This window comes from Paraburkholderia ginsengisoli NBRC 100965, from assembly GCF_000739735.1.
GTDB classification, from domain to species: Bacteria; Pseudomonadota; Gammaproteobacteria; order Burkholderiales; family Burkholderiaceae; genus Paraburkholderia; species Paraburkholderia ginsengisoli.
Genome location: NZ_BBJF01000020.1, coordinates 1 through 56,194, shown reverse-complemented (window position 1 = coordinate 56,194; position 56,194 = coordinate 1). Strand labels below are relative to the sequence as shown.

The 56,194-nt window shown below is 64.6% G+C and carries 55 protein-coding genes; 29 read left to right on the top strand and 26 right to left on the bottom strand.

Going from position 1 to position 56,194, the window contains the following annotated elements; all coding sequences use genetic code 11:
- Positions 1-285 precede the first annotated feature (285 nt).
- Positions 286-1,071: a glycerophosphodiester phosphodiesterase gene (gene ugpQ, locus BGI01S_RS24520; RefSeq protein WP_042328713.1), complete on the bottom strand. Its 786-nt coding sequence runs from the start codon at positions 1,069-1,071 to the stop codon at positions 286-288.
- A 343-nt stretch (positions 1,072-1,414) separates the two neighbouring features.
- On the opposite strand from ugpQ, the gene BGI01S_RS24515 reads away from it, so the two are divergent.
- Complete coding sequence (locus BGI01S_RS24515) at positions 1,415-2,185, top strand: DeoR/GlpR family DNA-binding transcription regulator (protein ID WP_042328712.1); 771 nt, start codon at positions 1,415-1,417, stop codon at positions 2,183-2,185.
- Positions 2,186-2,192: 7 nt separating this feature from the next.
- Here the strand turns inward: BGI01S_RS24515 and BGI01S_RS24510 are convergent, their stop codons facing one another.
- The gene (locus BGI01S_RS24510; protein ID WP_042328710.1) at positions 2,193-3,860 is read right to left on the bottom strand and encodes a Na/Pi cotransporter family protein; all 1,668 of its coding nucleotides are present in this window, start codon (positions 3,858-3,860) and stop codon (positions 2,193-2,195) included.
- A gap of 358 nt (positions 3,861-4,218) precedes the next feature.
- Between BGI01S_RS24510 and BGI01S_RS24505 the strand changes: the two genes are divergently transcribed.
- Both BGI01S_RS24505 and BGI01S_RS31210 read left to right on the top strand, forming a co-directional pair.
- Positions 4,219-4,665 carry a hypothetical protein gene (locus BGI01S_RS24505; protein ID WP_042328708.1) on the top strand — a complete coding sequence of 149 codons (447 nt, stop codon included), beginning with the start codon at positions 4,219-4,221 and terminating at the stop codon, positions 4,663-4,665.
- A 59-nt stretch (positions 4,666-4,724) separates the two neighbouring features.
- Positions 4,725-4,859, top strand: coding sequence for a hypothetical protein (locus BGI01S_RS31210; protein ID WP_255219774.1), 135 nt, complete (start codon positions 4,725-4,727; stop codon positions 4,857-4,859).
- A 161-nt stretch (positions 4,860-5,020) separates the two neighbouring features.
- Here the strand turns inward: BGI01S_RS31210 and BGI01S_RS24500 are convergent, their stop codons facing one another.
- Together BGI01S_RS24500 and BGI01S_RS24495 are read right to left on the bottom strand one after the other, a co-directional pair.
- Positions 5,021-6,349, bottom strand: coding sequence for an MFS transporter (locus BGI01S_RS24500; protein ID WP_042328705.1), 1,329 nt, complete (start codon positions 6,347-6,349; stop codon positions 5,021-5,023).
- Positions 6,350-6,385: 36 nt separating this feature from the next.
- A complete protein-coding gene (locus tag BGI01S_RS24495; RefSeq protein ID WP_042328703.1) occupies positions 6,386-7,540 on the bottom strand; it encodes a M20 aminoacylase family protein in 1,155 nt (384 codons plus the stop codon).
- A gap of 174 nt (positions 7,541-7,714) precedes the next feature.
- On the opposite strand from BGI01S_RS24495, the gene BGI01S_RS24490 reads away from it, so the two are divergent.
- On the top strand, positions 7,715-8,272 hold the full coding sequence (locus tag BGI01S_RS24490; protein WP_232624317.1) for a MarR family winged helix-turn-helix transcriptional regulator: 558 nt from the start codon (positions 7,715-7,717) through the stop codon (positions 8,270-8,272).
- Between the two features lie 87 nt (positions 8,273-8,359).
- On the opposite strand, the gene lipA is transcribed toward BGI01S_RS24490, so the two are convergent.
- The 3 genes from lipA to BGI01S_RS24475 all read right to left on the bottom strand — a co-directional run bounded on the left by lipA (position 8,360) and on the right by BGI01S_RS24475 (position 10,696).
- Complete coding sequence (lipA, locus tag BGI01S_RS24485) at positions 8,360-9,367, bottom strand: lipoyl synthase (protein WP_042328701.1); 1,008 nt, start codon at positions 9,365-9,367, stop codon at positions 8,360-8,362.
- Positions 9,368-9,380: 13 nt separating this feature from the next.
- The gene (lipB, locus tag BGI01S_RS24480; RefSeq protein WP_042328699.1) at positions 9,381-10,106 is read right to left on the bottom strand and encodes a lipoyl(octanoyl) transferase LipB; all 726 of its coding nucleotides are present in this window, start codon (positions 10,104-10,106) and stop codon (positions 9,381-9,383) included.
- 263 nt (positions 10,107-10,369) lie between these two features.
- Positions 10,370-10,696, bottom strand: a complete 327-nt coding sequence (locus tag BGI01S_RS24475) for a DUF2917 domain-containing protein (RefSeq protein WP_042328697.1) — start codon at positions 10,694-10,696, stop codon at positions 10,370-10,372.
- A gap of 98 nt (positions 10,697-10,794) precedes the next feature.
- On the opposite strand from BGI01S_RS24475, the gene BGI01S_RS24470 reads away from it, so the two are divergent.
- Positions 10,795-11,772, top strand: a complete 978-nt coding sequence (locus BGI01S_RS24470; protein ID WP_042328695.1) for a transcriptional regulator GcvA — start codon at positions 10,795-10,797, stop codon at positions 11,770-11,772.
- Positions 11,773-11,785: 13 nt separating this feature from the next.
- Here BGI01S_RS24470 and BGI01S_RS24465 read toward each other — a convergent pair whose 3' ends face one another.
- The 10 genes from BGI01S_RS24465 to BGI01S_RS24420 form a co-directional block, all read right to left on the bottom strand.
- Positions 11,786-12,055: a DUF493 family protein gene (locus BGI01S_RS24465; protein WP_042328693.1), complete on the bottom strand. Its 270-nt coding sequence runs from the start codon at positions 12,053-12,055 to the stop codon at positions 11,786-11,788.
- Positions 12,027-12,992: a D-amino acid aminotransferase gene (locus BGI01S_RS24460; RefSeq protein ID WP_042328692.1), complete on the bottom strand. Its 966-nt coding sequence runs from the start codon at positions 12,990-12,992 to the stop codon at positions 12,027-12,029. Before BGI01S_RS24460 ends, BGI01S_RS24465 begins: the two co-directional genes overlap by 29 nt.
- A gap of 13 nt (positions 12,993-13,005) precedes the next feature.
- Complete coding sequence (locus tag BGI01S_RS24455) at positions 13,006-14,235, bottom strand: D-alanyl-D-alanine carboxypeptidase family protein (RefSeq protein WP_042328779.1); 1,230 nt, start codon at positions 14,233-14,235, stop codon at positions 13,006-13,008.
- Positions 14,236-14,552: 317 nt separating this feature from the next.
- A complete protein-coding gene (locus tag BGI01S_RS24450) occupies positions 14,553-15,197 on the bottom strand; it encodes an alpha/beta hydrolase (protein WP_042328690.1) in 645 nt (214 codons plus the stop codon).
- A gap of 8 nt (positions 15,198-15,205) precedes the next feature.
- A complete protein-coding gene (locus BGI01S_RS24445; RefSeq protein ID WP_042328689.1) occupies positions 15,206-15,529 on the bottom strand; it encodes a (2Fe-2S) ferredoxin domain-containing protein in 324 nt (107 codons plus the stop codon).
- A gap of 251 nt (positions 15,530-15,780) precedes the next feature.
- Positions 15,781-16,938, bottom strand: a complete 1,158-nt coding sequence (locus tag BGI01S_RS24440) for a VanZ family protein (RefSeq protein ID WP_042328687.1) — start codon at positions 16,936-16,938, stop codon at positions 15,781-15,783.
- A 31-nt stretch (positions 16,939-16,969) separates the two neighbouring features.
- The gene (locus BGI01S_RS24435) at positions 16,970-17,596 is read right to left on the bottom strand and encodes an ABC-type transport auxiliary lipoprotein family protein (RefSeq protein WP_042328685.1); all 627 of its coding nucleotides are present in this window, start codon (positions 17,594-17,596) and stop codon (positions 16,970-16,972) included.
- A 30-nt stretch (positions 17,597-17,626) separates the two neighbouring features.
- Positions 17,627-18,589, bottom strand: coding sequence for an MlaD family protein (locus BGI01S_RS24430; RefSeq protein ID WP_042328683.1), 963 nt, complete (start codon positions 18,587-18,589; stop codon positions 17,627-17,629).
- Positions 18,590-18,605: 16 nt separating this feature from the next.
- Positions 18,606-19,484, bottom strand: coding sequence for an ABC transporter ATP-binding protein (locus BGI01S_RS24425; RefSeq protein ID WP_042328681.1), 879 nt, complete (start codon positions 19,482-19,484; stop codon positions 18,606-18,608).
- Complete coding sequence (locus BGI01S_RS24420) at positions 19,481-20,614, bottom strand: MlaE family ABC transporter permease (RefSeq protein ID WP_042328679.1); 1,134 nt, start codon at positions 20,612-20,614, stop codon at positions 19,481-19,483. Before BGI01S_RS24420 ends, BGI01S_RS24425 begins: the two co-directional genes overlap by 4 nt.
- Positions 20,615-20,720: 106 nt before the next feature.
- On the opposite strand from BGI01S_RS24420, the gene BGI01S_RS24415 reads away from it, so the two are divergent.
- From BGI01S_RS24415 to BGI01S_RS24405, 3 genes are read left to right on the top strand one after another with little or no spacing between them, the layout of a single operon-like run.
- Positions 20,721-21,638 carry a biotin--[acetyl-CoA-carboxylase] ligase gene (locus BGI01S_RS24415; protein ID WP_042328677.1) on the top strand — a complete coding sequence of 306 codons (918 nt, stop codon included), beginning with the start codon at positions 20,721-20,723 and terminating at the stop codon, positions 21,636-21,638.
- On the top strand, positions 21,635-22,474 hold the full coding sequence (locus BGI01S_RS24410) for a type III pantothenate kinase (protein WP_042328675.1): 840 nt from the start codon (positions 21,635-21,637) through the stop codon (positions 22,472-22,474). The genes BGI01S_RS24415 and BGI01S_RS24410 overlap by 4 nt, the downstream gene beginning before the upstream one ends.
- Before the next feature lie 54 nt (positions 22,475-22,528).
- Entirely contained in the window at positions 22,529-22,768 is a 240-nt protein-coding gene (locus BGI01S_RS24405) for a hypothetical protein (protein ID WP_042328673.1), read from the top strand.
- Positions 22,769-22,900: 132 nt separating this feature from the next.
- Here BGI01S_RS24405 and rfaE2 read toward each other — a convergent pair whose 3' ends face one another.
- From rfaE2 to BGI01S_RS24375, 7 genes are all read right to left on the bottom strand, one after another.
- The gene (gene rfaE2, locus BGI01S_RS24400) at positions 22,901-23,383 is read right to left on the bottom strand and encodes a D-glycero-beta-D-manno-heptose 1-phosphate adenylyltransferase (RefSeq protein WP_042328671.1); all 483 of its coding nucleotides are present in this window, start codon (positions 23,381-23,383) and stop codon (positions 22,901-22,903) included.
- 172 nt (positions 23,384-23,555) lie between these two features.
- On the bottom strand, positions 23,556-24,428 hold the full coding sequence (locus BGI01S_RS24395; protein WP_042328669.1) for a ferritin family protein: 873 nt from the start codon (positions 24,426-24,428) through the stop codon (positions 23,556-23,558).
- A 43-nt stretch (positions 24,429-24,471) separates the two neighbouring features.
- The gene (locus tag BGI01S_RS30865) at positions 24,472-24,927 is read right to left on the bottom strand and encodes a hypothetical protein (protein WP_217997661.1); all 456 of its coding nucleotides are present in this window, start codon (positions 24,925-24,927) and stop codon (positions 24,472-24,474) included.
- A gap of 75 nt (positions 24,928-25,002) precedes the next feature.
- Positions 25,003-25,779 carry a PhaM family polyhydroxyalkanoate granule multifunctional regulatory protein gene (locus tag BGI01S_RS24390; protein ID WP_042328668.1) on the bottom strand — a complete coding sequence of 259 codons (777 nt, stop codon included), beginning with the start codon at positions 25,777-25,779 and terminating at the stop codon, positions 25,003-25,005.
- Positions 25,780-25,861: 82 nt separating this feature from the next.
- Positions 25,862-26,770: an enoyl-CoA hydratase/isomerase family protein gene (locus BGI01S_RS24385; RefSeq protein WP_042328667.1), complete on the bottom strand. Its 909-nt coding sequence runs from the start codon at positions 26,768-26,770 to the stop codon at positions 25,862-25,864.
- A 78-nt stretch (positions 26,771-26,848) separates the two neighbouring features.
- A complete protein-coding gene (locus BGI01S_RS24380) occupies positions 26,849-28,114 on the bottom strand; it encodes an ABC transporter substrate-binding protein (RefSeq protein ID WP_042328665.1) in 1,266 nt (421 codons plus the stop codon).
- A 256-nt stretch (positions 28,115-28,370) separates the two neighbouring features.
- Positions 28,371-29,354 (bottom strand): fumarylacetoacetate hydrolase family protein, encoded by a 984-nt coding sequence (locus BGI01S_RS24375; protein WP_042328664.1) that lies wholly within the window; start codon positions 29,352-29,354, stop codon positions 28,371-28,373.
- Positions 29,355-29,616: 262 nt separating this feature from the next.
- Here BGI01S_RS24375 and BGI01S_RS24370 point away from each other — a divergent pair, with 262 nt between their 5' ends.
- The 7 genes from BGI01S_RS24370 (at position 29,617) to BGI01S_RS24340 (ending at position 38,037) form a co-directional block, all read left to right on the top strand.
- Positions 29,617-30,513: an IclR family transcriptional regulator gene (locus tag BGI01S_RS24370; RefSeq protein ID WP_042328663.1), complete on the top strand. Its 897-nt coding sequence runs from the start codon at positions 29,617-29,619 to the stop codon at positions 30,511-30,513.
- A 220-nt stretch (positions 30,514-30,733) separates the two neighbouring features.
- Entirely contained in the window at positions 30,734-32,098 is a 1,365-nt protein-coding gene (locus BGI01S_RS24365) for a DUF3108 domain-containing protein (protein ID WP_042328662.1), read from the top strand.
- Between the two features lie 186 nt (positions 32,099-32,284).
- Positions 32,285-33,073 (top strand): alpha/beta fold hydrolase, encoded by a 789-nt coding sequence (locus BGI01S_RS24360; protein WP_042328661.1) that lies wholly within the window; start codon positions 32,285-32,287, stop codon positions 33,071-33,073.
- A gap of 117 nt (positions 33,074-33,190) precedes the next feature.
- Complete coding sequence (locus tag BGI01S_RS24355) at positions 33,191-33,448, top strand: BTH_I0359 family protein (RefSeq protein WP_007179533.1); 258 nt, start codon at positions 33,191-33,193, stop codon at positions 33,446-33,448.
- Between the two features lie 307 nt (positions 33,449-33,755).
- Positions 33,756-34,826, top strand: a complete 1,071-nt coding sequence (locus BGI01S_RS24350) for a homocysteine S-methyltransferase family protein (RefSeq protein ID WP_042328660.1) — start codon at positions 33,756-33,758, stop codon at positions 34,824-34,826.
- A gap of 112 nt (positions 34,827-34,938) precedes the next feature.
- Positions 34,939-37,671, top strand: a complete 2,733-nt coding sequence (gene metH, locus BGI01S_RS24345; RefSeq protein WP_255219777.1) for a methionine synthase — start codon at positions 34,939-34,941, stop codon at positions 37,669-37,671.
- Between the two features lie 159 nt (positions 37,672-37,830).
- Positions 37,831-38,037, top strand: a complete 207-nt coding sequence (locus BGI01S_RS24340) for a hypothetical protein (RefSeq protein ID WP_042328659.1) — start codon at positions 37,831-37,833, stop codon at positions 38,035-38,037.
- A gap of 136 nt (positions 38,038-38,173) precedes the next feature.
- On the opposite strand, the gene BGI01S_RS24335 is transcribed toward BGI01S_RS24340, so the two are convergent.
- Positions 38,174-38,500 carry a DUF1840 domain-containing protein gene (locus BGI01S_RS24335; protein ID WP_042328658.1) on the bottom strand — a complete coding sequence of 109 codons (327 nt, stop codon included), beginning with the start codon at positions 38,498-38,500 and terminating at the stop codon, positions 38,174-38,176.
- A gap of 454 nt (positions 38,501-38,954) precedes the next feature.
- Here BGI01S_RS24335 and argS point away from each other — a divergent pair, with 454 nt between their 5' ends.
- The 6 genes from argS (at position 38,955) to BGI01S_RS24305 (ending at position 45,855) form a co-directional block, all read left to right on the top strand.
- The gene (gene argS / locus BGI01S_RS24330; RefSeq protein ID WP_042328657.1) at positions 38,955-40,745 is read left to right on the top strand and encodes an arginine--tRNA ligase; all 1,791 of its coding nucleotides are present in this window, start codon (positions 38,955-38,957) and stop codon (positions 40,743-40,745) included.
- Positions 40,746-40,806: 61 nt separating this feature from the next.
- Entirely contained in the window at positions 40,807-41,625 is an 819-nt protein-coding gene (locus BGI01S_RS24325) for an SPOR domain-containing protein (RefSeq protein WP_042328656.1), read from the top strand.
- A gap of 159 nt (positions 41,626-41,784) precedes the next feature.
- On the top strand, positions 41,785-42,423 hold the full coding sequence (locus tag BGI01S_RS24320; RefSeq protein ID WP_042328777.1) for a thiol:disulfide interchange protein DsbA/DsbL: 639 nt from the start codon (positions 41,785-41,787) through the stop codon (positions 42,421-42,423).
- 15 nt (positions 42,424-42,438) lie between these two features.
- Complete coding sequence (locus BGI01S_RS24315; protein ID WP_042328655.1) at positions 42,439-43,212, top strand: SDR family oxidoreductase; 774 nt, start codon at positions 42,439-42,441, stop codon at positions 43,210-43,212.
- 3 nt (positions 43,213-43,215) lie between these two features.
- Complete coding sequence (locus BGI01S_RS24310; protein WP_042328654.1) at positions 43,216-44,040, top strand: cobalamin-binding protein; 825 nt, start codon at positions 43,216-43,218, stop codon at positions 44,038-44,040.
- A 228-nt stretch (positions 44,041-44,268) separates the two neighbouring features.
- Positions 44,269-45,855 carry an ABC transporter substrate-binding protein gene (locus BGI01S_RS24305; RefSeq protein ID WP_042328653.1) on the top strand — a complete coding sequence of 529 codons (1,587 nt, stop codon included), beginning with the start codon at positions 44,269-44,271 and terminating at the stop codon, positions 45,853-45,855.
- 90 nt (positions 45,856-45,945) lie between these two features.
- Here BGI01S_RS24305 and BGI01S_RS24300 read toward each other — a convergent pair whose 3' ends face one another.
- Complete coding sequence (locus BGI01S_RS24300; RefSeq protein ID WP_042328652.1) at positions 45,946-47,016, bottom strand: MBL fold metallo-hydrolase; 1,071 nt, start codon at positions 47,014-47,016, stop codon at positions 45,946-45,948.
- Positions 47,017-47,242: 226 nt separating this feature from the next.
- On the opposite strand from BGI01S_RS24300, the gene BGI01S_RS24295 reads away from it, so the two are divergent.
- The 8 genes from BGI01S_RS24295 to BGI01S_RS24260 all read left to right on the top strand — a co-directional run bounded on the left by BGI01S_RS24295 (position 47,243) and on the right by BGI01S_RS24260 (position 56,092).
- Positions 47,243-47,647 (top strand): MerR family transcriptional regulator, encoded by a 405-nt coding sequence (locus tag BGI01S_RS24295; RefSeq protein ID WP_042328651.1) that lies wholly within the window; start codon positions 47,243-47,245, stop codon positions 47,645-47,647.
- A 254-nt stretch (positions 47,648-47,901) separates the two neighbouring features.
- Positions 47,902-49,758, top strand: a complete 1,857-nt coding sequence (gene aceK / locus BGI01S_RS24290; RefSeq protein WP_042328649.1) for a bifunctional isocitrate dehydrogenase kinase/phosphatase — start codon at positions 47,902-47,904, stop codon at positions 49,756-49,758.
- A 93-nt stretch (positions 49,759-49,851) separates the two neighbouring features.
- Entirely contained in the window at positions 49,852-50,628 is a 777-nt protein-coding gene (can, locus tag BGI01S_RS24285) for a carbonate dehydratase (RefSeq protein ID WP_042328648.1), read from the top strand.
- Entirely contained in the window at positions 50,621-51,829 is a 1,209-nt protein-coding gene (locus tag BGI01S_RS24280) for an acetyl-CoA C-acetyltransferase (RefSeq protein ID WP_042328647.1), read from the top strand. Before can ends, BGI01S_RS24280 begins: the two co-directional genes overlap by 8 nt.
- Positions 51,830-51,887: 58 nt before the next feature.
- Complete coding sequence (locus BGI01S_RS24275) at positions 51,888-52,565, top strand: SDR family oxidoreductase (RefSeq protein ID WP_042328646.1); 678 nt, start codon at positions 51,888-51,890, stop codon at positions 52,563-52,565.
- A 12-nt stretch (positions 52,566-52,577) separates the two neighbouring features.
- The gene (locus BGI01S_RS24270; protein ID WP_042328645.1) at positions 52,578-53,708 is read left to right on the top strand and encodes an acyl-CoA dehydrogenase family protein; all 1,131 of its coding nucleotides are present in this window, start codon (positions 52,578-52,580) and stop codon (positions 53,706-53,708) included.
- A 7-nt stretch (positions 53,709-53,715) separates the two neighbouring features.
- On the top strand, positions 53,716-54,165 hold the full coding sequence (locus tag BGI01S_RS24265; protein ID WP_042328644.1) for a YchJ family protein: 450 nt from the start codon (positions 53,716-53,718) through the stop codon (positions 54,163-54,165).
- Between the two features lie 631 nt (positions 54,166-54,796).
- On the top strand, positions 54,797-56,092 hold the full coding sequence (locus BGI01S_RS24260; RefSeq protein WP_042328643.1) for a dienelactone hydrolase family protein: 1,296 nt from the start codon (positions 54,797-54,799) through the stop codon (positions 56,090-56,092).
- Positions 56,093-56,194: the final 102 nt, after the last annotated feature.

The window sequence follows — 56,194 nt, the reverse complement described above, 5'->3', positions numbered from 1 at the left end:
CGTTGTCTCCTTGCTTTAGTTGTCGGACCGTTGCGGCCGCGTCATCTGTTTTGCAAGGTCGATGCCAGGCGGATAAAAAACCTAATGCCTTGATTTGCATTGGTTTTTTATCTCATTAACAACATCGCCGTCCGGGATTCTGGAAATCCGGACAAGGGCTGTCGGGGAATCCGGAATTCGTCGACGAGACGCGCGCGGGGAAACCCGTAGACTTTCTGAGCGTGCGTGCGGTCCGCGCGGCGCGGGCGCGCCGGCGGCATTCGGTCGATCCGGATGGGCGTTAATTCAGGCCGGGCTCGCCGGCGTGGACAGCATGTCGTGCCGCAGCGTGTCGATACGATCCGTGCAGATCATATCGACGCCCCATTGCGCGAGCAGTTGCGCCCGCGCGGGGTCGTTGACCGTATAGGCGAGCACACGCAGTCCGGCCGCGCGGATCTGCGCGACCAGCGGCTCGCTCAGGTACCGGTGGCTCGCGTGCAACGACACGCAGTCCAACTCGCGCACGATGCGCAGCCAATCCGCCTGCACCTGTTCGAACAGCATCCCGCGTGGCAGCGATGGCGCGGCGTCGCGCGCGGCGGCCAGCGCCTCGAAAGAAAACGACGACAACAGCGGCGGCGTCTGCCCTTGCCACAACGTCAGCGCGCCGCCTGCCACCAGCGTGCCGGTGAGCGCTTCGCGCCCCGGACATGGTTTGATTTCGATGTTGGCGGCGATGCCGTCGCGCGCGCAACGCTGCGCCGCGTCGGCCAGCGTCGGCAGGCGCGTGCCGGCGAATTGCGGTCCGCGCCATGCGCCGGCGTCGAGCGCGGCCAGTTGCTGCCACGTGTGGTCGGCGGCGGCGCCGTGGCCGTTGGTGGTGCGATCGAGATCGTCGTCGTGGAGCAGAAAGAGCTGGTTGTCGGCGGACAGCTTCGCGTCGAATTCGACCATGCGGTAGCCGTAGCGTACGCAGGCGTCGAAGCCGGCCAGCGTGTTCTCCGGTGCCAGCGTGCCGCCGCAGCGATGCGCGACCAGGCGCGGATAAGGCCAGTCTGCGGATAAACCGCGATCAATCCCGTTTGCCACGTCTCGTTACCTTTCAGATAGAGCGGTTGGTCGGCTCGCGGCGTGCAGCATCATGCGCGAGTCCCGCGCGTAGTATCGCGCCTGTGCGAAGCAGGCGATAGTCCGGCGTATCGCGCGGGCGTCGATTGCGCCTGGAGTCGTAACAACGTTGTCAGGATGACGAAGCGTGCGGCGAGGCACTTTGCAGCGGTCGAACTGAAATACACAAAGTTGCAAGTTGCCAAAGAACTGCAACACGAACGGGCTAAAGTAGTACGCTTGGCATGCGTCCGGACACCCTCCGTGCCCAGCATGTCCGCGTGCATCGCGGCAATCCATGCGCGCTCTCGTCCCAGGATAAAGCATGTGGCAGGAAGACCGTCATCAGCGAATTCGCGCGTTGCTGTCCACGCTGCAACGTGTGTCGACCGAGCGGATCATGGCGGACCTCGGCGTGTCGCGCGAAACCGTGCGGCGCGATCTGCTCGACCTCGAAGCGCTCGGTGAGCTGCGGCGCGTGCACGGCGGCGCGCTCAAGCCCGCCGAAGAAGCGCCGATCGCCGAGCGCGCCCAGACGCGCGTCAAATCCAAAACGGCGATCGCGAAAGCCGCTGTCGGTTTGATCGCGAGCGGCCAGACGCTTTTCGTCGACGCGGGCACCACCACCGCGGCGCTCGCCGAACAGCTGGCGAAACTGGCGAATCTGACCATCATTACGAATTCGATCGACGTTGCGCTGAAAATGCGCGGCGCGCACGAGCAAGCCGAAGCCGCCAACGAAGTCATCCTGCTCGGCGGTACGATCAGCGACCGCGCGATGGCGACCACCGGCGCGACCACCGTGCTCGACATCCAGCGCTATCGCGCGGACCTGGCGCTGCTGTCGCCGGTCGGCATCGATCACCGGCATGGCGCGACCAATTACGATCGCGCGGAAACCGAAGTGGCGCGCGCGATGGTCGCCAACGCCGACCGCGTCGCAATCCTCGCCGATTACAGCAAGATCGGGCAGCGCAGCCGCATCTCGTACTGTCCGGCGGAGCGGATCGACGTGCTCGTGACCAACAAAAAAGCGGCCGAAGCGGCCGGCTTCGCCACGTTGAAAAAGAAGCTCGCGCACATCGTTCTCGCTTAGGTCGCGCCTATTCCTTCACGTACATCGTATCGAGCGAGCGCTTGCGCAAGCGCGTGTCGTGCAGCGCGCCGGCGGCATCGAGCACCGGATAGGCGGTCGAGCAAAACAGCGAATTGAGCCGCTTCATGTCGCTGATCAGATCCAGATGCAATGCGCTGGTTTCGATGCTCCGCAAGCTTTGCCCGGCAAGCCTGTCCAGATGCCGGTACGAATACGCGCGCTCCAGATCGCGGAAGCGCTCCTTCTCGGCGAGGAGCCGTTCGGCGCAACGCAGATCATTGTTCAGAAACACCGACAGCCCCAGTTGCAGATTGCTGACGAGGCGTGCCTGCAAGTCGTCCAGTTCTCCGAGCCCTTCCTCCGAGAACGACAGACGGTGCGCGATCTTCTTTTCCTCGATGTCCCCGACGATCCGCTCGATAATGTCGCCTGCGTGCTCGAGATTGATCGTCAGCGAAATGATGTCGGTCCAGCGGCGGCTGTCGGCTTCGTCGAGCTGTTCGCGCGAGATCAGCGTCAGATAGTTTTTGACCGCGGCGTACAGCTCGTCCACGTCATCGTCCATGCGGACGGTTTCGCGCGCCTTCTCCAGGTTGTTGTGATGGATGAGGTCCGCGACATTGTCGAGCATCGTGCGCACGATATCTCCGATGCGCAGCACCTCGCGCGCGGCATGCGCGAGCGCCAGCGCCGGCGTGGACAATGCGGCGGTGTCCAGATGCAGCGGCCGCAGCTCGCCGTTCGGCTGCGGCCGGTCGGGCAGCACGCGTGCGCAAATGCGCGCCACCGGATCGACCAGCGACAGACACGCACAGCAGCGCAGCGTGTTGTAGATCAGGTGGAAGCCCACGGTGGCTTCACGCGGATTCGCGATCAGCACCGGCAGGCCGCGCGCGAGCAGCGGCGCAAACGGCAGAATCAGCAACGCGCCGGCCAGCTTGAACGCGAAGCTGCCTAGCGCGAGCCGCCGCGCGGCGGCGTTCTGCGCGATGGTGCCGAACAGCGCCAGCAAGCCGCTGCCCAGATTCGCGCCGATCACGAGGCACAACGCGACCTTTAGCGAAATCACGCCGGAAGACGCGAGCGTCGCCGTCAGCAGAACCGCGGCGAGGCTCGAATAGGAGACGATCGCGAAGGCCGCGCCGACCAGCGCGTCGAGCATCGTGTCGCCGGTCAACGCGCCGAACATCACGCGTACGCCGGCGCCTTGCATCATCGGCTGCGCGGCTTCGACAATCAGATGCAACGCCAGCAGGATCAGGCCGAGTCCGATCAGCGTACGGCCGGCCTGGCCAACGCGCGTCTGCTTTCGCGACAGGAACAGCGGCACACCGACCAAGATCAGGATCGGTGACAGCCACGAGAGATCGAGGGTGAGGACTCGCGCCATCAGCGCGGTGCCGACGTCGGCACCGAGCATGATCGTGAGACCGCTGGTGAGCGGCAGGAGCCCTTGAGCCGCGAACGACGTGACGATCACCGCGGTCGCATTGCTACTCTGCACGAGACTCGTCACGCCAACGCCCGACAGGAACGCTCGCCACCGACTACTGGTGCTACGCCCCAGCACGCCGCGCAGATCGGCGCCGAGCACCCGCAGGATGCCGGTGCGCACAATGTGCGAGCCCCACACGAGGAGCGCGACGCCGGCCAGAAGATTAAGGAGAATCAACATAAAGCACTGCGCATCCGTTCCTGCTGCCATAACCCGAACCGCATGCCGCGCGAATTGGCACCGGGGCGTATATGACAGTAGTGTTGCACATTTCTGCCTTATTGTAATTTTGTGCTTTTAAATATGGGCCTTGTAATCTGCCGGCTGCGGTTGTGTGGTCGCGGTTGTAGTTGCGGCGGAGGTATCTTCAAATGGGCCGCGACGTGGGTCACGCTCTTGCTGAAGCGCTGGAGAGCGAAGCTGCTTCAGCAAATGATGCCCGGCCGCGATGCCCTTGCGCAAGCTGGCCATTCGGCAGACTGACCGCGACCTGTCCACAACCGGATGATCTCCGTGTTGCCCACGCTTTGCATCCCCTATGGTCGCCCTTCTCAGCCGCCTGAGCTGGTTACTCTTTAACGTCGGTGTGCCGGTGTTCGCACCGATTGCACTGCTGCCTCTGCTAAAGCTGTCGCGCTTTTCCCGGCCCGTGTCGAAAGGCATCACGAAGCGCTCGCTGCAAGACGGCCAGCTTCTCCGGGTCGTCATTTCGATGTGCGCTAGCGCGTGTTATGAGATCGGCGCCGCCCTGGGCGACGCGTCGTCCGACGGCGCACGGGCGTTGATGCTGGCCGGGCTGCTCTGCCATGGCATTGTGATCGTGGCCGCGTCCGTGGTCGTCTCGCTCGGCGCCGCCGATCCGACGCTTCGCTCGCCCAGTCCATACGCCGACGAAGCGCCCGACAGAAAACCGATGTGGGCATCCGCGATCATGACCGCGATCATCGCCGCGACATACTCCGTATCTCACTATTCGTTAACCTAATTAATTGATAGACACGGCGCCATACTTTTCGACACACAGATTCTCACAGGGAGACCGTCATGCCTAATCTGATTGACTACGTCATCGAGAACCCGGCGGTGCGCGACCGCATCATCGACGCCATGATTCCGTTCTCGATTATCGGCGGCACCATTTCGTCGATCTGCATGCTGCTCGCTCGGTATCTGCGCTAGATAGCATGCCGCGAAAGCGCTGGCATCGGCAGCGGCGCGCCGTAGTGCCCGCATTGCCCGACCTACGTTCAATTCACGCGTGCAGATGTCCGACCGCAGCGGCCACATGTCAGCGTGCTTCGCCCCCATCCGGACATCCGCGCGCAACGCTCATGCAGCCGCTAACGCACCTGCGACACCGCCCGCGCATCCATCCTGCCGCCGCCGGTTTGTGGCAGCAGCAGCGTGCTCACCACGCCGATCAACAGGCTGAACAGCACGTAGTACAGCGGCGCGGCATTGCTGCCCGTCACTTTGACGAGCCACGTGTTGACGAAGGGCGCCAGCCCGCCGAACAGCAGCACGGCCAGGTTGTACGTGAGCGCCGCGCCAGTCGAGCGCACGCCGACCGGAAACACTTCGGTTAGCACGATCGGCACAGGCGCCCAGATAAAGCTCATGAAGAACGACACACCCACTTGCAGGAGCAACAGCGACTGGAACGACGGCGCAGCGATGAAGTAATGGAAGAAGAACCACGCGGCCACGCCATAGCCGAACATCCCCGGGAGCAGCACCGCCTTGCGTCCGTAGCGGTCGGACAGATGACCGGCCAGCGGACAGACCAGCAGGATCACGGCGGTTCCGACGAAGGTGGCAAGATTGGCGTCCGCCGCCGCAATGCCGAGCCGCTGCTTCGCGAAGATCGGCAGGAAGAACACGAACACGTACGCGGAGACCGTGCCCACCACGCAAATGCCCGTGCTGGAGATCATCTCGCGTGGATACTTGCGCAGCAGGTCGCGCAACGGCGTGCGCGCGGCTTTCTCCGACGTGCTCGCGGCGCTGCGTCGATACGCAAGAAACTCCGGCGACTCATCCACCTTCGAGCGGATGATCCAGCCCACCGGACCAATCAGGATGCCGAACAGAAACGGCAGACGCCAGCCCCACGTTTCCAGTTGGGCGGCGTTCAGCTGCGTCGTCAGCAGGTACGCCACCGCCGCACCGAGCGAAAATGCCAGCGCCTGTGAGCACATCTGGAAACTGCCGAAGAAGCCGCGGCGTTGAGCGGGCGCGAACTCGACCAGCATCGTGGTCGCGCCGCTAAACTCGCCGCCCGCGGAAATGCCCTGAATCATCCGCGCCAGCACCATCAGAATCGGCGCGGCAACGCCGATCGCGGCGTAGGTCGGCAATAGACCGATCATGCCGGTGCCGAGCGCCATCAACACAATCGTGACCGACAGCGCCTTCTTGCGCCCGACCCGGTCGCCGTACAAGCCGAGCAGCACGCCGCCGAGCGGACGCACGGCGAACCCGATCCCGAAGGTCGCCAGTGTCAGCATCAGCGACGCAAGCGGGTTGTCGGCGGGGAAATACAGGCGCGCGATCGTCGCCGCGAACAGCCCGTAGATCGCGAAGTCAAACCACTCGAAAGCATTGCCGAGAATGGAGGCAATCACCACCTTTCTCACCATCGCCGGCGATGGCTGGGGGTTAGCGGACATTGCTGCTCTCCTTGAGGATGTGATAAGCGCGCGCGTTCAACCCAGCCGACGCCGCACGATCTCGACGAACACCGCCGCGCCCGCAGGCGCCGTGTCGTCGTCGAAATCGAATTCCGGGTGATGGCACGTCAAGCCGTCGTGACCGAGGAAGAAGTACGAACCCGGGCGCTGCTGCAGCATGAACGCGAAGTCTTCGGACGCCATCAGCGGCGCCACCTCGGCAATTACGTTGTCGGCGCCGAGCACGTGTTCCGCAGCCACCCGCACGACCTCGGTCTGCTCGGGCGTGTTGACGGTGGGCGGCGAGCTCTGCAAGTGCTCGAACTCGACCGTGCATCCATACATGCGCGCCGCGCCGTCGCAAATATCGCGCAGGCGCTTCAGCGTCAGTTCCTGCGCGGCGACCGACAGTGTGCGCACGGTGCCTTCCAGCAACGCAGTGTCCGGGATCACGTTGATCGCGGTCCCGGCGATGAACTTGCAGACGCTGACGACTGCCGTATCGAGCGGATCGATATTACGGCTGACGATGCTCTGGATCGATTGCACGATGGCCGCGCCGATCATCAGCGGATCGACCGAACGGTGCGGCATCGCGGCGTGGCTGCCGACGCCCTGAATGTTGATCCGAAATAGATCGCAGGCCGACAGGATCGCGCCGCTACGCACGCCGACCTTGCCCGCGGGCAACGCGTTGTTGTTATGCAGTGCGTAGATTTCGTCGCAATGAAAGCGCTCGAAAAGACCGTCGCGGATCATCTCCGAGCCGCCGCGCAGCGTTTCCTCGGCAGGCTGGAAGATCAGGTGGACGGTACCGCGAAACGCGCGATGCGCCGACAGATGCTGCGCGACGCCCAACAGGATCGCCGTGTGGCCATCGTGACCGCAGCCGTGGAATACGTTGTCATGCGTCGAGCGATGCTCGACGGTGCCCTTCTCCTGCATCGGCAGCGCATCCATGTCGGCGCGCAAGCCGATCGACGGCCCCGCGCCCTGCGTGCCCCGGATCGTGCCGACCACGCCGGTGCCGCCCACGCCGGTATGAACTTCGATGTCCCAACCGCTCAGTAGCCCGGCGACCAGTTCGGCCGTGCGATGCTCGTGAAATCCCAGCTCCGGATGCCGGTGAATGTCCCGCCGCCACGTCCGCATCGATTCCGCGAGCGCACCCCACTCCACATTTGTCTGCATGCCAGCATCCCTAGAAACATGATGAACGTGGAATCCTCTCGCCGCCGCGAGCCGGATCTCATTACCGGAAGATACTTCAATAGTTGCAAATTTCAACTAGTGGTTTTACGGACGGATGCACGCGGATAGTGTCGTGGCCAGGCTTCGTCTATCATCCAGGTGACCTGGGCGGCCTTGCGCGCCACCCGGGTAACGCCTTTTGCCCAACCTGAGCGGAAAATCCGAAGCGGTATGCCACCTGCAAAGCCCAAATCCAGCGCCGTCGCCGAAGACATGAAGTTCGCGCGCTACCTCACGTTCAAGCTGGATCTGATCAAGAGCGAGATGATCAGCCGTGCCAATGCGGTGTACAAACCGGCGTGCGGCTTCGACGTGCGTTCGCTGCGCGTGTTGCGGATCATCTGCGATGCGCCGGGAATCACGGCGACTGCCGTGCGGGAGCAGACCTTGATCGAGAAGACGCTGCTCTCGAAGCTTTTGGCGGATCTGATCGAGCGTAAACAGGTACGGCGAACCATCCATCCGGGCGATGCGCGTCACTTCCAGCTCTGGCCGACGACGGCCGGCAAGCGCACGCGCGCGAGCAGCGACGAACTGGGGCAGGCTTTGGAAGCGGAATTGTTATCGGTGCTGAGCGACGACGAGCACGCGGCGCTCGATCGTATCGTCGACAAACTGGTCGATGCGTTTCGCGCGTCTGCCCAGCGCGAGGGCACGAAGTCCGGCGAGTGACGCGTTGATCTAGTGGCGTGCCCAAAAAAAAGCCCGCAGCACGTGCGGGCTTTTTTTGAACACTTGAGAAGCAGCGGACTAAAACTCTCAGACCACGCCCGCTCCATGCGCCTGCAAATCGGCGTGGTAGCTCGAACGGACCATCGCGCCAACCGCCGCATGCGTGAAGCCCATCTTGTACGCTTCTTCCTCGTACATCTTGAAGGTGTCCGGATGCACGTACGAGCGCACCGGCAGATGATGCTCCGACGGCTGCAAGTACTGGCCAATCGTCAGCATATCCACGTTGTGCTCGCGCAGATCGCGCATCACTTGCAGAATCTCTTCCTCGGTTTCGCCGAGGCCGACCATCAGGCCGGACTTGGTGGCGACATCAGGATGCAGCGCCTTGAAGTCCTTCAGCAGCTTCAGCGAATGCGCGTAGTCCGAGCCCGGACGCGCTTCCTTGTACAGACGCGGCACCGTTTCGAGGTTGTGGTTCATCACATCGGGCGGCGCGGCGTTCAGAATGCCGATCGCGCGATCCAGACGGCCGCGGAAGTCCGGCGTCAGAATTTCGATGCGCGTTTCCGGCGACAACTCGCGCGTCTGCCGAATACATTCGACGAAGTGCGCAGCGCCGCCATCGCGCAGATCGTCACGGTCGACGCTCGTGATCACCACGTACTTCAGCTTCAGCGCGGCGATGGTGCGCGCGAGGTTGCCCGGTTCTTCCGGATCGAGCGGGTCGGGACGGCCGTGGCCGACGTCGCAGAACGGGCAGCGGCGCGTGCACTTGTCGCCCATGATCATGAAGGTCGCGGTGCCCTTGCCGAAGCACTCGCCGATGTTCGGGCAGCTCGCTTCCTCACATACCGTGTGCAGGTTGTGTTCGCGCAGGATCTGCTTGATTTCGTAGAAACGCGAATTGCCGGTGGCCGCCTTGACGCGAATCCAGTCCGGCTTCTTCAGCTTTTCAATCGGGACGATCTTGATCGGGATGCGGGCAGTCTTGGCTTGCGCCTTCTGCTTCGCGGTGGCGTCGTAAGCGGCGGCGGAAGCCGGCACGCCTTCGGGCGCGGGGGAAGCTGCGAGGTTCGCGGTAACGTCAGTCATTCGTTCGGTCCAGTCAGGCGGTGAGCGCACCGGCCTGTGGTTGGGCGACGGCCGCGGGACTGCCGTCGAGGTTTGCGGTGAGGCGTGCTGCAAGGGTACGGGCCACGTCGTCCCAGCCGGCGGCGACGCCGAGCGTTGCCATGTCGACCGTTTCGAGCCCCGCGTAGCCGCACGGATTGATGGCCAGAAACGGCCGCAGATCCATCTTCACATTCAGGCTCACGCCGTGATAGCTGCAGCCGTTGCGGATTTTCAAACCGAGCGCCGCAATCTTGGCGCCGGCGTGTAGCCCAGCGTTGGGACCCGGCGCCACGTAAATGCCGGGGGCGCCCGCCTTGCGTTCTCCGGCGAGATTATACGCCGCCAGGGTGTCGATCACGGCCTGCTCGATCCGCGTGACCATCTCGCGCACCATCAGCTTGCGACGCCGTAAATCGAGGAGCAGATAGGCGACCACCTGACCGGGGCCGTGATACGTGATCTGCCCGCCGCGATCGACCTTGACCAGCGGGATGCCACTGTCGGCGGCCAGCAGGTGCGACGGATCGCCGGCCTGGCCAAGGGTGAAGACGGGGGGATGTTCGACCAGCCAGATTTCGTCGGGGGTGTCGACCGTGCGCGCGTCGGTGAATGCGCGCATCGCGTCGAAACTGGCTTCGTAGGATTCGTTGCCGAGCCAGCGCAGCGTTAGCGATGCCGAAGCAGGCGTGGGGGAAGGGGAAACCGGGGTGGTGCTCATGGTCCCGGCAGTTTACCGAAATACGGCGATCCGCGCCGGGCGCGAGTGCGGCGGCCAAACATCGGTGCCTTGATCGGCGGCGCGGAGGCCGGGCGGGTTGCGCCTGCAGAGACGCCTTTCAGGACCGCATCGGGACGGGAGCAACGGTGCGCGCGTGCTGGCGCGCGGATCTTATAAATAAGCATCGGTCGGCGCGCCAGCCTGTCCGCGTCGGCGGCGCAACCAAACTCGCGCGCCGCCACGCCCGCCGACGACCCTCACCCTCAAACCGTCCGCCAGCCGCCGCGCAACCGCATCACCAACCGTTCACTGACCCGCGCGAGCCAGTTCAGCGCGCGCTCGTCGCAACGCGTCGGCACGGAAAACGCCACTTTCGCGTGCGTGGTGCCCTCGGCGCTCAGCCAGAGCCGCTCGCCGCGCCGCAGCCGCAGCGTGTGGCCAGGTTGCAGCCAGTAGTCTTCGGTATCGTCGCTGCGCGTAACCCAGATCGCGCCGCCATGGACGACCAGCTTGGTGCTGCGTGCGACCTTCATCGGCAGCGTTTCGCCGTTACGGATTTCAAACGCAATGCTAGAGGAAATTTCTCGCATGATGCCCTCGCCAAAAATCGTTTCATGGCTACAATCGTAGGCGTAGCAAGGGTTTACGCAAAACGATCTATTTTCACCTCTATGTGAGAAATATTGCGATGGACCTCCGTCAATTGCCTGGACTGAACGCGATCAAGGCCTTCGAAGCCGCCGCCCGCCACGAGAGCTTCTCGCGCGCCGCCGACGAGTTGTTCGTCACGCACGGCGCCGTCAGCCACCAGATTCGCGCGCTCGAAGCCGAGCTGGGCGTCTCGCTGTTCGCCCGCGACGGCAAGCGCGTGCGCCTCACCGAAACCGGCCGCCGCTACGCAACGCACGTGCGCACCGCGCTGATGGCGCTCGCCGACGCCACCCGCCAGATTCGCGCCGGCGACCGCGAGCGGCGCCTCGTGGTGTCAATGCTGTCGTCGTTCGCGGCGCGCTGGGTGACGCCGCGCATCGGCAGCTTCATCGAGGCGCATCCGCAATGGGACCTCGAACTGCTGTCCACCAATGCGCTGACGGATTTCGCGCGCGACGACGTCGACGTGGCGATCCGCTTCGGCTTCGGCAAATATTCGGGGCTGCATGCGGAACTGTTGCTGGAGGAGATTTTCTTTCCCGCCTGCGCCCCGAATTTCAACGGCGGCAATCTGCCAAAAACCCCGGCGGACCTGGCCAAAGTCCCGCTGCTGCGTTCCGACGACGAACTCTGGCGCCCGTGGTTCGACGCCGCCGGCCTCGCCGACTGGCCGGAGCCCAAGCGCGGCGTGCTGTACCAGGATTCGTCGAATCTGCTGCAGGCGGCGATCGACGGACAAGGCGTCGCGCTCACGCGCCGCTCGCTGGCGATGCACGAGATCGCCGCGGGCCGCCTCGTGCGGCTATTCGATGTGGATGGGCCGAGCCCGTGGCAGTACTACTTCATCTGCCCGCCGCAGATGATGGAAACCGCGCGGGTCAAGGCGTTTCGCGATTGGGTGTTCGACGAGGTGGGACGGTTCAAGCAGTTGTTCGACCGGGCTTGCGAGGCGGGGCCCGCCGCAAGCGCCGGTCTGGCGGCGGACGCATTGCGCGCCGCGGCCGTGACACGTTAAGGCGCGTGGTGCGTCAGAGCACCACTTTGACCATCGGATGGCCGGTCAGCGCGAGATAGATGCTATCGAGATGCTCGCGGCTGGTGGCGCGCACCGTGACCGTCAGCCCCGTGTAGTTGCCGCCGCTGGACGGCCGCGTTTCGACGCGCGACGCGTCGACTTCGTTGTCGAACTGGCGGACTACCGTGACGATGGTTTCGGCGAACTCCGGATGCGATTTGCCCATGATCTTGATCGGGAAATCGCAGGGGAAATCAAACAGTGAGTCGTTCGCGGGATTCATTCTCTACTCCTTGCTGCGCGTGTTGCGCCACTTGCGCTTCCTTGTCCTTGGCGCGCTGGTATGCCGCGTACAGCGCCGCAAACACCGCGCCCGGCTTGCCGTCGCCGACCGGCTGGCCGTCGAGCAGCGTGACTGGCAGCACCTCCTTGGTCGCCGAACTGACGATGATCTCGTCGGCCGCGCGCAGCTCGGCTTCGCTGATCTCACGCGCTTCGAAGCGAATGCCGCACCCGGCCGTCAACTCTTCGATCAGACCGTAGCGAATCCCTTCGAGGATCTTGTGGCTGCGCGGCGGCGCCGACAACACGCCGTCCTTCACCATCCACACGTTCGACGACGACCCTTCGGTCAACATGCCGTCGCGAAACTGGATCGTCTCGAACGCGTCGTTTTCCGCCGCGAATTGCGCCATCAGCACATTGCCGAGCAACGACACCGACTTGATGTCGCAATTGAGCCAGCGACGGTCCTCGGCGCTCACGCAACGCACGCCTTGCGCGCGCTGCGCGGCGTCCGGCAGATGCAACGGCGTGACCATCACGAAAACGGTCGGCCGAATGCCGGCCGGGAACGCATGACCGCGCTTCGCGACGCCGCGCGTTACCTGAATATAGGCAATCGCGTCCTGATCGGCAGGCAAACCGCCGTCGGCTTCGTTGGCCGCGACTACGCGGTCGATCAGTTCACGCCAGCCGGCGTCGTCGAACGGATTGGCGATGCCGATCTTGCCGACCGAGCGGGCGAGCCGCGCCAGATGCTGCGGGAAGCGGAACGCGGTGCGGCCGCTCTCACGCGCATACAGCGGCGCGACTTCGTAAATACCGTCGCCGAAAATAAAGCCGCGGTCGAGAACCGGCACGCGCGCTTCGGACAACGGCACCAGCTCGCCATTCAGATAAACGATCGGATCCAGCGAAACAGCGCAAACATCGGTCATTGCGGTCGGGCTCTTATTTCTTCTTGTTGAACATCAGCATCAGCGAATCCCACACGCGGCCCACCACGCCGGCTTGCGGCACGGCCTGCAACGCGACCACCGGGAATTGCGCGAGCACCTTGCCGTCGGCCATCAGCTTTGCGGTGCCGACCTGCTGACCGTTCGCGATCGGCGCGATCAGCGTGTCGTTAAGCTCGATCTGCGGCTTCGCCTTGTCGGCCGCGCCCTTCGGCAGCGTGATGTACTGATCGCTCTTCACGCCGACCTGCACGCTGTCCTGCGCACCCTTGTACACGCGCGGCGTAGCCACAACCTGGTTCGCCTTGTACAGACGCGTCGTGTCATACGCGGTGTAGCCGTAATTCAGCATCTTCAGGCTGTCCTGCACGCGGTCGTGTTCCTTGGTCTCGCCCATCATCACCGAGACGAGACGGCGCGACGCATCGGTCGCGCCCGGCAGCGGACGCTTCGCGCTCGCGATCAGGCAGTAGCCCGCCGCTTGCGTGTGACCGGTCTTCAGGCCGTCGACGGTCGGATCGATCCACAGCAGGCGGTTGCGGTTCGGCTGCTTGATCTTGTTGTACGTGAAGTCCTTGACCGAGAAGATGTTGTAGTAGTCGGGGAAGTCGCGGATCAGACGCGCCGACAGCACCGCGAGGTCGCCCGCAGTGGTGTAGTGCTGCGGGTCGGGCATGCCGTTCACGTCGGCGAAATGGGTGTGCGTCATGCCGAGCTTTTGCGCTTCGGTGTTCATCATGTTGACGAACTGCGCTTCGCTGCCGCCGACCAGTTCGGCCAGCGCAATCGCCGCGTCGTTACCCGACTGGATGATCATGCCGTACACCAGATCGTGCACGGTGACCGGCTTGTTCGCTTCGATGAACATGCGCGATTCGTCGGTGCGCACGCGGCGCACCGCTTCGCTCGGCATCACGGTCTGGTCCATCGTGATCTTCTTCGTCTGCAGTGCTTCGAAGACGAGGTACGCGGTCATCAGCTTGGTGAGCGATGCCGGTTCCACGCGCTCGTCGGCATTGCCGGAGGCGAGCACCTGGTTGCTGGTGGCGTCGACGAGGACCCACGAGCGCGCGTTCACCGCCGGCGGCGGCACTTGCGCGAACGCGGTGCCGGCGACGAGGGTCGCCGGCAATACGATGCCGAGGGTGACGGCGCGGCTAAGCTTGACGGGAACGAAAGAAGCAACTGACGGGAAAGACGTGCGGCCGGTGGTGGAGAAACGCATAGGGTCGATTCGTGCGGAAAATACATCGCGCGCAGGGCGCATAGTTTGGAAGAGCCGGTCGGCGGGCGTCTGGCCGTAAAACGGCGCGGCGCCCATTGGACTTCCGGCGACGCGATCGGTTCGCGCAGCGCGCCCGCACCGGCACCGCTGCGCGCGAAAATGACGCTCCGCGACGCGCGAACTGCCGGATGGACGGCGCTGCGCCCAAAAAAGAGCGCTCATTATACGCGCGCAATCCGGTCAACTTTGCGCAACGCGCGGCGATCACGCTACGTTTTCGCGCACCTGTACCCCGGAAAACGCACCGCGCGTGCAATTCAGCGCCAGGCGTCGACGATGATCCGCTTCAACACATGCAGCTTGCGATGCAGGAAATGCTCCGCTCCCGGAATCACGACCACCGGCAATTCCTGCGGACGCGCCCAGTCGTAAACGGATTGAATGGGAACGGTCTCGTCGGTCTCGCCGTGAATCACGAGCGTGTTTTCCGGCACAGGTGCGACGTCCCAACGGCTTGCCGCGGTGCCGACCAGCACCATTCGCTCGATCTCCTGACCTTCTTCGCGGAGCTTCGCGGCCACATGCGACAGCACGAACGTGCCGAACGAAAAGCCCGCGAGCACGAGCGGCAAGTCGCGCTGCCCGGCTTCGGCGCGCATGTGGTCGAGCACGGCACGCAGATCGTCGCGCTCGCCGATGCCCGCATCGTGTTCGCCCTGCGTCTCGCCTACGCCACGAAAATTCGAGCGATACGTTACGTAGTTCAACTGCACGAGCGTGCGCGCGAGCGTCTGCGCGACCTTGTTGTCCATCGTGCCGCCAAAGAGCGGATGCGGATGCGCGACCAGCGCGATGCCGCGCGGCGCGGCGCCGTTCTCGCGCATCTCGTCGGGCAGATCCAGCGCGACCTCGATCTTGCCGACCGGGCCGTCGATCAGATACTTCTTCGTGTGTACGTTCATGGCAATGCTTATTGATCGATTTTCAGACGCTCGACGACCTTGCCGTTAAGCAGGTGCGAGTCGACGATCTCGTCGATGTCGCTCTCGTCGACGTACGTGTACCAGACACCTTCCGGATACACGACCAACGCCGGGCCGAGCTCGCAGCGATCGAGGCAGCCGGCCTTGTTGATACGCACCTGGCCGGGGCCGGCGAGGCCGAGTTTCTTCACGCGCTTTTTCGCGTACTCCTGCATCTCCTGCGCGTTGCAGTTCGCGCAACTCGGTCGCTCGGCGCCGGGGTCGCGCTGATTGAGGCAGAAGAAGACGTGGTACTTGTAGAAGGAGTCCATGATGTCCGGGGGAGACTGTGAGGGAGGGCCAGGGCGCTGTCGGCGCGCTTCGTGTGCGGACGATTATAGCGAGCGGGGCTTGGAGCCGTCGGCGCGGGTCTGGGGTGAAGTGCGAGCCGGGTGTGGTTGCTGACTGCCCTCTGCGTGCGCTCACGTAAGTTATGCGAGTGTCCGCAGGCCCCGTGTGCATCAAGCGCCTCTCTCGCCGGCCTCTTTCCTGCACCTCCCCTTGCGCCAACCTCACCTGCCCCTCACGCCCGCGTCGTCCGCCGCTTGAGCCACACCTGTTCGACGGCAAACGCCAGCCACACCAGCGCCGCATACGGCCAGATCCACGCGAGCCAATGCGCCAGCCCGTTGAAGTGCAGATAACGCCCTTGCCGCCAGTCGGCCAGGACGACATCGAAATACGGATTCACCGGCAGCAGATTGACGAACACCAGCGCGATCGCCAGCGCCACACCCGCCATCGCCGCGCGCGAGCGCCGCCGCAAACGCAGCGCGAGCAACGCCGCAGCGGTGCCGAACACGAGCCCCGCTAGCGCGCCGGGCGTCGCCCAGTCGAACGCAAGGCCCGACTGCGACTGCAAAAACGTCGCGCCCGCCTTCACGCACAAGGTCATGACGATGAACAGCAGCAGTAGACGCACACGCGGCGCATGACGGCGCACCGGCAGCGAAGCCAGCGCGAGCGCGGCGAACAGGTTCAGCGTGGTGATCGCGGCTTCCCACACGTCGTCCGGCAGCCACGCGGCGGCCAATGCCGGCCATGCGCCGACGTGCCAACCCGGCGGCGTCCACGCGAGCAGCGCATCCTGCGTCGTCGAATCGAAGCGCAGCCAGAGCGCGCGCGGCCAGTTGCCGAGGCCGAACAGGCGAGGCGCCGGGTACATCGTTGCAAACGGCCACGCGGCGACCAGGCACGCGAGCGCCGCGCGATCGCGCTCGAACCACAGCAGCCGCACCCGCCGCAGCAGGCCGCGATCGAGCAGCGCGCCGGTCGCGGGCGACATCATCGCCGCGCCGAGCAACGCGCCGAGTGCGTTGGCGGCCAGATCGAGGTTGGACGCGACGCGCGTCGGCAGATAGGTTTGCACCGCCTCCATCGCGCCCGACAGCAGCCCGCCTAGCACGAACGCCAGCGCGACCGCGAGCGGCCCTCGCCAGCGCGGATATACCGCGAGCACCACCAGCGCGCCGAACGGCATATAGCCGAGCACGTTGGTGACGACGTCGAACGCCGTCAGGTACTGCGGCATGGGATCGAACAGGTAGGCAAACGGCGCGAGGCCGAGCGAGCGCCAGCCTGAAAACGGATACCACGAACCGTAGACGATCAGCGCGGCGTACAGCACCAGCGCTTGCCGGGCCAGCACCGACGGGCGGCGCAGCCAGGGTCGATGGCTCATGCAGCGCTCCGTTGCGTGCGCTGCGGGCCCGTCATTGCGACGCGACCAGCGCCTGCGCGCCGAGCCATGCGGCGATCTGCGCGACCAGATCGTCGCTGGCCGTGGCGAGCGCGCGCGCGCCGCCGGCGGCGTCCGCGGAACTGGCCGGCGCACTCGCGACGAACGTGCGCTGGCCGATCACCTTGCCGCTCTTCGTGAGCGTGGCGCGCGCGGTGATCGCCGCATGGCTTTCCGTCTGGCTGTCGAAAACCTGCTCGAACTGGCTCAGGTCGACCTTCAGCACCGGCGCGGCGACACCGTCGGCGCCCGTGAGCACGGTGCCGCTCGAACTGAGCGCGCCGCGCAGACGCTGGGTCAGCAGTTGCGAAGGCATCATGGTCCAGTGGCTGTTCGCGTACGACGCGATCTGCTGCGCGTCGGCATAGCTGAGGCGGTACAGCAGCCGGTTGGATTCGAGCCCCTCGGGCGCGTTCACATCGAGCACCTTCACGGGCGGTAACGTGGCCGCCGACGCCGCCGCAACCGGCGGCCCGAAGTCGTAGCGAACGTCCGACCGTGCCGCCGGTGCGCTCATGCAGCCCGCGGCCAGCACGCCGAACGCGAACAGCACCGTCAGCGCGGCGCTCGAGGACAACAATCGGTGAATCGGACGTGACATGACAGAGTTCCTTTCTTCAAACCTGCGGATTCATCGGGCGGTGCGGGCGGCGGGCCAGCTGAAACCGGACTCGCCGGGTCCGGGCGCCGCGGGCGGCGCGCCGAACAGCACACTGCGCGGACTGGTGCTGAACGTGTCCGCCGCGCGATCCACCGAGCGCGCCGCGGACCGCACGTCGTCGGCGAGCGAACTGACGCGCGGCAGCGTGTCGTAGCCGACGCGCGACGACAGCTCCTGCAACGTGCCGTTCATCGACGTCAGCGCGTCGCCCGCCTGTTGCGCCGCCGTGCCGACCTTGTTGAGGTTCATTTCGAACGGACCGTTCGGGCGGTTCAGGTTGCTGACCAGTTGATTGGTCGACGCCAGCGTGCGGTCCAACTGGTCGATCGTCCCGGGCAACTTGCCGGTGACCGGCGCGATCTGCTGGGTCAGCGTCGCGATGCCGTCGGCGGCCTTCTGGATGCTGGCCGCCGTGCCGTGCAACTGGTCGGCCATTTCCGGCGACAGGATGTTGTTCACGTCGTCCGCGACTTTTTCGAGCTTGCGCAGCAGGATGTCACCGCGTTGCTGCAATTGATCGAGCAGGCCGGGCCGCATCGGCAACTGCGCGACCGCGTGCACCGACGACGGCAGCGGCCGCGGATCGCGCCCGGTGTCATCGAGTTGAATGAAGGCGATGCCGGTCACGCCCTGAAAGCCGAGGCTGCCGAAAGTCGAATGGGTGATCGGCGCGCGCGTGTCGACGAGGATGCGCACCAGAATCTGCCCCGGATGGCTCGGATCGAATTTGATCGACTGGACCTTGCCGACGTCGAGCCCGCGATAGCGCACCGCGGCATCGGCAAACAGGCCCGTCACGTTGGTGCGCGCAATCAGGTCGTACGGCACGCGCACCGAACGGTCGACGTTGAACAGAAAGGCCGCCGCCGCGATAGCCAGCAGCAGGACGATCGTGAAGAGTCCGGCCCAGAAGGCGTGCGATTTGTTTTCCATTGTCAGGTTTCCTGGTTCACAGCGGCAATTCGGACGACGCCGACGCGAGTGCCGCGCGCGGCAGCTTCGCGCGGCGCTCCGGCGGCAGCGCCTGCAACGCGCGGCGCCCGCGCAGGCCGAGGAAATATTCGCGGATAAACGGATGGTCGACGCCCGCCGCCTCCTCGACCGGCGCGGCGACCAGCACCTTGCGATCCGCGAGCACCGCCACGCGAGTGGACAGCGCGATCATCGTGTCGAGGTCGTGCGTGACCATCACCACCGTCAAGCCCAGCGCGCGATGCAGCGCGGAGATCAGTTCGACGAATTCGTCGGACGCCTGAGGATCGAGCCCGGCGGTCGGTTCGTCGAGGAACAGCAGTTCGGGTTCGAGCGCGATCGCGCGCGCAATGCCGACCCGCTTGATCATCCCGCCCGACAGCGCCGACGGCATCTTCGACGCGTGCTTGCAAGGCAGCCCGACCATTTCGAGCTTGAGCATCACGATGTCGCGCAGCAGGTCCTCGGGCACCACGCCGAGTTCGCGCACCGGCTGCGCGATGTTGTCGAACACCGACAGCGACGAGAACAGCGCGCCGCGCTGGAACAGCATGCCGGAGCGGCTACGCATCAGCAGCGCGGTTTCCGGCGAGACGGTCGCGAGGTCCTCGCCGAACAGCTTGATGGTGCCGGACGACGGTCGCTCCAGACCGAGAATCTGCCGCACCAGCGTGGTCTTGCCCGAACCCGACCCGCCGACGATCGACACGATCTCGCCGCGCCGCACGTCCAGGTTCAGATGCTGGTGCACGATGTTGCGGCCGTAGCGCTTGGTGATGTCGATCACCTCGATCACCGGCTCGGCGATCGACGGCACGGGCTGGCCGCGCACGGCCTGGGTGAGTGGCGCGATCATCCGAGCCCCACGTTCTGAAAGAGGATCGCGAACACCGCGTCCGCGAGAATCACGATGGTGATCGAAGTCACCACCGAGGTCGTCGTGCCTTCGCCGAGACTCTGCGAATTGGCCTTGATACGGAAGCCGAAGTGACAGCCGACGATCGCGATCAGCATGCCGAACGCGACGCCTTTGCCGAGGCCGATCCACAGGTTCGCGATCGGCACCACACCCGGCAACGCACGCGCGAAGTAGCTCATGTCGATGCCGAGCACGACCTTGGCGGCGAGCGCGCCGCCGGTCAGCGCGATGATATTGGTCCACATCACGAGCAGCGGCATCGCCACGCCGAGCGCGATCACGCGCGGCAGGATCAGGCGCAGGCCGTGCGGAATGCCCATCACGCGCATCGCGTCGAGTTCCTCGGTCACGCGCATCACGCCGATCTGCGCGGTGATCGCCGAGCCCGAGCGACCCGCCACCAGAATCGCCGACAGCACCGGACCCAGTTCGCGGATCACCGCGAGCCCCAGAATATTGACGATGAACTGGTTCGCGCCGAAAAGCCGCAACTGTTGCGCCGACAGATAGCTGAGCACGATGCCGATCAGGAACGCGACGAGCGCGGTGATCGGCAGCGCGCGGGCGCCCGCGTTGTAGATGTTCGCCGAAATTTCGGTCCACGGCGTGATTTTTGGCTTGCGCACGATTGCCAGCAGATCGAGCACGACGCGCCCGAGCATGCTCACGCCGCCGTACAGATGCTCGAAGAACGAGAAGATCGCGAGACCGAGCCGCGTAAACGGGTCGAACTTGATCACCGGTTCGGCCTTCTCGCGCACCGTGTCGAGCAATGCAATGCGCTCGAAAATGTCGCGCTGCGTGTCGGTGAGCGTGGTGACGGCGGGCATCTTGTGGCCCCACACGCGCCACAGCGCCTGGCCACCGACGTGGTCCATCCTGTCGATGCGCGACAGGTCCCACTCGCCGATGCCTTCAGCGCCGGTCAGCGAGCGCAACAGAGGAATCACGTGACCGGTGGCGCGGTCGCGCGCGAGCGCGAGCGCCGTCCACTGGCCCGAGAGCCGGACGATCTTGCCTTGGCTGCCTGCCGCGACTTCAAGGCCGGGCGGAGTGTCGTAGTTCAAGGATCGCGAGAATCTGGTTATCGGATTAGGGGCCATTGTAGCGAAGGCGCGGCAGATGGGCCGTGCTCAAAACCCCATGGAGTTTCCTGTCGCTACAATATGCGGCATGAACGCTTCCAAGACCCCACCCCAAGCCGCCGGCGCGGCTGCAAACGGAACCGACTGGCGCATCGACCGTGAGCGCGCGGTCGCGCTGTTCGGCGCGCATGCGCATGACTGGCCGATCGAAATCGTCGAGGAAACCGGCTCGACCAACGCCGACCTGATGACCCGCGTCAAGGCGCTGCCGCGTAAAGCCGGCGCGCTGCCGCGGCCGATCGTGCGGGTCGCGTATCTGCAAACCGCCGGGCGCGGCCGCCGTGGTCGTCCGTGGTATGCGGAGCCCGGCAATGCGCTGCTGTTTTCGGTCGCGTGTGTGCTGCCGCGTCCGCTCGAAGGGCTAGCGGGCTTAAGCCTCGCGGTCGGCGTCGCACTGGTCGACGGGCTACGCTCGCTGCCGGTCGCCGGTCCCGGCCAGATCGCGCTGAAGTGGCCGAACGACGTGCTGCTCGAAGGCGACAAGCTGGCCGGCATCCTGATCGAAACCGCGTGGAGCACCGACGACGCCAGCGCCGTCGTGATCGGCATCGGCACCAATGTGAAGGGCGCCGACGAATTGGCGGCGCGAGTCGGCGCGCTCCATGCCGACGTGCCGCCGCAGGCGCGCGGCACGGTGCCGACCGCGCTGCAACGCGCGCTGCCCAACGCCAACCTCACCGACACGCTCGCCGCCGAGCTGAACGCGCTCGAACCGGCGCTGCAACGCTTCGGCGCCGAAGGCTTCGCGCCGTTCCAGGCGCGCTGGAACGCGGTGCATGCGTACGCGGGCCGTGAAGTCGTGCTGCTGGAACAAGGCGTGGAACAGACGCGCGGTGTGGCAGCGGGCGTCGACGAGCGCGGCCAGTTGCTGCTCGACACCGCCTCCGGCCGTCAGACCATCGCGACTGGCGACGTCTCGCTGCGTCTGGCCGACGGTGCTGCATGACGAGCGGCGCGCCTTATCTGCTGGTCGACGCGGGCAATAGCCGGATCAAGTGGGCATTGGTGCAGGCGGACGGCTCGCAGCTGGCGGCCGGCGCGCTGAATCATGCGACCGATGGTGCGCACGGCGCTGTCGATCAGCCCGACTGGTCCGGTTTGCCGGCGCCCGGGAGCGCGTGGTTATCCAATGTCGCCGGTGACGGTGTCGCCGCGCGGGTCGCGGCACTGCTCGACGCGCGCTGGCCGCAACTGCCACTCACGACGATCCGCGCCCGCGCGCAGCAGTGCGGCGTGACCAATCGCTACACCACGCCCGGCGCACTCGGTAGCGATCGCTGGGCCGGGATGATCGGCGCGCACGCGGCGTTTCCTGGCGAGCATCTGCTGCTCGCGACGTTCGGCACGGCGACCACGCTCGAAGCGTTGCGTGCGGACGGCTGTTTTGTCGGCGGTTTGATTGCGCCCGGCTGGACCCTGATGATGCGTTCGCTCGGCGAGCACACGGCGCAATTGCCGACGCTCGACGCCGCCGCCGCGCGCGGCCTGCTCGATACGGACAGCGCGCCGGAAACGGAAAAGGCTCGCCGCGGCCCATTCTTCGCGACGGACACGCCGCGTTCGCTGTCGGCCGGTTGCACGCTGGCGCAAGCCGGTTTGATCGAACGCGTGTGGCGTGACTTGCAGGACGAATGGCAGGTGCCGGTGCGGCTGGTGGTCAGCGGCGGCGCCGTGGATGAAGTAGCGAATGCGCTCAAAGTGCCGCATACTCGCCACGATTCGCTCGTGCTGTCCGGCCTCGCGCTGATTGCCGCCGAGTGCGCGGCGGAACCGGGCGTCTGACGCGCGGCGCTGCAAATAACAACGACTCAACCTATCTGCACGGGACCCTCCGCCATGCTTCGCTGGCCGATCGCCATCTTGCTTCTTGCCAATATTCTGGCATTCGTCGCGGTGCGCGGCGTATTCGGCCCGGCGCCCACGGCCGGCGGCCGCGAGCCTAATCATCTGAATCGCGAGATTCATCCGGACTGGCTGAAAGTGCGGCCGGTCACGGCTGCCGAAGCCGCCGATCAGCCGGTGGTCGGCGGTCCGGCGCCGGCGGCGCCGATTGCGGCATCGGCGTTGCCGCAGTAAGTGGCGTCAGTTGGAGGCGCGGCAAGCGCGCATTCACGCACAGCTTCGCGCCATTTGGGCAAATACGACCGATGTGGCCGCGTTACGTCCCGCCCTCACCCGCAACCGCAACCGCAACAGTAGCAACCGCACTTAGCCCTGCGTGCGAACTTTCTTCAGCAATGCGGTGGTCGAGCGATCGTGCTCGAAAGGAATCGCCAGCGCCTTGCCGCCCCACCCGCGCACGATCGCCGATTCGGGCAACGCATCCATATCGTAGTCGCCGCCTTTGACGAGCACGTCCGGTCGAACCGCCGTAATCAGCTCGACCGGCGTCTTCTCGCCGAAGCACACCACGTAGTCGACGCTCTCCAGCGCCGCCAGCAGCGCCATGCGGTCGGCTTCGTTGTTGATCGGGCGGTCATCGCCCTTGCCGAGCAGGCGCACCGACGCATCGCTATTCACACCGACGATCAGACACGCGCCCAACGCCTTCGCATCGGCGAGATAGGTCACGTGGCCGCGATGCAGGATGTCGAACACCCCGTTGGTGAATACGACCGGCGCACTCAACGAGGGGCGCAGCTTCACCAGTGCGTCGCGCGTCAGAATCTTGCGTTCGAAAATAGCAGCCATGAAAAAGTCGGAAAGAGAAAAATGCCGTCACGATACACGGTGCGCGTGCTGAAGCAAAACGGCCCGGCAAGCTCACGCGTGCCGGGCCGTTCCTGAAACCAATCGAACCTGTCCGCGGCACGGGCGCCGAAGCGCGCCTGGATCCGCGAACTTTGCTCACATACTCATCGCATCAAGCCGGTTGTTCAGCGGACTTCTGGTCCGCCTGCAAACGCGCCACCACTTCCTTGCGATAGCGGTTCAGTTCCTGCGCCGTATTGAACGTGCGCTCGAACAGAATCGACAGGTTGTGCAGAATGCGCTCGACCACCTTCTTTTCCCAGCCGTCGTCGAAACGGATCTGCTCGTCGAGCCAGCGCTCCAGCCATTCCGGATCCGGCAGACGCGATTGAATCGTGTCGCGCGGGAACAGCGCCTGATTGACGTGCAGATTGGTGGGATGCAGCGGCTTTTCCGTGCGGCGCGCCGACGCCATCAGCACACCGATCTTCGCAAATGCCGCACGCGCGATGTCGCCAGTTTGCGCCATCGCCTTCTTCATGTAGCGCAGATACGCGCCGCCATGACGCGCTTCGTCGCGCGAAATAGTTTCGTAGATCTGCTTGATGACCGGCTCGGTGTGCCATTCGGCAGCGCGGCGATACCAGTGATTCAAACGGATTTCGCCGCAAAAGTGCAGCATCAGCGTTTCGAGCGGCGGCGCCGGATCGAATTCGAAGCGCACCGCGTGCAGTTCCTCTTCGGTCGGGCACATTTCCGGCTTGAAGCGGCGCAGATATTCCATCAGCACCAGCGAGTGCTTCTGTTCTTCGAAGAACCACACGCTCATGAACGCGGAGAAATCGCTGTCGTGATGGTTGTCACGCAGAAACATTTCCGTGGCGGGCAACGCCGACCATTCGGTGATCGCGTTCATCTTGATCGTCGCGGCCTGCTCGTCGGTCAGGAGCGATGCATCGAACTTGTCCCAGGGAATGTCTTTCTCCATGTCCCATCGAACGGATTCGAGCGATTTATAAAGTTCCGGATAAAGCATGGTGTTCATAGTCCCACCCCTGTTCTGCGCATACTGTCTATGTCTGTAACTACTACGTGTAGCACTTTTGCTCACGACGAACGAATTTGCACCGTTTGTCGGCCAAGCATTCAATTTTACGCGGTAATCGACTGCCCAGATCACCGGGCAGCAAAGAAGTGCGGGCGTTTTGCGCCAGCGCTGCCACCAACTTACGCGCTGTGCGGCCAACCGTGGGTGAGGGATACCCTGTGCCTGAGGTCGAGCCAGTATGCGATGAATCCGCACCGTCCAGCCCTGTACCGGTTATACCGGCGGCGAATGACGCGAGGGCGGCTGGATTGGTTCTTTTCAACGCACGCCCAAAAGCCAAAATGAAGCTTACACAATGATAGCACGCGCACTTTACCGATTTACCATCGGTAAAAGACGCAATTCCGGTGCCTGATTGACCTCTGGCAACAAAGCGCGCGATCCGCGCAGTGTGACCGGCAGCCAGCGGCAAAACCATGACAGGCGGCGAATTCATCTATCGGGTCGTGCCGGTCCGTGAGGCATTGATCCGGCGGCGCACCGCATGCGCCGCCGTCTTTCGTTCCTGCCTTTAAATTGACTTTTTCGCCGTCGAACCGCTCGCGCGTTTTGCGGACGTCGACGCCCGCTTTGCCGCCGGCCGCTTCGTCGCGGGACTGGCGGTTGGCTTTGACGCGGCGGCATGACCCGTTGCTCCGCCCGCCGCCGATGCCTTCATCGTCTCCTGCGCGGAGTCGGTCGCCGCTTCGCCCCCTGCGGCGGCCGGTTGCGTCATCGCGAACTGGGCGATCTGGTTGAACTGCGATTGCAGCAGATTCCACCAGGCTGACGCGTCGAACGGCGGCGTCGCGGGCGTGTCTTCTTCGGCGTTGTCCGCGGAAGCCGCGTTCTCCGAAGGCGCGGCGCTTTGCGCAGCCGGCGCGGGCGTGGGCGCGGCCGGATGCGGCCAGCCGCTCGCCGGCGCGGGACTCGGCGCTGCGGACGCCGTCGGCTGAGCCATCGACGACTGCGCGAACGCGCCGAACGCGCGCAGTGTCGCGAGCGTCGCGCGCTGCACTTCGAGCGCCTGAATCGCGGACTGCAGCATGCTCAGATTCAGCTTCAGCCATTGCTCGACCGCGCGCATGTCGGTGATGCGCTTGTCGAGTTCTTCGACGTTGGTGAGCGGCGCCATCATGTCGGACATCATCGACAGCGACGGCCCGAGGGCGCCGCCCGCTTGCGCGCCGGGCAGCGCGGAGCCGAACGGCGAGAGCCGCATCATGCCCCACATGCGTTCGAGCATTTCAGCGGGCGGAAAACCAGGAAAGCCGGGAAAGGGCGGCGTGGAATCGGTCGTATCGGTCATGCTTGTCGCCTCGATGCATTGGAGGAAGGAGGAGCGCCGTCCCGCGCGCGTCTGATTCGATCATACCGTGCGCGGCACGCGGTCAGGACCGCTCGTCGCCCGCCGCGCGATCGTCCGACGGCGGCTGCGGCTGGCCGCGCCACGGGTCGCTGGCGCCGAAATCGGGCGCCCGCCGCTCACGCAGCGAGTTCACGCCTTCGCGCACGTCCGGCCCGGCAAAGCCCATGAATTCCAGCGCGAGCGAGGTATCGAACGCGGGCCCCGCCGAGCGCAGCCAGTTGTTCAACGCGTACTTGGTCCAGCGGATTGCCGTCTGCGAGCCGTTCGCGAGTTTCTGCGCGACTTCGAATGCCTTGGGCAGCAGCTCGGGCTCATCGACGGCGAGCGATACGAGGCCGATGCGCTCCGCCTCTTCGCCGCTCACCGGCTCGCACAGCATCAGGTAGTACTTGGCCTTGGCCATCCCGCACAGAAGCGGCCACACGATCGCCGCGTGATCGCCGGCGGCGACGCCGAGGCGCGTATGGCCGTCGATGATGCGCGCCGTCTTCGTCGCGATCGAGATATCGGCGAGCAGTCCCGCGACGAGTCCCGCGCCGACCGCTGGACCGTGCATCGCCGAAACGATCGGTTTGCTGCAATTGATCACGTTGTAGACGAGGTCGCGCGCCTCGCGCCAGACCCGCGCGCGCACGTCGAAATCGGTCGCCATGTCTTCGACCAGTTGCAGGTCGCCGCCGGCCGAAAAGCCCTTGCCCTCGCCGCGAATGATCGCGACGCGCGTGTCGGGATCGCGGTCGATGTCGCGCCAGATTTCGGCGAGTTCGAAGTGCATCCGCGCGTTGGCGGTGGCGAGTGCGCTTCGGTTCGCGCCCTCGCCGCTCATCACGACTTCGAGCACGCCGTGCGGATGGCGATGCAACTGCAGCGATTGGTAGTGCGCGTAATACGCGTCGTTGCTGTGTTCGTTACTGCCTGGTGCGTGAGACATGATGAGCAATCCGTATATCGCTGTGTCTGTTGAACCGGGGCCGCGTGAATGGCCAATGCGGCGGCATGCGCCGCACACTCAACGCGGCTGATAAACCCACTTCGCGTTCCTGATTTCGACCATCACGCGCGCCCGTTGATCGAGCCCGAGGTGATCGGTGGCGCTCATGTTGACTACGCCGTTGGTGTCCGCGAGACCGTGCGTCGCTTCGAGCGCATCACGCAGCGCGCGGCGAAATTCCGGCGTGCCCGGCGCGCCCGCCTTCAGCGCGATCGGCACCGCGTGGTCGAGCAAGGTGCCCGCGTCCGCCGTGTACGAGCCGAATGCCGACACGCTGCCCGCTCCGCGCAACGCCTCGAAGCGCGCGATGTAGTCGAGCGCGAGGCGTTTGGCCGGATGGTCCGCCGGCAGTTGCGCGGCGACCAGCACCGGACTCGCGGGCAGGAAAGTGCCGTTGCAATCGGCGCCGCACACGCGCAGGAAATCGTTATTGCCGACCCCGTGATTGTGATAGATCAGCCCTTTGTAGCCGCGTTCCCGGAGCGTCTTCGGCGGCAACGCGGCGGGCGTGCCGGCCGCGCCGACCACCACCGCATCGGGATGGGTCGCGAGGATCTTGAGGACCTGGCCGGTCACGCTCGGATCGGTGCGATTGAAGCGCTCGCTCGCCACCATGTTGATGTGATGCAGCTGCGCGAACTTCGCGACTTCGGCGTAAAAGGTCTCGCCGAGCGCGTCCGCCTGGCCGATGAACGCGATGCTTTTGACGCCATGCGTGCTCGCGTGCTCGGCGATGGCCGACGCCATCATCGCGTCGGTCTGCGGGGTCTTGAAGACCCAGTGGCGTTTCGCATCGACGGGCTCGATGATTTTCGCCGACGACGCCAGCGAGATCATCGGCGTTTCGCCAGCGGCGACCACGTCGATCATCGCTAGCGAGTTCGGCGTGATCGACGAACCGATGATCGCGTCGACGCGATTCTCGGAGATCAGCTTCTTGGTGTCCTGCACCGCCTGGGTGGTGTCGGATGCGTCGTCGAGCACGATGTATTCGACTGTCTGGCCGCCGATCTGTTTGGGCAGCAGCGCGACCGTGTCGCGCGCGGGAATGCCGAGCGACGCGGCGGGGCCGGTCAGCGACAACACGAGGCCGATCTTGACCTGCGCGAGCGCCAGCGTGGGCATTGCGCCGGCGAGTGCCGCGCATAACGCGGCGGCGCGGCGCGCGAACCGGTTGCGCGCGTGGCTCGCGCCCACACCGGCAGTCACGTTCGACGCGCGAGCGCGCCGGCTTCCACGCTCAATTCCAGATTCAAGGGATTCGAATCGCTCCAATCGCGGCATGCTGTCTCCTCATGTCGGTTTTTCGTTTTGATGTGCTGCCGATGCGCTGCTTATGCGCCGCCGAGCGGGCTTCCGCGCAGCGTTTCTCACAAGACTTCCGATGAACCCACGGCCCGCCACCCCGGGCAGGCCCTCGCGCCAGTCAGTGTAGCCGCGCGTCGTGGCGGCGGCATCGGGCGAAACCCTTTCGTCCGTGCAAGGTTGGCGCGAACGCGGCCCTGGGTGACATACCGCGCTCTGCGAGACATAACCGGCTTCAATCCAGCGGCGCGATGCCCTGATCGATCGAACCGAAAATCGACTTGCCCGCTTCGTCGAACATTTCGATCTTCACCGTATCGCCGAACTTCATGAACTCGGTTTGCGGCGCGCCGTTCTCGATGGTTTCGAGGCAGCGCTTCTCGGCGATACAGCAGTAGCCGCGCTTCGCGTCCTTGTTCGACACCGTGCCCGATCCCACGATCGCCCCGGCGCGCAGGTTGCGCGTCTTCGCCGCATGCGCGATCAGTTGACCGAAGTGAAACACCATGTCGGTGCCGGCGTCCGGCTGGCCGACTTTCTTGCCGTTCCAGTGGACGATCATCGGCCGATGCACGCGGCCTTCGCGCCAGTGTTCGCCGAGTTCGTCGGGCGTGACCGCGACCGGCGCGAACGACGTGGCCGGCTTGCTCTGGAAAAAGCCGAAGCCCTTCGCGAGTTCGGCGGGGATCAGGTTGCGCAGCGACACATCGTTGACGAGCGTGATCAGGCGCACGCTTCTGAGGGCCTGGTCGGGCGTGACGCCCATCGGCACGTCGGCGGTGATGACTGCAACCTCTGCTTCGAAGTCGATGCCGAATGCTTCCGACGCGCACACCACGTCGTCTTTGGGGCCGATGAAGTCGTCGCTGCCGCCCTGGTACATCAGCGGATCGGTCCAGAACTCTGGCGGCATGTCCGCGCCGCGCGCGCGTCGCACCAGTTCGACATGGTTGACGTACGACGAGCCGTCGGCCCATTGAAACGCGCGCGGCAGCGGCGCCATGCACTCCCTCGCGTCGAAGGAGAAGGTGTTGCGCGCGCGGCCCTGATTGAGCGCGTCGTACAACTCGTGCAGTTGCGGCGCGTAGAAGGACCAGTCGTCGAGCACGCGCTGCATGGTGGGCGCGATCGCGTCGGCGATCGCCGCAGTGTGCAGGTCGCGGGACACGACGATCAGTTGGCCGTCGCGCGTGCCGTCCTTCAGCGTGGCAAGTTTCATAGAGGAGTGAACCGTGTTAGTGACGATGGAGGGAATCTATTCTACGATGGTGAATCGGCGTGTCCCAAGTGGACGGGGTTGTCCGGGTCGCGGTGGGTTGCGGGTTGCGGGTTGCTGATTGCCGGTTGCCTCGCACGAGCCGGGGCTGAGAATAAGCGCGATCACCGGCCTCGCCACCTGACGCCTCTCCCAGTCCATTGCTACACCTGCCGCCGCTCATTTCTTTTCATCATCTTTTGAACGCGCTCGATGCGCCCCGCTCATGTCTCCAACTACCCGCTCCGGCGCGATCCGCACCGACAACGCCTCGGCTGAACCACTCGACGTCCCCGATGCCGACGACGAAGGCAGCGAGGGTGGCGAGGAGAAACTGCGCTCGGGCATCCAGTCGATCGAAGTCGGCTTTCGCCTGCTCGACGTGCTGACCCAGGAACCGCGCGCGATGATGCTGCGCGATCTCGCGCAGCGCGCCGGCATGAGTCCGGCGAAAGCGCATCGTTACCTGGTGAGTTTTCTGCGTCTCGGCGTCGTCGCACAGGATCCGCTGTCGGGCCGTTACGAGCTTGGCGGCTTCGCGTTGCAGCTTGGGCTCGCGCGGCTTGCGCGCGTCGACGGCGTGAAGCTCGCGCGGATCGCGCTGGCCGAATTGCGCGACCGGCTCGATCTCACGGTGGGCATCGCGGTGTGGGGCAATCAGGGGCCGACCATGGTTCACTGGATGGAGTCGAGCCATCCGGCCAAAGCCTCGCTGAAACTCGGCGACGTGATGCCGCTGCTCAGTTCCGCCACCGGCCTGCTGTTCGCCGCCTATCTGCCCGCGAGCAAAACCGCCGCGATGCTCGAACGCGAACTCGCCGACTCGCATCGCTCGTCGTACAGGAGCGGCCCGCGCACGCGCGACGAAGTCGACGCGGTGCTGGCCGAGGTGCGAAAGCACGAAGCGGCGCGCGTGGAAGGCATGTTGCTGCCGACCATCCACGCGTTCTGCATGCCGGTGTTCGACTCGACCGGCGAACTCGCGCTCGGCCTCGTCACGCTCGGTCAGGAAGGCGTGTTCGATATCCGCTGGGGCGGCGAAATCGATACGGCACTGCGCGAATGCGCGCAAAAGCTCTCGTACGAGCTGGGGTATAGTGCCGCGCCACGTGACGAAAACTGAAGCGCCGGTGCGCGATTGTGAGCGTCGGCGTTTGAGTTTGACGTCGGCGCCGACGGCGCTACGTGCGGTTCGTTAAACACGTCCGGCTCGTGCATGTTTTCGTCATCGGGGAACATCGCGCGCGTCGATGCGGTCGAATTCGTTCGCCGCTTGTCATACGCGCACGAGATAGCGCCCTCACCCACCCCGACGCTTTCCGCCCACACACATTCGATCGCCGATGGCCACAGCTCCCGCCACACGCCGCGCCAGTCGCCTGCTGCCCAACGGGCCGCGCGGCGGCTCGCGCGCATGGCGTTGGCTTGCGGTGCTCGTCGCGGTGGCCGTGTTGCACTGGATCGCCGCGCAGTGGTTCGAGCGCAACCGCGCGACGCTGAATCCCACCGATCACGAGCGTGTGCCGGTGCAGGTCGCATTGCTGACGCCTGAGCGCGTCGAACGTCAACCCACGGCCGCGGCGTCACCCGCGCCTGCGCCGGCTCCCGCCGCGCACAAGCCCGCCGCGAGTCCGCCGCGCGAGCACGTGTTGACTGCATTGCAACCGGCCACGCAAGCCCCGCCGCCCGCTGCGGCTGCGTCGGACGTCACAGCGAGCGCGCCCGCCGCTGCGGCCAATCCCAATGCCAACGCCGATGCCAGCGCGAGCCCCGCCGGCACGGCCAGCGCACCCGCTGCCGCGAGCGCGCCGCAAGCCGCGCCCGGCGTGAAGTTCTCAGTCCCACCCTCCGCCGAACTGCAGTACGACACGTTCTACAACGGCGTGCGCAACCAGCCCGGCACGATCCATTGGACCAGCAACGCGCAAGGCTACGAGATGATCGTTTCCGTGCCGCTGCCGTTCGTCGGCCCATTCGTCTATTCGAGCCATGGCCGCATCGATGCGTTTGGTCTCGCGCCCGATCAGTACAGCGAAAAGCGCGGGCGTCGGGCGGAGGACATCGCGATCTTCAATCGCACCGACAAGAAGATCGGCTTCACGCGCACGCCGGCCACCTTGCCGCTGCCCGACGGCGCGCAGGACCGTTTCAGCATGGTGATGCAGCTTGCGAGCCTCGTGCGCGGCGACCCGTCCGCGTATAAGCCCGGCGTGACGCGGCAGTTTTTCGTCGTCGATAACGACAGCGGCGAGAACTGGCCAGTCGAAACGATCGGCGATGAAACGATCCGCACGACCGAGGGCTACCTCGATACGCGCCATTTCAAACGCTTGCCGCGCCATGACGGCGACCTTCGACGTATCGACGTGTGGCTCGCGCCGTCGCTCGGCTGGCTGCCCGCGCGGATCGTTCAAACGGAACCGAACGGCACGCAATTCGAACTGGTGTGGCGCGGCAAGCTCTCGCTCGATGACGCGGGTTCGACAGGCGGCGACGGCAATGACGGCAGCGCCGCTGCCACGCCTTCGCCTTCGCCTTCGCCTTCGCCTTCGCCTTCGCCTTCGCCTTCGCCTTCGCCTTCGCCTTCGCCTTCGCCTTCGCCTGACAATTCGACCACTGCCGCGCCCGCGGACGCATCGGCACTTACACCCGCACCCGCGCCCGCCTCGCACGTCGATTCGACCGCTCCCGGTATCGTCAAACCCTGACATCCCCACCATCAGAGCAGGGTCTCCAGTAAATCGCCGAACTTCCGCGACAACGCCGACTCGCACAACTTGCTGCAACCGTTCGCGCGTGCGCTGCGTATATAGACGAGCCTCGTCACTGAGGCAAGGGGCAAACAGCGCGCACGCAAATGGATCCTTCCACTGCGTTCCCTTCAAGGAGCCCGCATGCAAGTGAACATTAACGGCATCGAAACGCGCTACGTGCTGAGCAACGAGGGCGGCGGCCCGTGGCTGACGTTCATCCATCAACTCGGCGGCGATCTGTCCGTGTGGGACCAGCTTGCCGGCTATTTCCGCGATGACTACACCGTGCTGCGTTACGACGTGCGCGGCCACGGCAAGACGTCGGTATCCGACAGGCCATTCAGCGTCAACGATCTTTCAGACGATCTCGCCGCGTTGCTCGACGCACTCGGCGCGCCCACGACGCATCTGGTCGGCATGTCGATGGGCGGCATGATTGCGCAGCAATTCGCGCTGGACCACCCTGCGCGCGTCGACACGTTGACCCTTGCCGACAGCACCGGCGGCACGCCGCCCGAGGGGCGCGCGGTGTGGGAGCAACGCGCGCACACCGCACGCAGCGACGGCCTCGCGGCCCTCGTGCCCACCACTTTGAACCGTTGGCTCACGCCCGACTTCCAAGCCGCTCATCCGGAAGCGGTCGAACAGATTCGCGAGGTGCTCGCACATACGTTGCCAGAAGGCTACGCCGTGGCATGCGAAGCGCTGCGCGATTTCGATGTACGCAGTAAGCTGGGAGACATCCGTTGTCCAACCTTGACCGTGGCGGGCCGCCACGATGCGGGCACGCCACCTGCTACAACGCGTGCAGTAGCAGACGCCATCGAAGGCGCACAGTTCGAACTCCTCGACGCCGCTCATCTCGCGCCCATCGAGCAATCTCACCGTTTTGCTGCACTGCTTGAAACGTTTCTTGAAAGGCCGGTCTAACCGGTAGGTTCGGGACTTTACAAGCGTCAATCCGGACCCACCCCTTGAATTCCATCACATACGCTCCACCTACGGTGCAGAAACGGCCAGGAGCCAACGGAAATAAGGAGTGTCGCCATGCAAATGATCTACAACAGCCCCAACTACTGTGTCGTCGAGTTTCCGCCGCAGGAAGGTCCGCTGGCCATGAAGTCGGGTGGCTACGAGATCGTCGACAAGAACATGCAGCGCGAAATCTACATCGACGGTGCCATGGCGGCGCGTTTTCGCGAGCACGTGCAGAAGCTGATCGAAGAGGAACCGTCGCTGGATGAGGTCGACGAATTCCTCGGGCAGTTCGACAGCCTGATGCACCAACCGGTGATCCTCCACTAAGCGCAGGACTTCGCTCAACGTCTTTGGCGACATCATTGACCGCGCCGTCCAGTTCATCGGCGGCCTTGATAAGGCGGTCAGCATTCGTGAAACGGCCCAGCAGGCTTTTGCCTCGCTGGGCCGTTTTCTATCCAGCCCGCTTGCCGGGGCCAGCGGATTGCCGCGCGCCGGCTTCGCACCTCGAGTTTTCGCTTGTCGGCCAGCCTCGAGCGTCGAGGCCGCCACCAGGCCCGCGCCGGGCGGATCCGCCCGGCAGCGGCTACAATGACAGGTTTTCCGCAAAAGCCGGCGCAAGCCCTCGTCCGCCATGAACCAGCCTGCTCAAACCGCCACGCCAGTCCGTTCCGAGCCCGCCTACACGCGCGGCACGGCGCTTCCCGCGCTGCTCAAGTCGCGCATCCTGATCCTGGACGGCGCAACGGGCACGATGATCCAGCGCTACAAACTCGACGAAGCCCGCTATCGCGGCGAACGCTTCAAGGACTACGAGCGCGACATCAAAGGCAACAACGAGTTGCTGTCGATCACGCAGCCGAAGATCATCGCCGAGATTCACGAGCAGTATCTGGCGGCGGGCGCGGACATCATCGAAACGAACACGTTCGGCGCGACCACGGTCGCACAGGCGGACTACGGGATGGAAGCGCTGGCCGTCGAGATGAATCTCGAATCGGCGAAACTCGCGCGCGCCGCGTGCGACAAGTATTCGACGCCGGACAAGCCGCGCTTCGTCGCCGGCGCAATCGGACCGACGCCGAAGACCGCGAGCATCTCACCCGACGTGAACGATCCGGGCGCGCGCAACGTGACCTTCGACGAACTGCGCACCGCCTACTACGAGCAGGCCAAGGCGCTGCTCGACGGCGGCGTGGATCTGTTCCTCGTCGAAACGATCTTCGACACGCTCAACGCGAAAGCCGCGCTGTTCGCGCTCGACGAGCTGTTCGAAGACACCGGCGAACGTCTGCCGATCATGATCTCGGGCACCGTCACCGACGCGTCCGGACGCATTCTGTCGGGGCAAACCGTCGAAGCGTTCTGGAACTCGCTGCGTCACGCGAAGCCGCTCACGTTCGGTTTGAACTGCGCGTTGGGCGCGGCGCTGATGCGTCCGTACATCGCCGAACTGGCGAAGCTCTGCGATACCTACGTATCGTGCTACCCGAACGCCGGCTTGCCGAATCCGATGAGCGACACCGGCTTCGACGAATTGCCGGCGGATACCTCGGGCCTGCTCAAGGAATTCGCGCAGGCGGGTCTGGTGAATATCGCGGGCGGCTGCTGCGGCACGACGCCAGAGCACATCGCGGCGATTGCGCAGGCGCTCGCCGAAGTGAAGCCGCGCCAATGGCCGACCCAGTATCGCGACGCCGCGTGAGCTTCATGAGGGTGGTGGCCTGCACGCAGGCCGCCGCTCCCGCGCCATCGCAACAGATGCACTTAAGCTGCAACCAAGACGCAACCCCGCCGCATCTCAACGCAAGCAATCGATTCGCACATACGCCATGACCGATCACACCATGCGCCTTGCCGGCCTCGAGCCGTTCAACGTCACGTCCGCGACGCTCTTCATCAACGTCGGTGAACGCACCAACGTGACCGGCTCGAAAGCGTTCGCACGAATGATCCTGAACGACCAGTTCGACGATGCGATCGCCGTCGCGCGCCAGCAGGTCGAAAACGGCGCACAGGTCATCGACGTCAACATGGACGAAGCGATGCTCGATTCGAAAGCGGCGATGGTGCGCTTCATGAATCTGATCGCGTCGGAGCCGGATATCGCGCGCGTGCCGATCATGATCGACTCGTCGAAGTGGGAAGTGATCGAAGCGGGCCTGAAGTGCGTGCAAGGCAAGGCGATCGTCAACTCGATCTCGCTGAAGGAAGGCGAAGAGGCGTTCCGTCATCACGCGAACCTGATTCGCCGCTACGGCGCCGCCGCCGTCGTGATGGCGTTCGACGAGCAGGGCCAGGCCGACACCTTCGAGCGCAAGACGCAGATCTGCAAACGCTCGTATGACTTCCTCGTGAACGAAGTGGGCTTCCCGCCGGAAGACATCATCTTCGATCCGAACATCTTCGCGATCGCCACCGGCATCGAAGAACACAACAACTACGCGGTCGACTTCATCAACGCGACGCGCTGGATCAAGCAGAACCTGCCGTACGCGAAGGTGAGCGGCGGCGTGTCGAACGTGTCGTTCTCGTTCCGCGGCAACGACCCGGTACGCGAGGCAATCCACACCGTGTTCCTCTATCACGCGATTCAGGCGGGGATGGATATGGGCATCGTCAACGCGGGCCAGCTCGGCGTGTATGCGGACCTCGACCCGGAGTTGCGCGAGCGCGTGGAAGACGTGGTGTTGAATCGTCGTGAAGACGGCACCGACCGCCTGCTCGAAATCGCCGACAAGTTCAAGACCGGCGCCGCGAAGAAGGAAGAGAGCCTGGAGTGGCGCAACCAGCCGGTCGAGAAGCGCCTGTCGCATGCGCTCGTGCATGGCATCACCAACTTCATCGTCGACGACACCGAGGAAGTGCGCGCGAAGATCGCCGCAGCCGGCGGCCGCCCGATCAACGTGATCGAAGGGCCGCTGATGGACGGCATGAACATCGTCGGCGACCTGTTCGGCCAGGGCAAGATGTTCCTGCCGCAAGTCGTGAAGTCGGCGCGCGTGATGAAGCAGGCGGTCGCGCATCTGATCCCGTTCATCGAAGAAGAGAAGAAGCAGGCGGCCGCCGCCGGCGGCGACGTGCGCGCGAAGGGCAAGATCGTCATCGCGACCGTCAAGGGCGACGTGCACGACATCGGCAAGAACATCGTGTCGGTGGTGCTTCAGTGCAATAACTTCGAAGTGGTCAACATGGGCGTGATGGTCTCGTGCAACGACATTCTCGCGAAGGCGAAAGTCGAAGGCGCGGACATCATCGGCCTGTCGGGGCTGATCACGCCGAGCCTTGAAGAGATGGCCTATGTCGCGTCGGAAATGCAGCGCGACGACTATTTCCGCGTGAAGAAGATTCCGCTGCTGATCGGCGGCGCGACCACCTCGCGCGTGCATACGGCCGTGAAGATCGCGCCGCATTATGAAGGTCCGGTGGTGTACGTGCCGGACGCGTCGCGTTCGGTGTCGGTGGCGTCGAGCCTGTTGTCCGACGAAGGCGCGGCGAAATACGTCGACGAACTCAAGGCCGACTACGACCGCATCCGCGATCAGCACGCCAACAAGAAAGCGCAGCCGATGGTCACGCTCGCCGAAGCCCGCGCGAACAAGACCAAGGTCGACTGGGCGAGCTACCAGCCGGTCAAGCCGAAGTTCATCGGCCGCCGCGTGTTCAGGAACTTCGATCTGAGCGACCTCGCGAACTACATCGACTGGGGTCCGTTCTTCCAGACGTGGGACCTGGCGGGTCCGTATCCGGCGATCCTGAACGACGAGATCGTCGGCGAATCGGCGCGCCGCGTGTTCTCGGACGGCAAGTCGATGCTCGCGCGTCTGATCCAGGGGCGCTGGCTGCAGGCCAACGGCGTGATCGCGCTGTTGCCGGCCAACACGGTGAACGACGACGACATCGAGATCTATACGGACGAGTCGCGCTCGGAAGTCGCGCTCACGTGGCGCAATCTGCGCCAGCAAAGCGTGCGGCCGGTGGTCGACGGCGTGATGCGGCCGAACCGGTCGCTCGCCGACTTCATCGCGCCGAAGGAGTCGGGCGTGGCCGACTACATCGGCATGTTCGCGGTGACGGCGGGTCTCGGCGTCGACGTGAAGGAAAAGCAGTTCGAAAAGGATAATGACGACTACAGCGCGATCATGCTGAAGGCGCTCGCCGACCGCTTCGCCGAAGCGTTCGCCGAAGCGCTGCACGCACGCGTGCGGCGCGACCTGTGGGGCTACGCGAACACCGAAACCCTCGCCAACGACGAGCTGATCGCCGAAAAGTATCGCGGCATTCGTCCGGCACCGGGCTACCCGGCCTGCCCGGATCACCTGGTGAAGCGCGACATGTTCGACGTGCTGCACGCCACCGAGATCGGCATGAGCGTGACCGAGTCCCTCGCGATGCTGCCTGCGGCCAGCGTGTCGGGCTTCTATCTCGCGCATCCGGAAAGCACGTATTTCTCGGTCGGCAAGATCGGCCAGGACCAGCTCGAAGACTACGCGCAGCGCATGTCGCTGTCGAAGCAGGATGCCGAGCGGGCGTTGGCGCCGTTGCTTTGAATGAGCCCTGTGGCGGGAAACCCACTATATCGGGTCTGAAAGACTGAATATTTGCGGCAACGTAATTTTCGGCTTTGTAGACTGGGTCGGTTCCATCCCGCCAGGCGCGGCCAAAACGCGTCGGCTTATCTAATTGCAATCGTCAACGGAGAAAATCGTATGAAAAAGCTGGCGCTGTTATTGACTGCTGTTTCGCTTGCCGTGGGCGCCTCGGCGGCGCTGGCCCAGCCCGCTGCGCCGGGCGGCTCCAGCGCGGTCAGTTCGTATTCGCCGCCGGTCGTGAAGCACGTCAAGAAGCCGAAGAAGCAGAAGACGAAGAAAGGCGCATCGGCTCCCGCCGCCGCGCCGGCGAACGCCGCCAGCTAGTAAGCCGCACGGCCGCTTCGACCGTTGCAAAGACAAAGAGCCCGCGTTGAGCGGGCTCTTTTCATTGGTGCGCAGCTTTTACGCGGCCGGGCGTTGTTGCTGCCTCGGCACTCGCGCTAACGCGGCATGCGGGGAATCACAGACCCCAAACAATGTCTGCGTTTACCTTCTGCGCCGCGCGCAGCATGTCGAGGAACGGATACGCGCGCTGCGCGAGCCCCGGCGGAATCTCGTGATGCTCGTAGCCTTCTTCGTTTTCGTGGAAGTGACCGTCGTGCTCGGCGCGTTCCTGTTTATCGAAGGTGATCGCGGCTTCAAGTTTCTGGATGGCCGGGGCCAGTTCGTCGTGAGTGATGACGCCCCGCTCCCCAAGGCGCTTGCCGACAATGCCGACCAGATACTGAGCCAGGTTCTCCAGCATCATCACGTCTGGGCAGGCGCGGCATTTGAAAGTAATCAGCATGACTGTTCCCTTTTTCGTTATGTTGGATCGACGCGCGAGCAGCCCGAACGCGGCTGCCGGCGCGCGTTACGCGATCGTCACGGCAACGCGCCGGTCAGTCGCGGCGGCCACGGCCCTTGCTGGGCATCTCATTGAACATATTAGCACCTGCTAAAATCCGTCTGGACGGAAAAGCGCGCCGCCCTGCGCCGCGCGAGGCGAAGCGCAAGCAGCGCGGCCGGGCCGGTCGGCCGCAACCGCGCATGCCGTGGCAGCCAAGGCCGCTGCAAGTTGCCGTGCACCGCTTACCGCGTTGCAGACAACGTGCCCGATGCGCTCACGCTGCGCCCGGCGCACCGAAAAGCCGCGCCAGGCGCCTCGCCGCTTTCCACGCTTCTGACGAATCGGCCGCGCCAGCCGCGCGGCCGGCGCCTCTTCCGCATCACCGGATTGCCTCACTGGACTCGCAACAAGCATGCTGCCCGCACATAAACATACCCTCGAAACCCTGCTCGCCGACACCGTGAAGCAGGTCGCGCTCGCCACGCAAGGCGCAAGCGAAGCCGCCTTCGTGTCGCCCACCATCACGCTGGAACGCCCGAAGGTCGCCGCGCACGGCGATGTCGCGTGCAATGTGGCGATGCAACTCGCGAAGCCGCTGCGCGCCAATCCGCGCCAGTTGGCCCAGCAGATCGTCGACGCGCTGCTCGCGCAGCCGCAAGCCCAGGGTCTCGTCGAAGCCGCCGAAGTCGCCGGCCCCGGCTTCATCAACCTGCGCCTCACCGCTGCGGCCAAGCAGGCGGTGATCGCCGCCGTGTTCGCCGAGAAAGAGACCTTCGGCCGCTCGCAACGCGACGCCGGCAAGCACGTGCTGATCGAATTCGTGTCGGCCAATCCGACCGGTCCGCTGCACGTCGGCCACGGCCGTCAGGCCGCGCTCGGCGACGCGCTGTCGAACGTGCTCGCTTCGCAAGGCTGGGACGTGCACCGCGAGTTCTACTACAACGACGCGGGCGTGCAGATCCACACGCTCGCGCTGTCCACGCAGGCACGCGCGCGCGGCCTCGCTCCCGGCGACGAAGGCTGGCCGGCTTCGGCCTACAACGGTGAGTACATCGCCGACATCGCGAAAGATTATCTGAACGGCGCCACGGTGGCCGCGAGCGACGGCGAGCCGGTCACCGGCGCGGGCGATGTCGAGAATCTTGAGGCGATCCGCCGCTTCGCGGTCGCGTATCTGCGCCGCGAGCAGGACATGGACCTGCAGGCGTTCGGCGTGAAGTTCGACCAGTACTATCTGGAGTCGTCGTTGTACTCGGAAGGCCGGGTCGAGAAGACCGTCGCGGCGCTGATCGCCGCCGGCAAGACCTACGAGCAGGAAGGCGCACTGTGGCTGCGCACTACCGACGACGGCGACGACAAGGACCGCGTGATGCGCAAGACCGACGGCACCTACACGTACTTCGTGCCGGACGTCGCCTATCACGTCGCGAAGTGGGAACGCGGCTTCACCAAGGTCATCAACGTCCAGGGCTCGGACCACCACGGCACGATCGCGCGGGTGCGCGCCGGCCTGCAAGGTCTCGGCATCGGCATCCCGAAGGGCTATCCCGACTACATCCTGCACAAGATGGTCACGGTGATGCGCAACGGCGAAGAGGTGAAGATCTCCAAGCGTGCCGGCAGCTACGTGACGGTGCGTGATCTGATCGAATGGTCGGGCGGCGCGACGCCGGGTTCGGAAGCGGCCGTCGATCTGATCGACGAGGAAACAATTCGCCGCGGCCGCGACGCCGTGCGCTTCTTCCTGATCTCGCGCAAAGCGGACACGGAATTCGTGTTCGACATCGACCTCGCGCTGAAGCAGAACGACGAAAATCCGGTGCACTACGTGCAGTATGCGCACGCCCGGATCTGCTCGGTGATCGCCGAATGCAAGACGCGCTACAGCACGGACGAGAGCACGCTCGCCAGCGTGGACGTGGCGCCGCTCACCAGCGAACGCGCGATGGCCCTGCTGAACAAGCTCGCCGAATTCCCGGACATGCTGCAACACGCGGCCGACGAACTCGCGCCGCACGCGGTCGCTTTCTACCTGCGCGACCTCGCGGGCGAATTCCACTCGTTCTACAATGACCGGGCCGAACGCGTGCTGGTCGACGATGCGGCCGAACGCAATGCACGCGTTGCGCTGCTCGCGGCCACGCGCCAGGTGCTGGCCAACGGTCTCGCGACGATCGGCGTCTCCGCTCCCGTCAAGATGTAACTCCTCCGGCGCAACATGCACGCGGCCGTCGTTATAATCGACGGCCGTTCCTGGATTCTTTTTGCAGGTGATTCGTACGATGGCAAAACCACGCCGCACAACAAAGCAATCGAAACAAACCGGGGGGACTTTTCTCGGCATCGTGCTGGGCCTGATCGTCGGCCTTGCGATCGCGGTAGTGGTGGCGCTGTATATCACCCGTGCACCTACGCCGTTCGTGTCGAAGGTGGCGCCGCCCGCGGCGTCCGACGCCGGCGCGAGCGCCGCGCAATACGATCCGAACCGTCCGTTGCAGGGCAAGACGCCGGGCCAGCCGGTGCCGCAGGCCGCGCAACCGGCGCCGCCGAACACCGCGCCGGGCCAGACCAATTCGCAGACCCAGTCGGGCATGCTCGAAGAACCGCAGATCGTCGAAGTGCCGCCGTCGGCGGGCAATGCGAACGGCACCGCCGTCGCGCCGAAGCCTGCGCAGGATAACGGCACCGGCACGGCAGCCGTGCCCGCTCCGGCGAAGAAGCCACAAGCCACGAGCGCGCCGGCCGCGACCGCGGCGGGCTCCGCGCCGAAGAGCACCTCGGCCCCGGCCACCGCCAACGCCGCCAAGCCGGGCGCAAGCGCGGCACCGGCGCCGGGCGACGCGAACACCGGCTACTTCCTGCAAGTGGGCGCATACAAGACGGCAGCGGATGCCGAACAGCAGCGCGCGCGTCTCGCGTTCCAGGGCTTCGAGTCGAAGGTCACCCAGCGGGACGCGGGCGGCGTGACGTACTATCGCGTGCGCATCGGTCCGTTCTCGAAGTTCGAGGACATGAATTCGAGCCGTCAGCGTCTGTCGGACGCGGGCGTGGATACCGCCGTGATCCGCTTCACCAAACAATAAACAAACGGTAATCGTTGCCACGCGCGGTCATCGAAACTATCGATGCGCGGCGCGTGTCACAACACGTCGGACAGCTGCAACGTTCAATGCCGAATCTGCGCAACGGTGACGGGCATTTGCGTGGCGCCACCGTTTTACGCCTACCTGGGTCAACACAACATGAAAAAACTGCTGAGCATTCTGTTCCTCTCGCTGGGCCTCATTGCCGCCACGGCGCAGGCAACGCCGGCCGCGCCCGTCTCGGGCAAGGACTACACCGTGCTGGCCTCGGCGCAGCCGACCGACGTGCCGGCCGGCAAGATCGAAGTCATCGAGTTCTTCTGGTACGGCTGCCCGCACTGCAACGAATTCAACCCGTACCTCGAAGCATGGGCGAAGAAGCAGGGTCCGGACGTCGTGTTCAAGCGCGTGCCGGTCGCTTTCCGCGACGACTTCATTCCGCACTCGAAGATGTTCCACGCGCTCGACGCACTCGGCGTCGTGAACGAACTCACGCCGAAGATCTTCAACGAAATCCACGTCAACAAGAACTACCTGCTGACGCCGGAAGACCAGAGCAAATTCCTCGCGAAGCTCGGCGTCGATCCGAAGAAGTACATGGAAGCGTACAACTCGTTCTCGACGCAAAGCGCGTTGCAGAAGGACAAGAAGATGCTCGACTCGTACAAGATCGACGGTGTGCCGACGCTCGCCGTGCAGGGCAAGTATGAAACCGGCCCGGCCGCGACCAACAGCCTGCCGGGCACGATCCAGGTGCTCGACTACCTGGTGCAGCAAGTCCGCGCCAAGAAGATGTAAAGACGAGGCGCCGGAATGAGTTCACCGCTGAAGGTTTTCATTACCGGCGCTTCGAGCGGCATCGGCCTCGCGCTCGCCGACGAGTACGCCCGGCGCGGCGCGATTATCGGCCTCATTGCCCGCCGCGGTGACGCGCTCGCCGCGTTCCAGCAGTCCCATCCGCACACCACCGTCTCTCTTTATTCCGTCGACGTTCGCGACGCCGAAGCGCTCGCCGAGGCGGCCGCGCAATTCATCGCGCAGCACGGCTTGCCCGACGTCGTGATCGCCAACGCCGGCATCAGTCGCGGCGCGGTCACCGGACAGGGCGATCTGCGCACCTTCCGCGAAGTGATGGACGTCAATTACTTCGGCATGGTCGCCACCTTCGAGCCGTTCGCCGCCGCGATGATCGCCGCGAAGCGCGGCACGCTGGTCGGCATCGCCAGCGTCGCCAGTGTGCGCGGCTTGCCGGGCTCGGGCGCATACAGCGCGTCGAAGTCGGCCGCATTGAAGTATCTCGAAGCGTTGCGTGTCGAGATGCGGCCGCTGGGCGTCGGTGTCGTCACCATTGCGCCGGGTTACATCCGCACGCCGATGACCGAGCACAACCCGTACAGCATGCCGTTCCTGATGGACGCCGACCGGTTCGCCACGAAAGTGGCGCAAGCGATCGAGCGGCAGACGGCGTTCGCGGTGTTCCCGTGGCAAATGCGCATCGTCGCGATGCTGCTGCACGTGCTGCCGCGCTGGCTCTACGACCGCGCGTTCGAACGCGCGCCGCGCAAGCCGCGCGTCGCTGCCGAATAAATCATGCAGCCCCGTGCGGTCGATGCAGCCGGCGTCGCGCACGAAACAGCGGGCGCCGACGCGCGCATCGTGTCGCTGGTGCCGAGCGTCACCGAAACGCTTTTTGCGCTTGGACTCGACAAACAGATCGTCGGACGCACTGGCTTCTGTGTGCATCCGCACGACAAGGTGCGCGAGATTCGCAAGGTCGGCGGCACCAAGGCCGTCAAGCTGGACGCGATTCGCGCTCTGCGCCCTACTCATCTGATCGTCAATATCGACGAAAACGAACGCGACACCGTCGAGCAATTGCGCGCGTTCGTGCCGCACATCGTCGTCACCCATCCGCAGACCCCGCAGGACAATCTCGCGCTGTACGCGCTGCTCGGCGCAATCTTCGACCACACACAGGAAGCTGAAAGTCTCAACGAGCGACTCGAAGCGCGGCTGCGCGAAGCCATGGAGCGGGCGCACACGCTCGCCGCGCAAAACGTGCTGTATCTGATCTGGCGCGAGCCGTGGATGACGGTCGCGCGCGACACCTACATCGCCGCGATGCTGCGGCTCGTGAACTGGCATACGCTGCCCGATACGCGCGGAGGTGTGGCGGGCGCAGCGCGCTATCCGATGCTCGACTTCGATGACGCGCCGTGGCTGGCGCAAGTCGATCGCATCCTGCTCTCAAGCGAACCGTACCGCTTCACGCCGACGCATCGCGATGCGCTCGCCCGCGATCCGCGGCTGGCGGGCAAGCGCATCGAGTTGATCGATGGAGAAATGGCGTCGTGGTACGGCGTGCGCGCCATCGACGGAGTCGCCTATCTGCTGCGGCGCGCGTCGTCGGCATGAACACGGGCGGCGAGGCTCCATATGAATATGCGGATTATGTTGTTGTCGCCGTAATCTCCCTTCGATAAGCTTTCGCCAAGGCGCACGGCGCACGTGGGCGCGGACCCTCCGCCCCATGCGCGAGCGCCGGAAACGTATCACAATCAGGGCGGCGTCGACGCCCGTCCCTCGTCAACGGAATAACACAACCAGACGCACCGACTGACTGCGCTCGTTATGGGAGAACCTATGCGCTTCAAACTGCTCGCAGCCGCCCTACTGTTCACGGCGCCCGCGCTCGTGCTCGCCAAACCGCTGACCGTCTGTACCGAATCGAGCCCGGACGGCTTCGACGTGGTGCAGTTCAATTCGCTCGTCACGACCAATGCGTCGGCCGACGTGATCTTCAGCTCGCTGGTCTCGTACGACGAGGCCGCGAAGAAAGTGGTGCCGGCGCTGGCCGAGAAGTGGGACGTGAGCGCCGACGGCCTCACCTACACGTTCCATCTGCGCCCGAACGTGCAGTTCCAGACCACCGATTACTTCAAGCCCAGCCGCGCACTGAACGCCGACGACGTCGTCTTCACGTTCGACCGCATGCTCAACGACGGCAATCCGTGGCACAAGGTGGCGGGCGCGAGCGGCTTCCCGCATGCACAGTCGATGGGTCTGCCGAAGCTGATCAAGTCGATCAGCAAGGTAGACGAGAACACCGTCAAGTTCGAACTGAACACACCGGACGCGACCTTCGTGCCGATCCTGACGATGGGTTTCGCGTCGATCTATTCGGCCGAATACGCCGACCAGTTGCTCAAGGCCGGCAAGCAGACCGATCTGAACGCGAAGCCGATCGGCACCGGCCCGTTCGTGCTGAAGAGCTACACGAAAGACGCGGTGATCCGCTACGACGTGAACCCGACCTTCTGGGGGCCCAAGCCGAAGATCGACCGCCTGATCTACGCGATCACGCCGGACGCCACCGTGCGCGCGCAGAAAGTGAAAGCGGGCGAATGCCAGATCGCGCTGTCGCCGAAGCCGCAGGATCTCGCCGACGCGAAGAACGACAAGTCGCTCGCGATCGTGCAGACGCCGGCCTTCATGACCGCGTTCGTCGCGTTGAACACGCAGAAGAAGCCGCTCGACAACCAGAAGGTGCGGGCCGCGCTGAACATGGCGTTCGATCGCAGCACGTATCTGAAGACCGTGTTCGACAACACCGCGACGCCCGCCACGAACCCCTATCCGCCGAACACGTGGAGCTATAACAGGTCGATCAAGGGCTGGCCGTACGATCCGGCGAAGGCGAAGAAACTGCTCGCCGACGCGGGCTATCCGAACGGCTTCGAAACGACCATCTGGGTGCGTCCGAACGGCAGTGTGCTGAACCCGAATCCGAAGGCCGGCGCCGAATTGCTGCAGGCCGACTTCGCGAAGATCGGCGTGAAGGCGGACGTGAAGGTGATCGAATGGGGCGAGCTGATCAAGCAGGCCAAGCAGGGTCAGCACGACTCGCTGTTCATGGGCTGGGCCGGCGACAACGGCGATCCGGACAACTATCTGTCGCCGCTCTTCAGTTGCAACGCGGTGAAGTCAGGGATCAACTTCGCGCGCTTTTGCGATCAGGATCTGGACAAGCTGATTGCGGACGGCAAGGCCACGCCGGACCAGGCCAAGCGCACCAAGACGTATGAGCAGGCGCAGCAGATCATCCACGATCAGGCGCTGTGGATTCCGCTGGGTTATCCGACCGCCTCGGCGATCACCCGCACGAACGTGAGCGGTTATCACGTGAGCCCGTTTGGGCGGGTGAACTTTGGGACGGTCGCAGTGCAGTAATTCACGGCTCGCCCGAAGGTACACAGAAAAAAGCCCGGTTCGTATGACCGGGCTTTTTTTATTTAAAGATCAAAACGATCTCTTCTCTCATCACGCGGAAAACCGGATCACACCGTCCGCATCCTCGGTGCGCTTCAACTCGCCCGCGAGCCACAGCAGATGCAAATGCGCGAGCGCTTCACCCAGCGCGAACGTCATCTGATGGATGTCGAGCTGGCGCTTGAACATTAGCGGGACGATGTCGGCGGCGCTCTGCGGTTTGGCCGCGCATGCTTCGCGGACTTCGGCGAGCCGCGCGTCGTGATGCTCGCGCAATTGCCGGATGCGCGTGTGCATGCCGCGAAACGGCTTGCCATGCGACGGCAGCACCAGCGTGTCCTCGGGCATCGTCTCGTAGCGGCCGAGCGACTCCAGATACAACGCGAGCGGCGTGCCTTCCGGCTCGATGTCGAACACCGACACGTTGGTCGAGATGCGCGGCAGCACCATGTCGCCGGAGATCAGCACGCCGGTCTGTTCGCAATGCAACGCGCAGTGTTCCGGCGAATGGCCGAAGCCCGTCACCACCGTCCACGTCTGACCGCCGATCTTCACGCCGTCGGCTTCGCGCAGGCGCCGGTATTGCCCCGGAATCGCCGGCACCAAGCTCGAGTAATAGCTGTTGCGATTGCGCAGTTTTTCGAGCGAGTCCTGATCGTTCAGACCGTGCCGCGCGAAGTGCCGCGCCGCCGCCTCGCCGCCTGCATTCGAACCGTCACCGGCGGCCATCACGCGGGCCTGCATGTACTCGCCGAGCGTCATCCACAGCCGCGCGTCCCAGCGCTTCTTGTCACCACCGCTGCACACCCAGTGCGCGAGGCCAATGTGATCCGGATGGCAATGCGTGACGATCACGCGCAGCACCGGCAGGCCGTCGAGCAGCGAGTCGAACACGCTCTCCCAGTTCTGCTTGGTCGTGTCCGACGTGATGCCGCAATCCACCACCGTCCAACCTTGCTTGCCGTCGATCTCGTCGCGCAGCAGCCACAGGTTGATGTGGTCGAGCGCGAACGGCAGCGGCATGCGCAGCCAGAACACGCCGGGCGCGACTTCCATCGTGTGGCCCGGCTCCGGCAGGCTGTCGTTGAATGGGTATTGAAGCTGATGTTCGAGTGCATTCATGGGGCGTGTCTTCCTCCGTCGGCCGACCGGCATGGCGAGGTGTGCGATGCCGATCAGCGCGGTTGTGGCGTGGTTATGGTGCGGTTATGGCATCGTCGTGTGACGCGTGTTCCTGCCGTCTCGCGCCATGTCTACAGCAACGGTTGCGCTCAACTCAGGTTGACGATAACGTAAACGTCGATTCTATCGTTCAATCCGATTTTCTGCCCGGCCACGGGATGCACCGATGAATACGCAATACACAATCACCGAGCTCGCGCGGGAATTCGACGTCACGCCGCGCGCGATCCGCTTCTACGAAGATCAGGGTTTACTCTCGCCGAGCCGCGAAGGGTCGAGCGGCTTGCGGCGCGTTTATTCGGGCCGCGACCGGACGCGCCTGAAACTCACGCTGCGCGGCAAACGGCTCGGCTTCACGCTGTCGGAAATCCGCGAGTTGCTGGACGTGTATGAATCGCCGACCGATACCGTGCCGCAATTGCACGCGTTCCTCGCCACGGTGGCGCGTCATCGCGAAGTGCTGGAGCGTCAACTGGAAGACCTCAACGCGACGCTCGAAGACCTCGCGCAGTACGAGGCGCAGGCGCGCGCGCTGCTCGATGGCGGCGAGCGAGAAGCCAGGCCTGCCTGAGCGCCGATCCCCACGTGGCGCAGCGTGCGTGACGCCACGCGAGGCAGATGTTTTTGCTGCAAATTGTGTCGCCCAATCATGCCGGATGAACTGCCAAGCCGGCGCATTGAGCGAAGATAGCCGGAAAGTCGGCGAACGCCTGACAACGCTCACGAGGCGGTCAGGCGCGAACCGAGCGGCGCGATGCGTCGCGAGCCCACCCGGACGATACAATCACGGGTGTCTTCACGACATGAGGCGAATGCACGGTCGACATGAATCACTTCCCCAAACTGCTGTCGTCGCAAATCGGCTTTGACGTCGCCCAGACGATGCTCGAAGGATTCGACCGGCATTACCGCATCTTTCGGGACGCCGCGATCCACGCGAAAACGCTCTTCGAAGCCGGCGACTGGCACGGCCTGCAAAAGCTCGCGCGCGATCGCATCACTTCGTACGACGAACGCGTCGACGAATGCGTCGAACTGCTCGAAGACGAATACGACGCGGAGAACATCGACGGCGAAGTGTGGCAGCAGATCAAGCTGCACTACATCGGCCTGTTGACCACGCACCGTCAGCCCGAGTGCGCGGAAACCTTTTTCAATTCGGTGTGCTGCAAGATTCTGCACCGCTCGTATTTCAACAACGACTTCATTTTCGTGCGCCCGGCGATCTCGACCGAATACATCGAGAACGACGAGCCCGCCGCGAAGCCGACTTATCGCGCGTACTATCCCGGCAAGGATGGACTCGCCGCGACGCTCGAACGCATCGTCACGAACTTCCAGCTCGATCCGCCGTTCGAGGACCTGACGCGTGATGTCAGCTGCGTGATGCAGACGATTCACGACGCGTTCGGCGTGTTCGACGAAGCGCCGAACTTCCAGATTCACGTGCTCTCGTCGCTGTTCTACCGCAACAAGTCGGCGTATATCGTCGGGCGCATCATCAACGGCGACGCGCTGCTGCCGTTCGCCGTGCCGCTGCGTCACGTGAAGCCGGGCGTGCTTGCGCTCGACACGGTGCTGCTGCGGCGCGAGCAACTGCTGATCATCTTCAGCTTCTCGCATTCGTACTTCCTCGTGGACATGGAAGTGCCGTCCGCTTACGTCGAATTTCTCGGCACCATCATGCCGGGCAAACCGAAGGCGGAGATCTATACGTCGGTCGGTTTGCAGAAGCAGGGCAAGAATCTGTTCTACCGCGATCTGCTGCATCACCTGTCGCATTCCAGCGACCCGTTCATCATCGCGCCCGGCATCAAGGGGCTCGTGATGCTGGTATTCACGCTGCCGTCGTTCCCGTACGTGTTCAAGCTCATCAAGGACAACTTCCCGCCGCCGAAAGAAACCACGCGCGCGCAGATCCAGTCGAAGTATCAGCTCGTCAAACGGCACGATCGGCTGGGCCGCATGGCCGACACGCTCGAATATTCGAGCGTTGCGTTGCCGGTGGCGCGGCTTGACGAAGCGCTCGTACGCGAACTCGAAAAGGAAGTGCCGTCGCTGCTCGAATACGAGGGCGACAATCTGGTGATCCGTCACATGTACATCGAGCGCCGCATGGTGCCGCTCAACCTGTTCCTGCAAAACGGCAACGACGACGACGTCGAACACGGCATCAAGGAATACGGCAACGCGGTGAAAGAGTTGATGCAGGCGAACATCTTCCCCGGCGACATGCTGTACAAGAACTTCGGCGTGACGCGTCATGGCCGTGTGGTGTTCTACGACTACGACGAAATCGAATATCTGACCGACTGCAACGTGCGCGCGGTGCCGGCGCCACGTAACGAGGAGGACGAAATGTCGGGCGAGCCGTGGTACTCGGTCGGCCCGCACGACATTTTCCCGGAGACGTACGGCACGTTTCTGCTCGGCGACCCACGCGTGCGCCGCTCCTTCATGCAGCATCACGCGGACTTCTTCGATCCTGCGCTATGGCAACGGCACAAAGATCATCTATTGAAAGGCGAACTGCCCGACTTTTTCCCGTACGACAGCAACGAACGCTTTTGCATCCGTTATCCGGAACGCTTTGCCGATGCAGCGTCGTCGGCATCGGCTTCACCGGATGCACCGAATGCACCCGACGCGCCGACCGACGAGCGCAGCGTGCGCGCGGCGTGAAGCGCCTGCGCCACCCGCTTCGTTGAACGCATCGTCCCCAACCTTATGTCACGACATCGACCGCTTAACGGTCGAGCCACTACCCGACGCACCATGAACACAAACGCTTCCAACTCTTCCCACCCGCTCTCGCATCTGTTCGACAACAACGACGCGTGGGTCGCCCGCAAGCTGTCCGAAGACCCCGAGTTCTTCTCGCGCCTCGCGCATCAGCAGGCGCCGGAATATCTGTGGATCGGCTGCTCCGATTCGCGCGTTCCGGCCAACCAGATCATCGGCTTGCCGCCGGGCGAAGTGTTCGTGCACAGAAACATCGCCAACGTGGTCGTGCATACCGATCTGAACTGTCTGTCGGTGATCCAGTTCGCCGTCGATCTTTTGAAGGTCAAGCACATCATGGTGGTCGGCCACTACGGCTGCTCGGGCGTTGCCGCGGCGCTGCACGGCCGCCGCGTGGGCCTCGCCGACAACTGGCTCGCGCACGTGCAGGACGTGCGCGCGAAGCACGCCGCGCTGATCGAGGAATGGCCGCTCGGTGAAGCGCGCCATCGGCGGCTGGTGGAACTGAATACGATCGAACAGGTGGTGAACGTGTGTCGCACCACCATCGTCAACGACGCGTGGGCGCGCGGCCAGGAACTGACCGTGCACGGCTGGGCGTACGGCGTGCATGACGGCAAGGTGCGCAACCTCGGCATGACGATCGGCGACGCGGCCGCGCTCGACGCGACTTACAGGGAGTGCGTGGCGGCCGTGTCGGCGGGCGGTGTGCACAAGGCGGACAACGACGTGATCGCCGCCGATGCGGCGCAGCTCGGCGACGTGCCGGCGATCGTCGAAGGTGTGATCAAGGAGCTTAAACATGAGTGAGACAAACATGAACGCCAGTAACGTCGATCCGATTGTCATCGTGAGTGCCGCGCGCACGCCGATGGCGGCCTTTCAAGGCGACTTCGCGTCGCTCACCGCGCCGCAACTCGGCTCGGCGGCAATCGAAGCCGCGGTGCAGCGCGCGGGCCTCAAGCCCGAGCAGATCGACGAAGTCGTGATGGGCTGCGTGCTGCCCGCCGGCCTCGGCCAGGCGCCCGCGCGCCAGGCAGCGCTCGGCGCGGGCTTGCCTCTGAGCACCGGCAGCACGACGGTCAACAAGATGTGCGGCTCCGGCATGCGCGCGGCGATGTTCGCGCACGACATGCTGGCTGCGGGGTCGGTCGACGTGATCGTCGCGGGCGGCATGGAGAGCATGACGAACGCGCCGTATCTGCTGCCGAAGGCGCGCGGCGGCATGCGCATGGGTCACGGCCAGGTGATCGACCACATGTTCTACGACGGCCTCGAAGACGCGTATGAAAAAGGCCGGCTGATGGGCACGTTTGCCGAGGAATGCGCGGCGTCGTTCGACTTCACGCGTGAGGCGCAAGACGCGTTCGCGGTCGAGTCGCTGAACCGGGCGAAGCGCGCAAACGAAGACGGTTCGTTCGCGTGGGAAATCGCGCCGGTCAAAGTGGCGAGCCGCAAGGGCGACGTGACGATCGATCACGACGAGCAGCCGTTCAAGGCGAACCTCGACAAGATCCCGACGCTCAAGCCCGCGTTCAGCAAAACCGGCACGGTGACGGCGGCGAACTCGTCGTCGATTTCCGATGGTGCCGCCGCGCTCGTGATGATGCGCGAATCGACGGCGAAGCGGCTCGGCGTCGAACCGATCGCGCGTGTGGTCGGCCACTCGACCTTCGCACAGGAGCCGGCGAAGTTCACCACTGCGCCGGTCGGCGCGATTCGCAAGCTGTTCGAGAAGAACGGCTGGCGCGCCGACGAGGTCGATCTGTATGAGGTCAACGAAGCGTTCGCGGTCGTGACGATGGCCGCAATGAAGGAACACCACCTGCCCCACGAAAAGGTCAACGTGAACGGCGGCGCTTGCGCACTCGGCCATCCGATCGGCGCATCGGGCGCGCGCATTCTCGTCACGCTGATCGGCGCGCTGAAAAAGCGCGGCCTGAAACGCGGTGTCGCGACGCTGTGCATCGGCGGCGGCGAAGCGACCGCGATGGGCGTCGAAATGGTTTGACGCGCAAGTCATCGCCAACAGTGCATCTGGGGCAGCGTTCAAAGGATTGAGGTATTCGATGAAGACAGTGTTGATCGTCGGTGCGTCGCGCGGCATCGGCCAGGAATTCGTACGGCAGTACCGGCATAGCGGCTGGCGGGTGCTCGCCACCGCGCGCGACGGCGCCGCGCTCGATGCGCTGAACGAACTCGGCGCGGAAACCTTCGCGGTCGACGTGACCGCGCCCGAGGAAATCGCCGCGCTCGGCTGGAAGCTCGACGGCGAGCGGCTCGACGCGGCGATTCTGGTGTCGGGCGTGTACGGCCCGCGCACCGACAGCATCGAGACGATCACCGCCGAAGACTTCGATCACGTGATGCACACCAACGTGCGCGGTCCGATGCAGTTGATGCCGATTCTGCTGCCGCTCGTCGAAGAAGCGGGCGGCGTGTTCGCGGTGATCTCCAGCAAGATGGGCAGCATCGCCGAGCCGGGCGGCACGAGCGGCTGGTTGTATCGCGCGAGCAAGGCGGCGCTGAACGACGCGCTGAAGCTCGCGTCGCTCGAAGCGCGGCGCGCGACCTGCGTGTCGCTGCATCCGGGCTGGGTGCGCACCGACATGGGGGGCGCCCAGGCGGCGATCGACCCCGCGCGCAGCGTCACCGGCATGCGTAACGTGCTCGCGCAGGCCGCGGCCGCGCGCGACGCGTTCAACGGCCGCTTCTATCAATACGACGGCACGCAGCTCGACTGGTGAGGAGAGACGTCCATGGTGCTTGATCAGGATCACGTCATGGTTCGCGACGCGCTGCGCATCTTCGTGCGCGACGCGATTACGCCAAATGCGGCGGCGTGGGACCGCGAGCGCACCTTTCCGCGCGACGTGCACCGGCAACTCGCCGAGCTTGGCGCGTATGGCGTGCTGGTGCCCGAAGCGTACGGCGGCGCCGGCATGGACGCGCTGGCGCTCGCGCTGATCCTCGAAGAGATCGCGGCGGGCGATGGCGGCACGTCGACGGCAATCTCCGTGAACAACTGCCCGGTGTGCAGCATCCTGCTGACCTACGGCAACGACGCGCAGAAACGCGACTGGCTCACGCCGCTCGCGCGCGGCGACATGCTCGGCGCGTTCTGCCTGACCGAACCGCAGGCCGGCTCCGACGCGTCCGCGCTGCGCACCACCGCCACCCGCGACGGCGACGCGTACGTGTTGAACGGCGTCAAGCAGTTCATCACGAGCGGCAAGAACGGCGATGTTGCCATCGTGATGGCCGTCACCGACAAAGCTGCGGGCAAGCGCGGCATCAGCGCATTCATCGTGCCGACCAGCACGAAGGGCTATGTCGTTGCGCGCGTCGAAGAAAAGCTCGGTCAGCATTCGTCGGATACCGCGCAGATCGTTTTCGAAGACTGCCGCGTGCCGGCCGCGAACCTGATCGGCGCGGAAGGCGAAGGTTATCGGATTGCGCTATCGGGACTTGAAGGCGGCCGCATCGGTATCGCCGCGCAAAGCGTCGGCATGGCGCGCGCCGCGTTCGAGGCCGCGTTGAGTTATGCGAAGGAACGCGAGAGCTTCGGTGTGCCGCTCTTTTCGCACCAGGCCGTGCAGTTCCGTCTCGCCGACATGGCGACGCAACTCGAAGCCGCGCGTCAATTGATCTGGCACGCCGCATCATTGAAGGATGCCGGCCAGCCATGCCTCACCGAAGCCGCGATGGCCAAGTTGTTCGCGTCCGAAGCGGCCGAGCGGATCTGTTCGGCGGCTTTGCAGATTCATGGCGGCTATGGGTATCTGAGCGACTTCCCGGTCGAGCGGATTTACCGCGACGTGCGCGTGTGCCAGATCTACGAAGGCACCAGCGACATCCAGAAAATTTTGATCGCACGCGGTCTTCGGTGAACGCTTAATGAATAAGCCATTGTTATCGATGCAAAGACCTTCCGCCTGCCCCTGCGGCGGCGCCGCGCCAGGGCAGCGCAGCGGCGCCAAAGCGCCTCGCTTCGCGCAATGCTGCGGCCGTTATATCGACGGCGGCGAAGCGGCGCCGCGTGCACTCGAACTGATGCGCTCGCGTTACAGCGCGTATGTGGTCGGTGCAACGGATTATCTGCGCGCCACCTGGGCTCCGCACACCTGCCCCGCCGATCTCGACGCGGACCCCGCGGCGCCCGACGCGCCGCGTTGGCTCGGACTGCAGATCAAAGCCTTCGCTGAAACCGACGCGAATCACGCGAGCGTCGAATTCGTTGCGCGATACAAGGTGGGCGGGCGGGCGCACCGGCTGCACGAACTCAGCCGCTTCGCGCGCGGCGACGACGGCCGCTGGCGCTATATCGACGGCGACGTCAGCGAGTAGAGGATAGCGAACCGCACGCAACGCGCGAACCTTTCCAGACCTTTCACGACGCAGCGGCGCGGATTGCGTCGCGATCATATAAGGCCCTCATTGCAGGGCCTTTTTTTCGTGTTGGCTCGGCACCACAGCACGCATGCGAAGCGCGCGTCGCTTGATCCGGCACTCATCCGGTCCTTCTCCTGCCACCACGTAGCCATGCGGTAGCCGAGGCCTTTCCAGCGGCGCCGCACTAGCCTGAAACGCAGGCGGCAATTTTTTCGGCGCGGGTTCTCCTTGATTGCACAAAACAAAATTGTCGTGCCAGGATGAGGCCGTAGCTTCATGACGTCACGTTGCGAGAGCGGGTCGACACCGGCTCCGCAAAATGCGCAGGAAGCCCTGCCGCGTACCAGACAGTGTGGATGCGGCGGCGGCTCCGGCAGCAGGTGTGGCGCTCATCATCGGCGCGTGGGGTCGCGTCGGCCGTTTGGGTTCATCCCGTGCGATCTCGATTGCGTGCGTGCGCTTGGCGCATTGCGTACGCGAGTGTGTTTTTGTTTGTCGAAAATGCGGACGAAAGGAAAACGTCAGCGATTAATCCGGCAAGCAGACATCACGGTGTTCAGGGCAGGTCTTTGAGGCAGGTGCGTCAATGGTGTTCAGCAAGGTTCTGACGAAGTGTGCGGTGATCTGTGCAGCGGCTGCATGCGCTGTCGCAATCGCGCACGCCGATCCGCTCGCGCCGACTTATGCCGAACCGCAGGCGGGACCGCTGGCACGCGCACACGTGCCGCGCATTGCGCTCGACGACGACGTCTACCTGCCCACCGCGCGTCTGAACGAACGGATCATTCGCGTGCCGGTCGACTCCGCCGGCACCGTCACGCTCGAAACGACGATCTATAAGCCGGACGGCGCTGGCCCGTTCCCGATGATCGTGTTCAACCACGGCAAGATTCCCGGCGATCCGCGTACGCAGGAGCGCAGCAACCCGCTGCCGCTCGCACGCGAATTCGTACGACGCGGCTACGTGGTGGTCGCGCCGAACCGCCAGGGCTTCGGCCGCTCGGACGGCGTGTACGAGCAGGACGGTTGCGACGTCGAACGCAACGGCATGGGCCAGGCCGGCGACGTCGCGGCCACGATCGATTACATGTCGAAGCAGCCTTATGTGGACGCGACACATATTGTCGTGGCCGGCACTTCGCACGGCGGTCTCGCGACGATCGCGTACGGCACCGAAGCGGCGCCGGGCGTGCGCGCGCTGATCAATTTCTCGGGCGGCTTGCGTCAGGATGCCTGCACCGACTGGCAGGGCAACCTGACGCGCGCATTCGGCGCGTATGGTGAGAAGACCACCGTGCCGTCGCTGTGGATGTACGGCGATAACGATTCGGTCTGGAACACGCCGCTGGTGGCCGGCATGTACGCGGCGTATGGCGCGCACGGCGCGAGCGCGAAGATGGTGGATTTCGGCAACTACAAGAACGACGCGCATCGGCTGGTCGGCGATCGCGATGGTGTGCATGTGTGGTGGCCGGCCGTCGAGGCGTTCCTCGCTCGTGTGGGGATGCCGACCGGCGTGCAGTACCGGGTGGCCGATCCGTCGCTGCCGAAGGCGAGCGGCTTCGCTGCCGTCGACGCGGTGGATGCCGTACCGTTCGTCGATGAAGCCGGGCGCAATGGGTATCGTAATTTTTTGCATCAGTATCCGAGTCGCGCGTTTGCGGTGTCGGACTCGGGGGCGTGGTCCTGGGCTGAAGGCGGGGATGATCCGATGTCGGTGGCGGTTGCTAATTGCCAGAAGCAAAGTTCGGATCCTTGTCGCTTGTATGCGGTTGATAATGCGGTGGTTTGGGGGACGCAGGGGTCGCAGACGGCGGATGGCGGGGAAGGTTCTGCTGCCGGCGGCGATGAAGGGCGGCGGGCTATTGCTAGTCGGGAGTGAGGTTTTTTTGCCTGTGCGGCGCCTATTGTCTGGGTTCTCCCGGTGTTGGCCTTTCCTTGATTTCACGGTGGTCTGTTAGCGTTGCCCCTGTGCGGGGCGGCA

Coding starts and splice junctions, on each gene's coding strand:
- BGI01S_RS24515 (WP_042328712.1), top strand. CDS start 1,415: ATGTGGCAGGAAGACCGTCATCAGCGAATTCGCGCGTTGCTGTCCACG.
- BGI01S_RS24510 (WP_042328710.1), bottom strand. CDS start 3,860: ATGTTGATTCTCCTTAATCTTCTGGCCGGCGTCGCGCTCCTCGTGTGG.
- BGI01S_RS24505 (WP_042328708.1), top strand. CDS start 4,219: ATGGTCGCCCTTCTCAGCCGCCTGAGCTGGTTACTCTTTAACGTCGGT.
- BGI01S_RS31210 (WP_255219774.1), top strand. CDS start 4,725: ATGCCTAATCTGATTGACTACGTCATCGAGAACCCGGCGGTGCGCGAC.
- BGI01S_RS24500 (WP_042328705.1), bottom strand. CDS start 6,349: ATGTCCGCTAACCCCCAGCCATCGCCGGCGATGGTGAGAAAGGTGGTG.
- BGI01S_RS24495 (WP_042328703.1), bottom strand. CDS start 7,540: ATGCAGACAAATGTGGAGTGGGGTGCGCTCGCGGAATCGATGCGGACG.
- lipA (WP_042328701.1), bottom strand. CDS start 9,367: ATGACTGACGTTACCGCGAACCTCGCAGCTTCCCCCGCGCCCGAAGGC.
- lipB (WP_042328699.1), bottom strand. CDS start 10,106: ATGAGCACCACCCCGGTTTCCCCTTCCCCCACGCCTGCTTCGGCATCG.
- BGI01S_RS24475 (WP_042328697.1), bottom strand. CDS start 10,696: ATGCGAGAAATTTCCTCTAGCATTGCGTTTGAAATCCGTAACGGCGAA.
- BGI01S_RS24470 (WP_042328695.1), top strand. CDS start 10,795: ATGGACCTCCGTCAATTGCCTGGACTGAACGCGATCAAGGCCTTCGAA.
- BGI01S_RS24465 (WP_042328693.1), bottom strand. CDS start 12,055: ATGAATCCCGCGAACGACTCACTGTTTGATTTCCCCTGCGATTTCCCG.
- BGI01S_RS24460 (WP_042328692.1), bottom strand. CDS start 12,992: ATGACCGATGTTTGCGCTGTTTCGCTGGATCCGATCGTTTATCTGAAT.
- BGI01S_RS24455 (WP_042328779.1), bottom strand. CDS start 14,235: ATGCGTTTCTCCACCACCGGCCGCACGTCTTTCCCGTCAGTTGCTTCT.
- BGI01S_RS24450 (WP_042328690.1), bottom strand. CDS start 15,197: ATGAACGTACACACGAAGAAGTATCTGATCGACGGCCCGGTCGGCAAG.
- BGI01S_RS24445 (WP_042328689.1), bottom strand. CDS start 15,529: ATGGACTCCTTCTACAAGTACCACGTCTTCTTCTGCCTCAATCAGCGC.
- BGI01S_RS24440 (WP_042328687.1), bottom strand. CDS start 16,938: ATGAGCCATCGACCCTGGCTGCGCCGCCCGTCGGTGCTGGCCCGGCAA.
- BGI01S_RS24435 (WP_042328685.1), bottom strand. CDS start 17,596: ATGTCACGTCCGATTCACCGATTGTTGTCCTCGAGCGCCGCGCTGACG.
- BGI01S_RS24430 (WP_042328683.1), bottom strand. CDS start 18,589: ATGGAAAACAAATCGCACGCCTTCTGGGCCGGACTCTTCACGATCGTC.
- BGI01S_RS24425 (WP_042328681.1), bottom strand. CDS start 19,484: ATGATCGCGCCACTCACCCAGGCCGTGCGCGGCCAGCCCGTGCCGTCG.
- BGI01S_RS24415 (WP_042328677.1), top strand. CDS start 20,721: ATGAACGCTTCCAAGACCCCACCCCAAGCCGCCGGCGCGGCTGCAAAC.
- BGI01S_RS24410 (WP_042328675.1), top strand. CDS start 21,635: ATGACGAGCGGCGCGCCTTATCTGCTGGTCGACGCGGGCAATAGCCGG.
- BGI01S_RS24405 (WP_042328673.1), top strand. CDS start 22,529: ATGCTTCGCTGGCCGATCGCCATCTTGCTTCTTGCCAATATTCTGGCA.
- rfaE2 (WP_042328671.1), bottom strand. CDS start 23,383: ATGGCTGCTATTTTCGAACGCAAGATTCTGACGCGCGACGCACTGGTG.
- BGI01S_RS24395 (WP_042328669.1), bottom strand. CDS start 24,428: ATGAACACCATGCTTTATCCGGAACTTTATAAATCGCTCGAATCCGTT.
- BGI01S_RS30865 (WP_217997661.1), bottom strand. CDS start 24,927: ATGAATTCGCCGCCTGTCATGGTTTTGCCGCTGGCTGCCGGTCACACT.
- BGI01S_RS24390 (WP_042328668.1), bottom strand. CDS start 25,779: ATGACCGATACGACCGATTCCACGCCGCCCTTTCCCGGCTTTCCTGGT.
- BGI01S_RS24385 (WP_042328667.1), bottom strand. CDS start 26,770: ATGTCTCACGCACCAGGCAGTAACGAACACAGCAACGACGCGTATTAC.
- BGI01S_RS24380 (WP_042328665.1), bottom strand. CDS start 28,114: ATGCCGCGATTGGAGCGATTCGAATCCCTTGAATCTGGAATTGAGCGT.
- BGI01S_RS24375 (WP_042328664.1), bottom strand. CDS start 29,354: ATGAAACTTGCCACGCTGAAGGACGGCACGCGCGACGGCCAACTGATC.
- BGI01S_RS24370 (WP_042328663.1), top strand. CDS start 29,617: ATGTCTCCAACTACCCGCTCCGGCGCGATCCGCACCGACAACGCCTCG.
- BGI01S_RS24365 (WP_042328662.1), top strand. CDS start 30,734: ATGGCCACAGCTCCCGCCACACGCCGCGCCAGTCGCCTGCTGCCCAAC.
- BGI01S_RS24360 (WP_042328661.1), top strand. CDS start 32,285: ATGCAAGTGAACATTAACGGCATCGAAACGCGCTACGTGCTGAGCAAC.
- BGI01S_RS24355 (WP_007179533.1), top strand. CDS start 33,191: ATGCAAATGATCTACAACAGCCCCAACTACTGTGTCGTCGAGTTTCCG.
- BGI01S_RS24350 (WP_042328660.1), top strand. CDS start 33,756: ATGAACCAGCCTGCTCAAACCGCCACGCCAGTCCGTTCCGAGCCCGCC.
- BGI01S_RS24340 (WP_042328659.1), top strand. CDS start 37,831: ATGAAAAAGCTGGCGCTGTTATTGACTGCTGTTTCGCTTGCCGTGGGC.
- BGI01S_RS24335 (WP_042328658.1), bottom strand. CDS start 38,500: ATGCTGATTACTTTCAAATGCCGCGCCTGCCCAGACGTGATGATGCTG.
- argS (WP_042328657.1), top strand. CDS start 38,955: ATGCTGCCCGCACATAAACATACCCTCGAAACCCTGCTCGCCGACACC.
- BGI01S_RS24320 (WP_042328777.1), top strand. CDS start 41,785: ATGAAAAAACTGCTGAGCATTCTGTTCCTCTCGCTGGGCCTCATTGCC.
- BGI01S_RS24315 (WP_042328655.1), top strand. CDS start 42,439: ATGAGTTCACCGCTGAAGGTTTTCATTACCGGCGCTTCGAGCGGCATC.
- BGI01S_RS24310 (WP_042328654.1), top strand. CDS start 43,216: ATGCAGCCCCGTGCGGTCGATGCAGCCGGCGTCGCGCACGAAACAGCG.
- BGI01S_RS24305 (WP_042328653.1), top strand. CDS start 44,269: ATGCGCTTCAAACTGCTCGCAGCCGCCCTACTGTTCACGGCGCCCGCG.
- BGI01S_RS24300 (WP_042328652.1), bottom strand. CDS start 47,016: ATGAATGCACTCGAACATCAGCTTCAATACCCATTCAACGACAGCCTG.
- BGI01S_RS24295 (WP_042328651.1), top strand. CDS start 47,243: ATGAATACGCAATACACAATCACCGAGCTCGCGCGGGAATTCGACGTC.
- aceK (WP_042328649.1), top strand. CDS start 47,902: ATGAATCACTTCCCCAAACTGCTGTCGTCGCAAATCGGCTTTGACGTC.
- can (WP_042328648.1), top strand. CDS start 49,852: ATGAACACAAACGCTTCCAACTCTTCCCACCCGCTCTCGCATCTGTTC.
- BGI01S_RS24280 (WP_042328647.1), top strand. CDS start 50,621: ATGAGTGAGACAAACATGAACGCCAGTAACGTCGATCCGATTGTCATC.
- BGI01S_RS24275 (WP_042328646.1), top strand. CDS start 51,888: ATGAAGACAGTGTTGATCGTCGGTGCGTCGCGCGGCATCGGCCAGGAA.
- BGI01S_RS24270 (WP_042328645.1), top strand. CDS start 52,578: ATGGTGCTTGATCAGGATCACGTCATGGTTCGCGACGCGCTGCGCATC.
- BGI01S_RS24265 (WP_042328644.1), top strand. CDS start 53,716: ATGAATAAGCCATTGTTATCGATGCAAAGACCTTCCGCCTGCCCCTGC.
- BGI01S_RS24260 (WP_042328643.1), top strand. CDS start 54,797: ATGGTGTTCAGCAAGGTTCTGACGAAGTGTGCGGTGATCTGTGCAGCG.